This is a genomic window from Acinetobacter sp. NEB 394 (genome assembly GCF_013374795.1).
GTDB classification, from domain to species: domain Bacteria; phylum Pseudomonadota; class Gammaproteobacteria; order Pseudomonadales; family Moraxellaceae; genus Acinetobacter; species Acinetobacter johnsonii.
The window spans coordinates 865,074-922,744 of sequence record NZ_CP055277.1 but is presented as its reverse complement, the minus strand read 5'-3'; the positions used below and the strand labels follow the sequence as shown (position 1 = coordinate 922,744).

46 protein-coding genes and 2 pseudogenes (2 of these 48 cut by a window edge) are annotated in these 57,671 nt (G+C 40.3%); 12 read left to right on the top strand and 36 right to left on the bottom strand.

The window, feature by feature from the left end; translation table 11 throughout:
• The 5 genes from panB to mazG all read right to left on the bottom strand — a co-directional run.
• Nucleotides 1-350: the beginning of a 3-methyl-2-oxobutanoate hydroxymethyltransferase gene (panB, locus tag HUK62_RS04235; RefSeq protein WP_004692301.1), read on the bottom strand. Its footprint begins 460 nt before the window's first position; only the first 350 of its 810 coding nucleotides appear in the window; the start codon lies at nucleotides 348-350; its stop codon lies beyond the left edge, outside the window.
• Between the two features lie 36 nt (nucleotides 351-386).
• Complete coding sequence (folK, locus tag HUK62_RS04230; RefSeq protein ID WP_078425168.1) at nucleotides 387-875, bottom strand: 2-amino-4-hydroxy-6-hydroxymethyldihydropteridine diphosphokinase; 489 nt, start codon at nucleotides 873-875, stop codon at nucleotides 387-389.
• Nucleotides 872-2,341: a polynucleotide adenylyltransferase PcnB gene (gene pcnB / locus HUK62_RS04225; RefSeq protein WP_176537174.1), complete on the bottom strand. Its 1,470-nt coding sequence runs from the start codon at nucleotides 2,339-2,341 to the stop codon at nucleotides 872-874. Before pcnB ends, folK begins: the two co-directional genes overlap by 4 nt.
• Nucleotides 2,342-2,478: 137 nt before the next feature.
• Nucleotides 2,479-2,877, bottom strand: coding sequence for a ComEA family DNA-binding protein (locus tag HUK62_RS04220; RefSeq protein WP_114836792.1), 399 nt, complete (start codon nucleotides 2,875-2,877; stop codon nucleotides 2,479-2,481).
• An 18-nt stretch (nucleotides 2,878-2,895) separates the two neighbouring features.
• The gene (mazG, locus tag HUK62_RS04215) at nucleotides 2,896-3,657 is read right to left on the bottom strand and encodes a nucleoside triphosphate pyrophosphohydrolase (RefSeq protein ID WP_176537173.1); all 762 of its coding nucleotides are present in this window, start codon (nucleotides 3,655-3,657) and stop codon (nucleotides 2,896-2,898) included.
• A 118-nt stretch (nucleotides 3,658-3,775) separates the two neighbouring features.
• Between mazG and HUK62_RS04210 the strand changes: the two genes are divergently transcribed.
• Nucleotides 3,776-4,543 (top strand): SDR family oxidoreductase, encoded by a 768-nt coding sequence (locus HUK62_RS04210; protein WP_176537172.1) that lies wholly within the window; start codon nucleotides 3,776-3,778, stop codon nucleotides 4,541-4,543.
• A 38-nt stretch (nucleotides 4,544-4,581) separates the two neighbouring features.
• On the opposite strand, the gene HUK62_RS04205 is transcribed toward HUK62_RS04210, so the two are convergent.
• The 4 genes from HUK62_RS04205 to cysM are packed head-to-tail and all read right to left on the bottom strand — an operon-like array spanning nucleotide 4,582 to nucleotide 10,090.
• Nucleotides 4,582-6,888: a bifunctional (p)ppGpp synthetase/guanosine-3',5'-bis(diphosphate) 3'-pyrophosphohydrolase gene (locus HUK62_RS04205; protein ID WP_004979149.1), complete on the bottom strand. Its 2,307-nt coding sequence runs from the start codon at nucleotides 6,886-6,888 to the stop codon at nucleotides 4,582-4,584.
• Between the two features lie 33 nt (nucleotides 6,889-6,921).
• Nucleotides 6,922-8,310: a 23S rRNA (uracil(1939)-C(5))-methyltransferase RlmD gene (rlmD, locus tag HUK62_RS04200; RefSeq protein ID WP_176537171.1), complete on the bottom strand. Its 1,389-nt coding sequence runs from the start codon at nucleotides 8,308-8,310 to the stop codon at nucleotides 6,922-6,924.
• Between the two features lie 6 nt (nucleotides 8,311-8,316).
• Entirely contained in the window at nucleotides 8,317-9,138 is an 822-nt protein-coding gene (locus HUK62_RS04195; protein ID WP_004692313.1) for a 3'-5' exonuclease, read from the bottom strand.
• Nucleotides 9,139-9,160: 22 nt separating this feature from the next.
• A complete protein-coding gene (gene cysM / locus HUK62_RS04190) occupies nucleotides 9,161-10,090 on the bottom strand; it encodes a cysteine synthase CysM (RefSeq protein ID WP_005400763.1) in 930 nt (309 codons plus the stop codon).
• 153 nt (nucleotides 10,091-10,243) lie between these two features.
• Between cysM and HUK62_RS04185 the strand changes: the two genes are divergently transcribed.
• From HUK62_RS04185 to rsfS, 5 genes are all read left to right on the top strand, one after another.
• A complete protein-coding gene (locus tag HUK62_RS04185) occupies nucleotides 10,244-13,057 on the top strand; it encodes an ATP-binding protein (RefSeq protein ID WP_176537170.1) in 2,814 nt (937 codons plus the stop codon).
• Between the two features lie 113 nt (nucleotides 13,058-13,170).
• Nucleotides 13,171-13,959, top strand: coding sequence for a crotonase/enoyl-CoA hydratase family protein (locus tag HUK62_RS04180; protein ID WP_176537169.1), 789 nt, complete (start codon nucleotides 13,171-13,173; stop codon nucleotides 13,957-13,959).
• Between the two features lie 34 nt (nucleotides 13,960-13,993).
• Nucleotides 13,994-14,869 carry an NAD(P)-dependent oxidoreductase gene (locus HUK62_RS04175; protein WP_176537168.1) on the top strand — a complete coding sequence of 292 codons (876 nt, stop codon included), beginning with the start codon at nucleotides 13,994-13,996 and terminating at the stop codon, nucleotides 14,867-14,869.
• 15 nt (nucleotides 14,870-14,884) lie between these two features.
• Nucleotides 14,885-15,679, top strand: coding sequence for a TIM barrel protein (locus HUK62_RS04170; protein WP_176537167.1), 795 nt, complete (start codon nucleotides 14,885-14,887; stop codon nucleotides 15,677-15,679).
• A 75-nt stretch (nucleotides 15,680-15,754) separates the two neighbouring features.
• Nucleotides 15,755-16,159: a ribosome silencing factor gene (gene rsfS, locus HUK62_RS04165; protein ID WP_004692321.1), complete on the top strand. Its 405-nt coding sequence runs from the start codon at nucleotides 15,755-15,757 to the stop codon at nucleotides 16,157-16,159.
• A 47-nt stretch (nucleotides 16,160-16,206) separates the two neighbouring features.
• Here the strand turns inward: rsfS and HUK62_RS04160 are convergent, their stop codons facing one another.
• From HUK62_RS04160 to HUK62_RS04135, 6 genes are all read right to left on the bottom strand, one after another.
• A complete protein-coding gene (locus tag HUK62_RS04160) occupies nucleotides 16,207-16,815 on the bottom strand; it encodes a hypothetical protein (RefSeq protein WP_176537166.1) in 609 nt (202 codons plus the stop codon).
• Nucleotides 16,816-16,831: 16 nt separating this feature from the next.
• Nucleotides 16,832-18,169, bottom strand: a complete 1,338-nt coding sequence (locus HUK62_RS04155; protein WP_176537165.1) for an ammonium transporter — start codon at nucleotides 18,167-18,169, stop codon at nucleotides 16,832-16,834.
• 184 nt (nucleotides 18,170-18,353) lie between these two features.
• The gene (locus HUK62_RS04150) at nucleotides 18,354-19,055 is read right to left on the bottom strand and encodes an FG-GAP repeat protein (protein ID WP_176537164.1); all 702 of its coding nucleotides are present in this window, start codon (nucleotides 19,053-19,055) and stop codon (nucleotides 18,354-18,356) included.
• Between the two features lie 97 nt (nucleotides 19,056-19,152).
• Nucleotides 19,153-20,607, bottom strand: coding sequence for an NAD(P)(+) transhydrogenase (Re/Si-specific) subunit beta (locus HUK62_RS04145; RefSeq protein WP_004692329.1), 1,455 nt, complete (start codon nucleotides 20,605-20,607; stop codon nucleotides 19,153-19,155).
• Nucleotides 20,608-20,610: 3 nt separating this feature from the next.
• Nucleotides 20,611-20,934: a proton-translocating transhydrogenase family protein gene (locus HUK62_RS04140; RefSeq protein WP_004692331.1), complete on the bottom strand. Its 324-nt coding sequence runs from the start codon at nucleotides 20,932-20,934 to the stop codon at nucleotides 20,611-20,613.
• Nucleotides 20,935-20,945: 11 nt separating this feature from the next.
• Nucleotides 20,946-22,073 carry an NAD(P) transhydrogenase subunit alpha gene (locus tag HUK62_RS04135; protein WP_125274079.1) on the bottom strand — a complete coding sequence of 376 codons (1,128 nt, stop codon included), beginning with the start codon at nucleotides 22,071-22,073 and terminating at the stop codon, nucleotides 20,946-20,948.
• 1,065 nt (nucleotides 22,074-23,138) lie between these two features.
• Here HUK62_RS04135 and HUK62_RS04130 point away from each other — a divergent pair.
• On the top strand, nucleotides 23,139-24,329 hold the full coding sequence (locus HUK62_RS04130) for an MFS transporter (protein WP_176537163.1): 1,191 nt from the start codon (nucleotides 23,139-23,141) through the stop codon (nucleotides 24,327-24,329).
• A 61-nt stretch (nucleotides 24,330-24,390) separates the two neighbouring features.
• Here the strand turns inward: HUK62_RS04130 and HUK62_RS04125 are convergent, their stop codons facing one another.
• Together HUK62_RS04125 and HUK62_RS04120 are read right to left on the bottom strand one after the other, a co-directional pair.
• Nucleotides 24,391-25,035, bottom strand: coding sequence for a HEPN domain-containing protein (locus HUK62_RS04125; protein WP_151836233.1), 645 nt, complete (start codon nucleotides 25,033-25,035; stop codon nucleotides 24,391-24,393).
• A gap of 723 nt (nucleotides 25,036-25,758) precedes the next feature.
• A complete protein-coding gene (locus tag HUK62_RS04120; protein WP_267314095.1) occupies nucleotides 25,759-25,998 on the bottom strand; it encodes an abortive infection family protein in 240 nt (79 codons plus the stop codon).
• Nucleotides 25,999-26,108: 110 nt separating this feature from the next.
• Here HUK62_RS04120 and HUK62_RS04115 point away from each other — a divergent pair.
• Nucleotides 26,109-27,238, top strand: a protein-coding gene (locus tag HUK62_RS04115; RefSeq protein WP_176537162.1) for an IS3-like element ISAcsp5 family transposase whose coding sequence is annotated in 2 segments (ribosomal slippage) — nucleotides 26,109-26,361 and nucleotides 26,361-27,238 — 1,131 coding nt in all. Because the reading frame shifts where the segments join, the coding sequence is not laid out codon by codon here.
• A 155-nt stretch (nucleotides 27,239-27,393) separates the two neighbouring features.
• Nucleotides 27,394-27,894 carry a YqhA family protein gene (locus HUK62_RS04110; protein ID WP_110976010.1) on the top strand — a complete coding sequence of 167 codons (501 nt, stop codon included), beginning with the start codon at nucleotides 27,394-27,396 and terminating at the stop codon, nucleotides 27,892-27,894.
• A 350-nt stretch (nucleotides 27,895-28,244) separates the two neighbouring features.
• Here the strand turns inward: HUK62_RS04110 and HUK62_RS04105 are convergent, their stop codons facing one another.
• From HUK62_RS04105 to HUK62_RS04050, 13 genes and pseudogenes are all read right to left on the bottom strand, one after another.
• On the bottom strand, nucleotides 28,245-29,117 hold the full coding sequence (locus tag HUK62_RS04105) for an IS5 family transposase (protein ID WP_176537161.1): 873 nt from the start codon (nucleotides 29,115-29,117) through the stop codon (nucleotides 28,245-28,247).
• Between the two features lie 206 nt (nucleotides 29,118-29,323).
• Nucleotides 29,324-30,784 (bottom strand): helix-turn-helix domain-containing protein, encoded by a 1,461-nt coding sequence (locus HUK62_RS04100; RefSeq protein WP_176537160.1) that lies wholly within the window; start codon nucleotides 30,782-30,784, stop codon nucleotides 29,324-29,326.
• A 179-nt stretch (nucleotides 30,785-30,963) separates the two neighbouring features.
• Nucleotides 30,964-32,355, bottom strand: coding sequence for a DNA repair protein RadA (gene radA / locus HUK62_RS04095; protein WP_161419588.1), 1,392 nt, complete (start codon nucleotides 32,353-32,355; stop codon nucleotides 30,964-30,966).
• A gap of 158 nt (nucleotides 32,356-32,513) precedes the next feature.
• Nucleotides 32,514-32,711, bottom strand: a pseudogene (locus HUK62_RS04090) (cell filamentation protein Fic); the annotation flags it as partial.
• Between the two features lie 21 nt (nucleotides 32,712-32,732).
• Complete coding sequence (locus HUK62_RS04085) at nucleotides 32,733-36,155, bottom strand: DEAD/DEAH box helicase family protein (protein WP_176537159.1); 3,423 nt, start codon at nucleotides 36,153-36,155, stop codon at nucleotides 32,733-32,735.
• Nucleotides 36,156-36,161: 6 nt separating this feature from the next.
• Nucleotides 36,162-39,320 (bottom strand): site-specific DNA-methyltransferase, encoded by a 3,159-nt coding sequence (locus HUK62_RS04080; RefSeq protein WP_176537158.1) that lies wholly within the window; start codon nucleotides 39,318-39,320, stop codon nucleotides 36,162-36,164.
• Between the two features lie 143 nt (nucleotides 39,321-39,463).
• Nucleotides 39,464-42,301 (bottom strand): SNF2-related protein, encoded by a 2,838-nt coding sequence (locus tag HUK62_RS04075; RefSeq protein WP_176537157.1) that lies wholly within the window; start codon nucleotides 42,299-42,301, stop codon nucleotides 39,464-39,466.
• A gap of 111 nt (nucleotides 42,302-42,412) precedes the next feature.
• A pseudogene (locus HUK62_RS04070) lies at nucleotides 42,413-42,644 on the bottom strand (AlpA family phage regulatory protein).
• Nucleotides 42,645-42,659: 15 nt separating this feature from the next.
• Nucleotides 42,660-43,559: a hydrolase or metal-binding protein gene (locus tag HUK62_RS04065; protein WP_176537156.1), complete on the bottom strand. Its 900-nt coding sequence runs from the start codon at nucleotides 43,557-43,559 to the stop codon at nucleotides 42,660-42,662.
• A 286-nt stretch (nucleotides 43,560-43,845) separates the two neighbouring features.
• Nucleotides 43,846-44,913, bottom strand: coding sequence for a lambda-exonuclease family protein (locus HUK62_RS04060; RefSeq protein WP_161419583.1), 1,068 nt, complete (start codon nucleotides 44,911-44,913; stop codon nucleotides 43,846-43,848).
• Nucleotides 44,914-45,071: 158 nt separating this feature from the next.
• Nucleotides 45,072-46,106 (bottom strand): DUF932 domain-containing protein, encoded by a 1,035-nt coding sequence (locus tag HUK62_RS04055; RefSeq protein ID WP_176537155.1) that lies wholly within the window; start codon nucleotides 46,104-46,106, stop codon nucleotides 45,072-45,074.
• Nucleotides 46,107-46,123: 17 nt separating this feature from the next.
• Entirely contained in the window at nucleotides 46,124-46,390 is a 267-nt protein-coding gene (locus tag HUK62_RS18955; protein WP_180105872.1) for a hypothetical protein, read from the bottom strand.
• Between the two features lie 121 nt (nucleotides 46,391-46,511).
• Complete coding sequence (locus tag HUK62_RS04050; protein ID WP_176537154.1) at nucleotides 46,512-47,396, bottom strand: inovirus-type Gp2 protein; 885 nt, start codon at nucleotides 47,394-47,396, stop codon at nucleotides 46,512-46,514.
• Between the two features lie 618 nt (nucleotides 47,397-48,014).
• On the opposite strand from HUK62_RS04050, the gene HUK62_RS04045 reads away from it, so the two are divergent.
• Entirely contained in the window at nucleotides 48,015-48,947 is a 933-nt protein-coding gene (locus tag HUK62_RS04045) for a hypothetical protein (RefSeq protein ID WP_176537153.1), read from the top strand.
• 38 nt (nucleotides 48,948-48,985) lie between these two features.
• On the opposite strand, the gene HUK62_RS04040 is transcribed toward HUK62_RS04045, so the two are convergent.
• Nucleotides 48,986-50,050: a hypothetical protein gene (locus tag HUK62_RS04040; RefSeq protein WP_176537152.1), complete on the bottom strand. Its 1,065-nt coding sequence runs from the start codon at nucleotides 50,048-50,050 to the stop codon at nucleotides 48,986-48,988.
• A 227-nt stretch (nucleotides 50,051-50,277) separates the two neighbouring features.
• Between HUK62_RS04040 and HUK62_RS04035 the strand changes: the two genes are divergently transcribed.
• Nucleotides 50,278-50,580 (top strand): pyocin activator PrtN family protein, encoded by a 303-nt coding sequence (locus tag HUK62_RS04035; protein ID WP_176537151.1) that lies wholly within the window; start codon nucleotides 50,278-50,280, stop codon nucleotides 50,578-50,580.
• Here HUK62_RS04035 and HUK62_RS04030 read toward each other — a convergent pair.
• Complete coding sequence (locus HUK62_RS04030; RefSeq protein ID WP_176537150.1) at nucleotides 50,543-51,679, bottom strand: tyrosine-type recombinase/integrase; 1,137 nt, start codon at nucleotides 51,677-51,679, stop codon at nucleotides 50,543-50,545. The two genes, HUK62_RS04035 and HUK62_RS04030, sit on opposite strands and share 38 nt — an antisense overlap.
• A 134-nt stretch (nucleotides 51,680-51,813) precedes the next feature.
• Between HUK62_RS04030 and dusA the strand changes: the two genes are divergently transcribed.
• The gene (gene dusA, locus HUK62_RS04025; RefSeq protein ID WP_176537149.1) at nucleotides 51,814-52,836 is read left to right on the top strand and encodes a tRNA dihydrouridine(20/20a) synthase DusA; all 1,023 of its coding nucleotides are present in this window, start codon (nucleotides 51,814-51,816) and stop codon (nucleotides 52,834-52,836) included.
• Nucleotides 52,837-52,898: 62 nt separating this feature from the next.
• Here the strand turns inward: dusA and HUK62_RS04020 are convergent, their stop codons facing one another.
• From HUK62_RS04020 to acnA, 4 genes are all read right to left on the bottom strand, one after another.
• Complete coding sequence (locus HUK62_RS04020) at nucleotides 52,899-53,408, bottom strand: hypothetical protein (protein WP_078425181.1); 510 nt, start codon at nucleotides 53,406-53,408, stop codon at nucleotides 52,899-52,901.
• A gap of 64 nt (nucleotides 53,409-53,472) precedes the next feature.
• A complete protein-coding gene (locus HUK62_RS04015; protein WP_176537148.1) occupies nucleotides 53,473-54,582 on the bottom strand; it encodes a DUF695 domain-containing protein in 1,110 nt (369 codons plus the stop codon).
• 97 nt (nucleotides 54,583-54,679) lie between these two features.
• Complete coding sequence (locus tag HUK62_RS04010) at nucleotides 54,680-55,447, bottom strand: tRNA threonylcarbamoyladenosine dehydratase (RefSeq protein ID WP_010325913.1); 768 nt, start codon at nucleotides 55,445-55,447, stop codon at nucleotides 54,680-54,682.
• A 114-nt stretch (nucleotides 55,448-55,561) separates the two neighbouring features.
• A protein-coding gene (acnA, locus tag HUK62_RS04005; protein ID WP_176537147.1) for an aconitate hydratase AcnA crosses the window boundary here: on the bottom strand, nucleotides 55,562-57,671 show its 3' portion. Its footprint extends 644 nt past the window's final position; only the last 2,110 of its 2,754 coding nucleotides appear in the window; its start codon lies beyond the right edge, outside the window; it ends in the stop codon at nucleotides 55,562-55,564.

The window sequence follows — 57,671 nt, the reverse complement described above, 5'->3', positions numbered from 1 at the left end:
AGCCACGCACCACCTTCGACTTTGACCATTTGCGCGCCCGCTTGCATCACTACTTTTGAGCTTTGCAAAGCATCATTTAAGGTGGCATAGCTCATAAACGGTAAATCGGTCATGATCAAGGCATGCTGGTTACCACGGCGTACAGCTGCGGTATGGTAAGCCATATCTTCAACCGTAACAGGCAAAGTGGAATCACGACCTTGAATCGCCATACCTAGTGAATCACCAATTAAAATGGTATCAATTTCAGCAAGTTCCATTGCCTTTGCCATACTTGCATCATAGCAAGTCAGGCAGGAAAATTTGCGACCTTCTGCTTTAAATTTTCTTAAGTCATTTAAACTAATCATCAAACTATTCCTTTCAACATCTTTAGCTCGGCTAAATTAAATCTCTGCCCAATTGCCTGCATCCAGCACGCTCAACGTGGGTTGTTGTACAACAGGCAACTGTTTCAACGCAATACCATCAATGTGTAAATTGGGGTCTAAATCCAGCAATGGAATCAACACAAAATCACGCTCCATCACACCGACATGGGGCACGGTTAAGCGTTCATGCTGAATTTTCTCTTCTGCATAGATCAGTAAATCTAAATCTAAAGTGCGTTCACCCCAATGGCGTAAACGTACACGTCCCGACTCTTGTTCAAAACGTTGCAGCTCATCCAGCAAAGCCAACGGCGCCAAGTTTGTGCTGAGTTGCACTACGGCATTTAAATAATTGGGTTGATCTTGCGGTCCCATCGGTGGGCTTTGATACAGCTTGGAGGTCTTCACATCGCCAAGACTAGCCAACTTGTGCACCGCTTCAGTCAAAATCACCTTAGAGTCGCCTAAGTTACTACCTAGACCAATGTACGTGACGATGCTCATTGTGTCGGCCCAAAAATCACGCTGCTTAAATCACGTTGAACACGTTTACGTTTTAAAATTGGGTGGTCTGCGCCAATCTCGGTCGAGCTGTGACCTGCTCCCCTACCAGTCTGCGTACGAGCTTCAGCGTGTTGCTTCGGTTTACGTGCACGACGACTGCGCGATTCTTGCTCTTGCACCAAAGGCTCAATTTCATGACTTACCGTTTTGGCAATCGCCGCTTCTTCAGCACTTGCTTTACTACTGCGACGTGATTTTGCACGTTGGCGATTATATTGACTAATGGCACGTTCTTTTTCATCGGTGCTCATCAACTGATAGGCATCCCACCATTGTCCCATGCCAAGCGTACCGTCATCACCAGATTTTTCGCGAAGCAACAAAAAGTCAAAGCCTGCACGGAAACGTGCATGGCTGGATAAGGCTTGAATTTGCTGTGCTTTCGGATTGAGTAAACGAGTTTGCATTTCCCACACTTCACGAATGAAGGTTTCGGCAAAGCGCGGAATAATAGTACGCGTGGCTTGGCGTTTTAATACATCAAGTCCTGCTTGTGCACGAGCTTCAGCTGCAACCACACCTTTACCACTATAAAACTCACAACGCTCTAAGAACGGTTGCCATAACAACACCGCATAGAAAAATGCAGGGTTGATGGTTTTGCCCACTTGAATACGCTGATCGGTATTTTTAGCGGCACGTTCAATAAATGGGGTGATATTCGGTTGGATATCTGCAAATAACTGCTTCCAAATGCCGAAATCGATCAACATTGGCAATACACGATTTAAATGTCCCATCGTGAATAACTTCTGAGATTCATCATATAAACGGTGCGGCGAAACATCACGCAGTAACTGCGTCATTTCCAAGGTAAAAACGTCAAGAATTTGCTGATCGATTGAGAAACCTAATTTTGCAGCAAAACGCAAAGTCCGTAGCATTCGCACAGGATCTTCTTCAAAACGCGTTTGTGCATCACCCAGTAGACGTAAGGTTTTATTTTTAATGTCATCCACAGCATGACAGAAATCTAAGACAACGCCCTTGCGTGGCTGATAGTACATTGCATTAATTGAAAAATCGCGGCGAGCAAAGTCTTGCTCTATCGTGCCCCAATTGTTATCACGCAAAATCATGCCTTGCGCAGAGGTGACTTCTTTCTTCGGCGGTGCACGGAAAGTTGCCACTTCAACCAACTCACGACCTGAATAGACATGAGCCAGCTCAAAACGGCGTCCGATAATACGGCAACGTCGTCCGAAAACTTCTTTTACCTGTGACGGTGTTGCATTGGTCACTGCATCAAAATCTTTGGGATTTAGGCCAAGCATCATGTCGCGGACACCGCCACCGACGATATACGCTTCATAGCCTGCCTTAGTTAATGCATCGATCACATCTAAAATGTAAGAAGGTAATTGAGCGGTTGATAAACCACATTTTGACGCGCGCAAAGTTTGCAAAAGCCGCTGTCTCCTACGCCTAAACGTAAAATTCTAAGATGACGCTAATCATATATCTAACACAATCAAAGGGCAATTTGATTATCGAAAGCAAAGCAGGATTCTGATCAATTCACCAATAAATGACACCGCTTTTTTCACAAGCCCAAACGAGTTTTATTTTTTGCAAAAATTGCCGGTCCAATCCCGCGCACCTGTTGTAGTTCATCTATGGTCTTAAATGGCCCTTGTTTCTGGCGATAGGCCACAATTGCCTGTGCCTTTTTTAAACCCACACCCTGAAGCTGCTGTAATTGATCGACACTGGCTTGATTTAAACTAATTTTATTTGCGCTCAACACAGGTTGAGCCTGAACAGGAGACACAGCACGTTTCACGCTCTTTGGCGCTTGAATACGATCATCCCACGCCTGCTGCTCTGCTTTCCAGTTCAGGTAGTTCTGATCAAAAGACTGTGCATAACTACTGGGTACCCAAGCCAGTAGACTCAGTAATAACAACGCAATGATCAACAAACTTACTTTTATTTTTATCAATTGAAACCACCATTTTTATTATTTCAGTTGTAATTTGGCTTGCTCCCACAGATGATCCATTTCAGCTAAAGACATTTGCTCAATATTTTTATTTTGTTGCAAAGCTTGATCTTCAATGAAAGCAAAACGAGTCCGAAACTTATGAATCGTACTCAAAAGCGACATTTCGCTTGAGACGCCCAGTTTACGTCCAACATTAATCATTGAAAATAAACAATCGCCAAATTCATCTGCTATTTCATCGGAATTTTGCTGCTGAACCGCATGTTTCAATTCAGCTAATTCTTCTTCAAGCTTGGCATAAGCACCGGCCACATCAGGAAAGTCGAAACCGATCTGTGCTGCATTTTTTTGAATGTGCTCCGCTTGTTGTAAGGCTGGGCCATGCTTGATGCTGTCTAATCGTGACTGTGACTTACCTTGCTTTTCCTGCTGTTTAATTTGCTTCCAAAGTTCGCTCACCTCTTCGGCAGACAACGCTGAAAACTGCTGTGCTTGAAAGACATGGGGATGACGACGAATCAGTTTTTCTGTGATGGCATGAACCACATCTTGAAAATTAAAAGCCCCTTGCTCGGCATACATCTGTGACTGGAACACCACCTGTAACAGTAAATCCCCCAACTCATCGCGTACCTCATCAGCTTTACCTGAACGCACAGCGGCTTCAACTTCATAAGCCTCTTCAATGGCATAGCGGGTTAAACTTTCTGGGGTTTGTTGTTGATCCCATGGACATTTTTCACGTAATTCACGCATCACGTTCAGCAATTGTTCCATGTTTATCTCTCTTCAAAAATCATATTGATAAAAATTACATTATGACGGCATTCATTTGTTATGCTCAATCCAATCACAACAATAACATCAAGAAAAAGAGCAACAAGGAGCCATTTCAATGCGCAGTATTTTGATTAGCGGTGCAGCCCAAGGTATTGGTGCGGCCATCGCCCGCTTATTTTACGCACATCACTATAAAGTGGGAATTTACGACATCAATAGCGCTCAAGCCCAACAGCTGGCAGCTAGCCTCGGCCCAAATGCCAAAGCAGGACAGCTCGATGTTTCCAACTATCAAGACTGGCAAACTGCTTTAGCCGAGTTTGTCACATGGGCAGGTGAGCTCAATATCTTGGTCAATAATGCAGGAATTCTATTCTCAGGGCCTTTTGAACAAACAGAGATCAGCGCACATCACAAAACCATGTCGATCAATGTCAATGGTGTACTGAATGGCTGTCACGCTGCATTGCCCTACCTCAAACAAGCGAATTTTGCTCGTGTCATCAACCTTTCATCGGCTTCAGCCATCTATGGTCAAGCCGATTTAGTCTCGTACTCTGCCAGTAAGTTTGCGGTACGCGGCATCACTGAAGGCTTAGATACCGAATGGCAGAAATATGGCATTCGTGTATTAGATGTCATGCCGCTATTTGTACAAACTGCCATGGTGCAAGATATGCAAGCGAAGAGTATTCAAAACATGGGGGTACACTTAACTGCAGAAGATGTAGCGCAACACGTTTTTCAACGTGCTGTTGCAAAAGATACGGCACTCACTGCAACCCATCAAGCCTTGGGCGCCAAAGCCAAGCTTTTATTTCAACTGAGTAAAATCAGTCCCCAATTTCTCAATCGCCTGACCAATTTGTACCTTTCCAAATAAAAAAAGCCTGCAATTGCAGGCTTTTTTATAACGGTTACTTAGTTACCTTGCACCAAACGACGCGCACTAATAATGCCCGGTTGCTGTTCTAAACGCGCCAACAGTTTTGATAGTTGCGATAAGCCTTTAACTTCAATCAACAATTTCATATTAGCAATACCGTCTGCTTCAGAGATGGTGTTGACCTGACGAATATTGATTTGATCGGAGAAAATCACTTGAGTCAAATCTTTGAGCAAACCACGACGATCATAAGCTTCCACCACGATTTGCACACTCTGACCACGCGTTGGCTGCATTTCCCAATCGGCTTCTACTGCACGTTCAGGTTCATTTTGAATCATGCGTAAGTAGTCAGGACACGCCACTTTGTGAATGCTCACCCCACGGTTCAAGGTGATATAACCCGCAATTGACTCGCCATGCACAGGCTGACAACACTGCGCCACATGCAGCTCAACGTTATCTAAACCATCAATCAGAATGCCATGCGCTGACAAGGTATGACTAGCACGTGGATTCAACGTCGGCTTCAGCACCAGTTCAGGTTCGTCCTGATCCAAATGCATATGACGGTTCACCTGATTGATCAAAGCATGCAGGCTAATGTCACCATTGACCAGTGCAATCAGAATATCTTCACCCGCTTTGACATTGAAATGATTGCAGTAATCATTCAAATCAATACTTTTTGGGTGAATTGCTAAACGTGAAAGTTCTTTATTTAAAAGGTCACGGCCCACTTCCAAGTTTTTGCTGCGGTCTTGTTGTCTAAACCAATGGCGCAGCTTGTCACGCGCACGTGCCGTCTTGATGTAACCTAAAGAGTTCACCAACCAATCACGGTTTGGCTCACGGTCTTTCTTGGTTAAAATTTCAACTTGCTCACCCGTTTTTAAGGTATAAGTCAGTGGAACATAGCGCTGATTCACTCGCGCGGCATAACACTTATTACCGACTTGAGTATGCACATGATAGGCAAAATCGAGTACTGTCGAACCACGTGGGAGCTCTTTAATATCGCCATCACGGCTAAACACATAAATCTTCTCAAAGTCTTCAAAATCTTGAATTTGCTCAAAATTTTCAGAGTCTTCATCAGACTTATGTACATTCGCATCATTGCGCTCTTGATAGTGTTCAAGTACTGCACGCAATGAATGTAAACGATGGTTAAAAGAGCGATCGGTATTCTTACCGCCCTCTTTATAGTTAAAGTGCGAACACACCCCAAGTTCTGCTTCTTCATGCATGCTCTTGGTACGAATCTGAACTTCAAGTGACTTATTTTCCGCAATCACAGCCGTATGCAGTGAGCGGTAACCATTGGCTTTCGGATTGGTAATATAGTCATCAAACTGATGCGGAATATGCCGCCAAATTTGGTGCACGATCCCCAACGAGTGATAGCATTCAGGAACCGTTTTAACCAAGACCCGAACGGCACGAATGTCATAGAGCTGATCGAAGCTCAGGTTCTTACTTTTCATTTTTCGATAAATCGAATAAATGTGTTTTACCCTGCCACTAATTTCAGCTTCAATACCATGCTCATTCAAAGATGCACGCAAAGTATCAATCACAAACTGAATATATTGCTCACGCTCCAGTCGCTTTTCATTCAGCAGCGTCGCAATTTCTTTATAGCGATCGGGTGCTAAATAGCGAAAGGCTAAATCTTCCAGTTCCCACTTTAACTGCGCAATCCCTAAACGGTGTGCCAGAGGTGAGTAAATGGTTAAGATTTCTCGTGCTACACGCTCTTGACGTTCTTTAGATGAAGTCGCCAATTCACGCAGTGCATAAGTTCGCTCAGCCAATTTGATCAGTACAACGCGCACGTCTTCCGTCACTGAAATCAACATTTTATAAATGCCGTTTAAGTGCTCGCGCTGATTGTTATTAAAGTGATCTTCGAGGCGTTTATTCTGCTCGATGAGGTCAGATAACTTACCCATAGCCAAAGTGCCTTTGACAAGTGCATGCACTTGTTCGCCAAAATGCTCTTGTACTTCCGCCAATGGAATCACGCCTTCGCGTACACCACGATAGAGCATCGCAGCAGCCAAGGTGTCTTCATCGACATGTAAATGGGCCAGAATATCCGCCATTTCAATACCGGTATAAAAGGTATTGGAACGATGATTAACCGTGGTTTCTAACTCTTTTTGTAAAGTCAAATTGGCAACTTCTTCGAGTTGCTCAAGCTTCGCATCATCTAATATGCTTCGAACACGATCTAACCATTCAGCCAAATCATGTTGAGCTTGTTCGGCATGCTCTACAGTCGCCTCCTGAGACAACTCATTGAGTCGCCCAGGTAGTTGCTCACGTACTGTGACCATACCCTTCTCCTACACTTTTACGCTTCATATTCTTTAATCGTTTATCTCATTATCTTTTTCAAACAATGCTATCGACTCAACGTGACCTGTGTGGGTAAACATGTCCATCACACCAGCTTTGACTAATCGATAACCCTGTTGTACCAACAGCCCCGCATCCCTTGCGAGTGTCGCTGGATTACACGACACGTAAACGATTCTTTTTGCACCAAAGTTAGGCATATAATGCATTATTTCCTCTGCGCCTGCACGTGGAGGATCTATCAATAATGCATCAAATCCTTGATTTGCCCAAGAATGATGCGAGAAATCTTTTGTTAAATCTTGTGAAAAGAACTTCAACTGGCGAAGCGCATTACGTTCCGCATTTTCTGCACCACGTTGAACCATTTCTTCACTGCCTTCAACACCAACCACTTGTCCTGTTGCGCCCACGCATCGAGCCAAAGGCAAAGAGAAATTTCCTAGACCACAGAACAAATCGAGAACACGTTCTCCTTGTTTTAAATCTAGCAAGTCACATGCCAATTTCACCATTTGCGGGTTAATGGTTGAGTTTACTTGAGTAAAGTCGTGTGGGTTAAATCCAAATGCCACATCAAAATCATTTAAACGATAATGTAAACGCATCTCTGCATGTTCATCATCCATACGCTTTAGACTGTCTGGGCCAGCAGCTTGTAAATACAACTGCCACCCTCTGTCTAACGCAAATTGTTTTAATCGGTTGACATCCTCGGTGTTTAATTTTTCAGTATGTCGCACCGTGAGGGCGATGTCACAATCCCCCATAGCCAATTCTATATGACCAATAGCCGCTTTGGCTGTTAGACTTTGGAGTAACTGCTTCAAGCGTGTGATCGAACCAAACTCTTGATCTAAGACCAAACAACGATCAATTGAAGTCAGTTTATTGGTTTGACGCTCTCTAAAACCCACGACCAATTGATCTTTGTGCGGCAAATAACGCACCCCAATGCGCGCTTTACGACGGTAGTCTTCACGTAAAGAGCGTAAAGGCGGCAACCATTCTTCAGGTTGAACCCCCGCAAAATGCTGTAAATGTGATTTAAGCACATCCTGCTTTAAACGAATTTGTTCATCGGGATGAATGTGCTGCATATTACAGCCACCACAGCTTTTAAAATGCGGGCACTTCGGCTCAACCCGAAAAGCAGAGGCTTCACTGAGGAGTTGAACAGCATCGGCTTCCTCTAAGCGCTTTACCGCATGGGTAATCTGCGCTTTGACCGTTTCACCCGGCAATGCATAGCTAATAAAGACTTTTTTCCCCTGCTTGTCCGCAGGATGGTCTGGATGCGAACCATAGTGCGCTATGCCGCGTCCTTCATGCGAAAGTGACTCAACCTGAAAAATATAACTGGGCTGTTGAGTTGGACGAGGTTTGGCTCTATGTTTCATGTGTACCTAAAGATGGGAAGGGGAAAAATCGGCAGCGGTAAAGGCCGTCTGCTGTGAGGTCTCACGCCACACCGACAAAAAGTCTTGATGCTGCGGTTGAGCCTGTAAAAACTGGATGGTTTGATCGATAAAATGACGATGATCTTGAGCGAGCAATTGCCCTTTGAGTAAGAGCCAACGCAAATACACCAACCATGTATTTAGCACATCACCTTCACAATAACTGGTGAGTTTAAGCCACTCCTGTGCCCGAACATATTCAGGTACATGATAAGCTCCATCGCCCCGTTTACCGGGATATCCCAATAAATGAGCAACATCATCTAGCTTTTGGAAATGACGTCCATTAAACATTGCCATCACATCCATCAGATCGATGTGACGCTGATGATAACGGTTCTGATAGTTATTATAGCGCTTTTGTGTGTCAATTTCGCCCTGATCAAACAAAGCAGGTGCAGTTAAACCATGATACATAGCGCGAAGCATGATTACAGGTAAGTCAAACTGAGCGCCATTCCAACTCACTAAAGTTGGTAAGCGCTTATCAAATATGGATAAAAACTTACTGAGGATTTCTGCTTCCGAATATTGCTCACGGCTAAAAGAAAAAAGTTTCATCTGGCCTTGGTCATCCAACCACAAGCCTGAAATACACACAATTTCATGCAAAGCCAAACGCTGAAAATCCATGCCTGATTCTTGGCGACGCAACTTGGTCAGTGCCGCCTCCAAATCAGCCTCAGGCAAATCTAAACCATATAAATGCGCCCCCGATCTCAAATCAGTCATTGTTTCAATATCAAAGGTGAGAACGGGTAAACGCATAGCAGGACTCTCTTTTATTGTTTTATTCAGGATCGACCACAGAGAAAAGACCCGTCGATAAATAACGGTCACCACGGTCACAAATAATGCACGCAATGACAGCACCAGGGTTTTCTTCAGCAATTTTAATCGATGCCCACACCGCACCACCTGAAGAAGTTCCTGCGCTAATCCCTTCTTTTTGCGCCAATTTACGCATGGTTTTTTCCGCTTCAATTTGCGGAATATCAATAATTTGATCAATCCGACTGCGGTCAAAAATCGTTGGTAAATATTCTTCAGGCCAGCGGCGAATCCCTGCGATACTTGAACCATCCGATGGCTGTAAGCCAATAATTTGAATGTCGGGGTTCATCTCTTTGAGATATTTAGAGACCCCCATAATGGTACCTGTAGTGCCCATTGAGCTCACAAAGTGAGTGATTTTGCCACCTGTTTGCTGCCAAAGTTCAGGCCCAGTCGTTAAATAATGTGCTTCAACATTATCAGGATTACCAAACTGGTTGAGTACATGCCCTTTGCCTTCTTCTTGCATTTGCAAAGCCAAATCACGTGCACCTTCCATGCCCTGTTCTTTGGTCACTTCAATCAGTTCCGCGCCATAAGCACGCATGGCATCTTTACGTTCTTGGCTCATGTTGTTGGGCATAATCAGTTTCATCTGATAGCCACGCATCGCAGCAACCATTGCCAGTGCAATGCCGGTATTTCCACTGGTCGCTTCAATCAAGGTATCGCCCGGCTGGATTTGCCCTCGCTTTTCCGCTTGCATAATCATGTTATACGCGGGACGGTCCTTGACAGAACCTGCGGGGTTGTTGCCTTCTAACTTTGCCAATACTGTTGCTTGAGTGTGACTTGCCAGACGCTGTAAACGCACCAGTGGAGTTTTTCCAACATAGTGATCTAACAAAAATTCGTCTGCTTGAAAATCAGTGGATGTAGTACTCATTCTTTTTACCTTGATCGAGGTGCGCCTATTGTATGGAAAAATGCCTGTCCCTGCACCCATTTAGCGTGCTTTTTCGTGAAAGTGATTAAAGCACCATCGATTTTTTATAAAGCGTGCTACACTTCAAAGCATAGGGAATAAATCACTTGCACCATGTCAAATATCAATAAAAAGTTATTTAATCGTCTGCACTTAAACCATGCTTATGGACAGCTGATTGCACTTATTTTCGTGCCGATTATGATTTTGGCCTGTGTAGGTGCATTACTGGTTATTACCGAAACTTCAAATGCCGCCAAAGCCCAGCAGCGACAAATGGCGATTGCAATTTTAACGCGCTATCAGCTAGATGCGGAAGCGGCGATCAATTTGGTGAATGCCTCCCCTTGGCAGTATGAAAATGCACGTTATTTGATGCAAAAGATGTTAGATGAAAAACATCTGATTCGTGCCGCAATTATTGATGAAAAAGGCAATAACAAACTCAGCATTGGCTACCAAGACCAAGCGCCGTGGCCTGCGCTGAAAAAAAATACTGATTTTTTTGGCCCGATGAATTTTAAAGGCAATACGGTATATGGTTTACCCATCAACCAATTTACAGGCACGCCTGCACAGTTGGTGGTTGAATTAGATAACCAACCCTTACAAATTGCCCGTTATCGCGTGTTGATTGTGTTGATTGCGACAGGTCTGTTGACACTCTTATTGCTTTTACTCTGTTTAAATTTCTACTCGCGTCGCTGGATTGCGCCGATGTATGAAATTCGCATGCAGCTGCAACGTTTAAATGCCGACACCCTCGATCAGCACATGCTGATTAACAGTACCGGTGAATTACGCTTACTACAGCGCGATATTGCCAATGTGGTGAAACGCCTGCATTTTAGTTTTTTAGAATTGAAAGAACACACTGAGCAGACAGAAGACGATTTACGTCGAACCCTTGACACTTTAGAAGTGCAAAACATTACCTATCGTCAAGCGCGTGACCAAGCCATTTCAGCCAGTCAATCCAAGTCAGTATTCTTGGCCAATATCAGCCATGAACTGCGCACGCCACTGAACAGTATTGATGGTTTTATTCACCTCTTACTGCGTCAAGACAACCTTAACAATGATCAAAATCTTTATTTACAAACCATCCGAAAATCATCTGCACACTTACTGGCACTGATTAATGATGTTTTAGATTTTTCAAAAATTGATGCAGGTAAACTAGAACTCGATACTGCAACTTTTGATCTAGAAGAAGCAATTTTTGATGTTATGGATATGCTGTCTCCTCTTGCTGCACAAAAGCATATCGATATGGCCTTTTACTATGCCGACAATGTGCCAAAGCATGTGGTTGGAGATGCCCTACGCTTCAAACAAATTTTAACCAACCTAATTTCCAATGCCATTAAGTTTACTCCTGATGGCGAGATCATCGTCCGCGCAAGAATGGAACAAGATGATATTGGACAGTGCCTATTGCACTTTAGTGTACAAGACAGCGGCATCGGACTCAGTGGAACCGACCGCAAAAAACTGTTTGAGTCTTTCTCGCAAGGTGATGCTTCAGTCACGCGCCAATTTGGCGGTACAGGTCTAGGCTTAGCGATTTCCAAACAGCTAGTGCATTTGATGCAGGGGCAAATTGGATTTGAGGACAACCAAGAACGCGCGCCCACCGAAAAAGGTTCCACCTTCTGGTTTACAGCCATGTTTATGGTCAATGAAGAAGATGAGTACGTTGAGCATCCTCAGTTTAGCGACATGCAAGTGGTTTCGTATTTGGCACATCCTGCAACGGCCAATATTCTGCGTCATTATCTTGAAGACTATGCTGTGGAGCACATCGAATCGAGTTCAATTTTAGACTTGTTCAGTCACCTCAACAGACTGCCTCAAGATGTGGAAAATACATGGTTAATTGTTGATCATAGTGGTGATACCGAAGCCTTATTAAAAGAAATTCGTCAGCGTTATAGCGGTAACCTTGCAGTTTATGGCTACCAGATGTCACTTGATTTGACCACGCTGAATGAGTATCGCGCACGACCCTTATACCAACCACTCAGTCGGAGTACTTTGATTCAATTACTCAGCAATCAACCGCTATTTGAAGAAGACGAAATGGAGTCCTTCAATGGTCAAGGCTTACATATTTTAGCGGTGGATGACCATCTCCCTAACCTGATTGTCCTTGAAGCCCTACTGGGCGAGTTGAATGTCACGACAACAAAAGCTTTAAGCGGTCAACAAGCCTTAGAGATTCTACAAGAGCGCGCTGAACACAACAGCAAAGCTTTTGATTTAGTGTTTATGGATATTCAAATGCCTGTCATGTCGGGTGTCGATACCACACGTGCCATTCGTGCGCTGGAGTCAACCATTGAAAATCATAAGCGCTTGCCCATTATTGCCCTCACCGCACATGCATTGGCCGATGAAAAACAAAAACTACTGCAAGTCGGCATGGATGACTATGTCACCAAACCGATTCAAATTGATCAGCTCATTCAAATCCTGACCCATTGGACCACTGATCGCTTCAATAAAGGCTCGCCTGTTGAAAAAGCCATCGTGATTGAAGCACTCGATCCGAAGGTACTCGACTGGCAGCAAAGCCTACAGTTAGCCGCCAATAAAGAAGATTTAGCGGTCGACTTATTGCGAATGTTAATGGACAGTTTTGATACTGAGTTGCATGAAATGAAGCAGTTGATTGAAATGGAAGATTTCCCACAATTGGAGCATGTGTTACACCGTCTGTATGGTGCAACACGCTATGTCGGTGTACCCAACTTACAAGAAGCAACAGGGACATTTGAACAGTTTGTTTCAACCTTACGTAAAGAGCGTCGTAAAGCCGATGAACAGTTTGTTCAAGAAACCATCAAGCGTTTCAATGAACTCAAAGTCGTGATTGAACAAGTACAACATGTGGCACAGCAAATTTTAATCAAACATAGCCCATAAAACATTTAAAAGAGCATGACACCAAAGGCAAGTTTCGATGTGACTCTTGGTGTCATTTATCCACACGGGAGCTATGCTATGCTCCGTGCCAGCAAAAAATAAGAGTTCTCATCATGGCTTTACTTCGCATTGAAAACAAAAACGGCATTGCCACTGTTTCACTTAACCGTCCAGACAAACGCAATGCGATGAGTTTCGACCTGTTGCGCGAATTGGTTAAAACTGCTGAAAAAATTAAAAAAGACCGCAGCATTCGCTGTGTCATCCTTACTGGTGAAGCGCAAGTCTTTAGTGCAGGCATTGATCTTGCCGATTTGAACAATCCGAAGAATCGTGCCTATGCCGCGTGGGAACTGATCAAACCTGGACAAAGCCTCTTTCAAAAAGCCTTCCTAATTTGGCAAGAACTGCCTGTTCCTGTGATTGCCGCGATTGAAGGGTTTTGCTTTGGCGCTGGCATGCAATTGGCTTTAGCGGCAGATATTCGTGTGGCACACCCTGCAACCAAAATGTCGATTATGGAAAGCCGTTGGGGACTCGTTCCGGATATGGGACTAACGCGTTCTTTGAAAGGTTTGATCGGACTAGATCTTGCCAAAGAATTAACACTTACGGCACGTATTTTCGATGCAGCTTATGCCAAAGAAATTGGCTTAGTCACACATCTTGATGAATCACCGCTTGCTAAAGCTCAAGCCATTGCAGAAGAAATGTTACAACGCTCACCAGATGCGCTCATGGCCTCTAAATATGTGCTAGATGCGATGCAGCATGAGCCTAAAAAATCCTTACGTTTGGAAAAAATTTGGCAACTCAAATTACTGTTAGGTAAAAATAGCCAAATCGCACGTAAGAAAGATAAACAACCCGACGTGCAGTATCTACCACGCCAATACAAATAATAGTATTTAACCACTGACAAACAAAGAGGGTCCCATGAGTTTCGATCGACACACTAAAATTGCATTTCTCGGCATGGGACTCATGGGAAGCCGTATGGCCACCCGCTTACTTCAAGCAGGTTTTGAGGTCGCTGTATGGAACCGTACCAGTAGCGCCTGCGACGCACTCATTGATTTGGGAGCGACAGACTTAGCGCTACAGAGTATTGCTGAATATCCCGTAGTTCTGACCTGTTTAGCTGATGACAAAGCCGCACTCAGCGTTTATGAACAAATCGAACCGTTTTTGACGGCGAAGCAAGTAATCATCGACTTTTCCAGTCTTTCGGTGGAGCAAACCCTGAGTCTTGCAGCACGTGCCGAACAAAAACAGGTGCAATGGATCGACTCACCTGTTTCAGGGGGAACTATCGGTGCGGAACAAGGTACGCTGGTCATCTTTGCTGGTGGCGATGCACAGACGATTCAAGACTTGTCTTTGATTTATAATATCTTGTCGCAACGTGTCACCTGTATGGGCGACATTGGAACAGGACAAGCCACCAAAATTTGTAATCAACTGATTGTGGCAGCAAATAGCACTCTGATTGCAGAAGCGGTTGCTTTAGCAGCCAAAGCTGGCGTGGACACTCGCTTACTTGCACCTGCGCTTGCAGGTGGTTTTGCCGATTCGAAACCCTTCCAAATTTTAAGTCCACGTATGGCGACCCACCTGTTTGAGCCCGTACAGTGGAAAGTTCAAACCCTGTCCAAAGACTTGAACAATGCTGTGCAACTTGCTGCGCAGCACCAACTCGACATTCCTGTTGCAGCGCGAGCACTTCAGCAATTGCAAGCACACCAACAACAAGGCTATGCTGAAGCTGATCTTGCCTCAGTCATCTTACAAGTAGAACAACAAGCCAAATAAAATCAGGAGAAAATCATGACCAAACTTGCTGTAAATTTATCCATGATTTTTACCGAAGTACCGCTGCTTGAGCGTTTTGCTTTGGCTCAAACCGCTGGCTTTAAACATGTGGAAATCCAATTTCCCTACGAACTCAGCATTGAACAAATTCAAACTCAGCTTACGCTTCATGACTTAAGTCTCTGCCTTATTAACGTTCCTGCGGGTGACTTAATGACCGGTGGAAATGGACTCGCAGGCATCCCTGGCAAAGAGCTAGAGTTTCATCACGCTCTTCAGTTGGCAGTGCAATATGCCAGCGCACTCAAAGTGCCAAGTGTAAATATCCTTGCTGGCAAACAACCCTTAGATGCCGACCTACTGCCCTGTTTAAATACCTTGTCCAAAAACCTGAAACTGGCCTGCCACATGTTCAGTGAACATGACATTCAACCTGTCTTTGAAATGATCAACGGCACGGATATGCCGCGCTTCTTAGTGCAAAACATTGCCCAAGCACAGGAAATGCTAGAAGCAGTACAACATCCTGCACTTAAAATGCAATACGACTGCTATCACATGGCCATGATGGGTGAGGATGTGTTGCAAGGGCTACAAGAAAATATTCAAGCTATTGGTCACATCCAATTTGCAGACTGCCCGGGGCGGCATGAACCAGATACTGCACAAATTATGTATGCAAATATTTTTGAATGGCTACAACACAGCAGTTATGACGGTTTTATTGCGGCGGAATATCGACCAAAAACTGTTTCAACTCAGTCCTTTGCATGGAAGGCAAAATACTTTGCCGCACATCCTCAAAGTTGAGCCATTGCAGATTTGAAATTTTCGCCTAAAAACGCTATATTATAAGATGAGTTATTGTCCGGAAAAATTCCCTTTATGAATTTAGAACCATCGCCCAGCGCTTCTAATTCTCACGATTTCGCAATGAATACCCAAGCTGCCGACGTACAAGCTTGCTTAAAAGTTGTACATGAAGCCCTTGAAGATGTAAAAGCAAAAGATATTTTAGCGATTGATGTCAGCCTAATCAGCAACGTCGCTGATGCAATTGTGATTGCAAGCGGTACATCAACGCGTCACATCAAAGCACTTGCTGATAACGTTGCTGAAGAAGCACGTAAAGCAGGTTTTCGCCCTCTCGGTGTCGAAGGCGAACGTGATGCAGAATGGATCTTGATTGATCTTGGGTTTGTTGTTGTGCACGTGATGTTGCCAACAGCACGTCGTTTCTACGACTTAGAAAGCCTTTGGCGTGCAGCCCCAGAAGAAACTGTAGCCTAATATGAAAAGAGCGACCTGAAGGTCGCTTTTTTTATGTCTAATTTTATTTAAATTAAGCGATGCATATCGACCATTGGGTAACGCTCTTTCACTTGGCGCTTCACGTGGGCATAGAGTTGATCTGCTTTTGCTGGACCATAAAATTCACAATAATTTTCATAACAGACCGTCAAGACCTGCGCATATTGAGTCATGGGCAAAGCTTCGAGCACCGCTCGATCATTCAAGGCCTGATACTTATCGACCACAATGGATAAAGCCTCTAGCTGCATTTTCACCTCACGCTCAAACTCCTGCACATCAACGGCTTTGACTGCTTGACAGATATTTTGCATAAAAAACGTCAATGCATCGAGTAACTCTGCTCCCCCTTGTTCGCTTTTCGATGCTTTTGCAGATGGATTCAACAATACTTGTTTTTCAACTTGGGCCATCTCGGCCAAGACATTTTTGAGCATGTCTTTTCGAAAGTAACGTAATTCTTCTGTGGTGCAAATTTCACTCAAAAAACGATTCAGGACAAAGGAGGGTTGATCACCATATTTCGCTTCCCAGTGATTCAGTACTTGCTCTAAAAGTGTTCCTTGTAAGTACTGACTCAGTCCACGCTCGATCGCTTGGCGTTTTTGTAAAATAGTTAATGTTTCAGTCGACATGAGCTATCCTCTTTCATTAATGACGTTTGTTCATATCATCAGTTTCAAACGTCACATCACGCTGAAACTCGGGATAAGACAGTTCTGCATGTTCGGTATAGTCCAAGCCACGTTGTTCATGTTGTTTACTCACCCGCAAACCACCAAGAACGGCGTCTAAGATTTTAAAGACGATCAATGCCACACCAAAGCCCCATGCAAAGGCTGTCAAAATACCCAAGCCTTGTACCGCAATGATCCCCGCATTAAACATTTGGTTTTCAAAAAACAACCCCGCAGCCAATGTGCCCCATGCCCCACAAAAACCATGCACAGTCACCGCATCGACCACATCATCCAAGCGGAGTTTTTCCATCACCACTGGTAAAATACTGACCAGTACACCAGCAACCGCCCCACTGATGATGGCATACACTGGACTCATGGTTGCACAGCCCGCCGTAATTGCAACCAGCCCACCCAAGGAGGCATTAATGGTGCCGCGCATTAAAATTGCTTTACCACGTATTAGGGTATAAACCATATAGGCAACTGCCGAAGCACACGCCGCCAAATGTGTATTCAAGGCAATCCGCCCAATACTCACATCCGCCTTCACAGTAGAGGCCGCATTAAAACCAAACCATGCCAGCCATAGAACAAAACCGCCTAGCGCCACCAACGGTAAATTATGTCCTGCCAAATAATGGACCTGTCCATTGCGCCCAAACCGCCCTAAACGGGGTCCCAGTACAATAATTCCGGCTAAAGCCACCCATCCACCAATCGAATGCACCACCGTTGAACCAGCAAAGTCGATGAAGCCCATGGCTTTTAGCCAACCTTCACCATCAAATAAGCTCCCCCAAGCCCATGCACCAAAAATCGGGTAGATCAAACCACTGACCACCGCAGCACTCACGATATACGCCACAAAGTGAATCCGCTCAGCCATCGCCCCACTGGCAATCGTCGTGGCGGTGGCCGCAAACATCATTTGAAAGAACAAGAGGTTCCAGTGCCAGTCATCCATGGCATTGGGTGCAAAATGCGAAGTTCCTATCCAACCACTCGTATTGACACCAAACATCAAACCAAAGCCAATCAACCAAAAGACCAAGCCCCCTAAACACGCATCCATATAGTTTTTCATGAGTACATTAATGGTGTTTTTAGAGCGCACCGAACCACTTTCAATCAGGGCAAAACCTGCTTGCATGAAAAACACCAAGATGCCACCCAGCACCACCCAAACACTGTCAAGCGAGAGAAGAATTTCTTGAATATCTTGAGCCTGTGTTGGTAAGGACTCTGCGGCAAAACTGGGTAAGGCAATACAGCACACGAAGAAGAGTAAGTATTTTATTTTTTTCATGAATAATCCCCCAAAGATTATTCATCTCAACTGCAAAATCAATGCCAGTGTTCCAACACCTTACAGATATTTAATCATGATCCATGCCCACCAATATAAATGGACAATTCAAACAAGGTGAAAAAGCGATACACCATACAAGAGGTCAAAATGAATTTATAAGCGGATTGATAAAACATAGCTTTTAGTTTTTATAGTACTCATCCACAGCATAATAGTGGACCTTCTCTATCCAACGACCAAGATTCAGCATTCGCTCTGTCACTTTAACCTTTCCCGCTTGAACTGTTGCATCTTCAATAAATTCTCTGACTAAACTCAAGCCATGTTTAGGAATCACGATATATTCCGAACGGATGTGATAACAACATCCACTTTTATTGGAAGTTAAGATTCTTTTCTGTTTTGGATCGACCTCAAACATGCCCAAATTTTCATGGGTTAAGGCCGACAACTCCTCACTCAAAACAAATTTATTCTTGGTTCGATGAAAGACATAAACATCGTAGGTTGGTCCACCATAGGCACCATAGTTACCATTACGGATGGCGACATCTTCACTCCCGTCAAAGTTAAAGTCAGCAAAAATTAATGCGCTTTGCTCACCATAAAGCTGCACCACATTGACAGACGGTTTGTAAGTTTCGTCCAAATCTATCGTCAATTCAGCCGAGGAAAAATGCTGAAAGTGCTGTGTTGTCCCTTTTAGGTAAAGATCAATATTGGCTTGTCCATCACAGCTACTGTCCGTGCAGTTCGTCGTCATTTTTACATCATAGCGTTTCGATGCATTTTTTATTTCGAAGACCTGAGCCTGAGTAGCTTGACTCAAAACGCACCCACCAAAGATCAGCAGCACCTGAAACCAGATCTGATTTATGTTCATATTGTTTTCTTATTGAAAAGTTAAACATCATCTTAGCAAAAGCTGCAAACATAAAAAAACCACCCGAAGGTGGTCTTTATACACTCTAGGAGGAGGATTAGTGTCCACCACCATTGATTGCTTTGGTCATATCTTCAACCACTTTCTTCGCATCACCGAAGATCATCATGGTTTTTTCGTTATAGAACAAATCGTTGTCTAGACCTGCATAACCTGTCGCCATAGAACGTTTGATGACCATAATGGTACGTGCTTTATGTGCTTCAAGAATTGGCATGCCATAGATTGGAGATGTTGGGTCGTCTTTCGCCGCAGGGTTCACCACGTCGTTCGCACCAATCACAAGCACCACATCTGTTGCAGGGAAGTCTGAGTTAATCTCATCCATCTCTAAGATGTCTTCATAAGCCACGTCTGCTTCAGCCAAAAGTACGTTCATGTGACCCGGCATACGACCTGCAACTGGGTGAATGGCAAAGCGTACTTTTACACCTTGTTCTTTCAAGATTTCACACAGTTCTTTCACCGCATTTTGTGCACGACCTTGCGCCATACCATAACCCGGTACAATCACAACGCTGTCTGCATTTGACATCAAGAAGCCAGCGTCATCTGCTGAACCAGAACGATGGTTACGCTGTGCTTGTTCGCCTTTGTCCGCAGAAGCTACCGCTGTACCGCCCATTGCACCACCAAACAAAACGTTGATGATTGAACGGTTCATGGCTTTACACATGATGTAAGACAGAATCGCACCTGAAGAACCCACCAGTGAACCCGCAACGATCAACATATTGTTTTCAAGTGTGAAACCAATACCTGCTGCTGCCCAACCAGAGAAGGAGTTCAATAGCGATACCACCACCGGCATATCACCACCACCGACTGGTGCAATCCACACCCAACCGAATGCAAGAGCAAGTGCAGTCATAGCCCAAAATGCATTCATGTTGCCTGTTGTGAAGAAATACACACCACACGCCAACATTGCAAGGAAAATCAGTGCTTGTACAGGTTTAACCCATGCACCAGAAATGGTTTTCGCCCATTTTTTTGCAGCCAATTTACCATAAGCAAATACAGACGCTGTAAAGGTAATCGCACCGACGAAACAGCCCACGAACAATTCAAATAAATGAACCTTGCTCATGTGTGCATGTTGCACACCCGCAGCAGTTAATGCAGCTTCATTTTGTGCAAATAACGCAGTCAGTTGGTTGTTATGTAGAATTGCAGCAATTGCAATTAATACCGCAGCCAGACCCACCAAAGAGTGCATCAATGCGACCGTTTCAGGCATCTGCGTCATAGGTACAGTACGCGCACGGGCAATACCCACAATCGCACCCAGCACCATCGCACCGCCAATCATCCAAATCACAGGATGATCTGCCACAAAGAAGGTGGTCACTACAGCAATCGCCATTGCGATCATGCCGTAACGGTTACCTTGAATTGCCGTCTTCGGGCCAGACAAACCACGTAAAGTTAAGATAAAGAGGACAGCACCAATCAGGTAGAACCAATCCGCATAGTCTCGAATGAATTCCATATATTAGCCCTCTTTTTTCTTTTGCTTTGGCTTGAACATTTCAAGCATGCGCGCAGTTACTGCGAAGCCACCAAAAATATTGATACTTGCTAAGAACACCGCAATCGCACCTAAGATGCTCACCACATTCACACTTTGGAATGCAACATTCGCATCAACACCAATTGCAGGAATCCCCACCGTTTGAATCATTGCACCCACCACGATGATCGATGACAACGCATTGGTTACTGCCATAAGCGGTGTATGTAGTGCAGGCGTAACGCCCCACACGACGTAGTAGCCTACAAAGATGGCAAGGACGAAAATTGTAATTGTTTCAACCATGATCTATCTCCTTAACCACGCTTCAGCAGTACTTGACCGCCATGAGTTACTAGAAGGGCTTTTTGAATTTCTTCTTCAGGATTGATGGCAAAGTTTTTCTCTGCATCAAATAAAGTATCTAAGAAGTTCAAGACATTTCGTGCATACAAAGCAGAAGCTTCAGTGGAAACCGTAGACGGAATGTTTGGAATCCCTAAAATGGTCACACCGTTGTCAGTCACAACATTCTCACCATTTTTAGAGCCTTCAACGTTACCGCCTGTTTCAACAGCCATATCAAGGATGATTGAACCGGGTTTCATTTTGGCAACCGTTTCAGCTTTAATTAAGCGAGGTGCATCACGACCTGGTAAAAGTGCAGTGGTAATCACGATGTCAGCATTCGATACAGCTTTATCCACAATAATCGCTTGATCACGGATATAGTCTTCACCTGGCATCCAGCCATAACCGTTTTTCGCAGCATCGGCTGCTTTTTGCTGTTCTTCCGCTGACATAGGTACGTCTAACCATTTGCCACCCAAAGATTCCACTTGATCTTTTGCAGTCGGACGTAAATCCGTTGCTTCAACCACAGCACCCAAACGTTTTGCTGTCGCAATCGCTTGTAGACCTGCAACACCAACCCCCATGATCACGACACGTGCAGGTTTTACAGTACCCGCAGCCGTCATCAACATTGGGAACATGCGCTGGTACTCTGCTGCAGCAAGAAGCACTGACTTGTAGCCTGATAAGTTGGCTTGTGAAGATAATACGTCCATGTTCTGCGCACGAGATAAAGTTCGTGGCAGTAGCTCCAAAGCAAATGCAGACACGTGTTGTGATGCAAATTGATCAAGCTCCGTATTACGGTACGGGTCAAACATGGCAATAACCGATGTATTTGGCGCAAGCTTTTGAATTTCAGCACCCTGAGGGGCACGTACTTTCAAAATCATTTGGCTACCGGTATAGGCATCATCTGTCAGCGTAGCACCGACTTGCTCATAAGCACTGTCGATATAAGCAGCTTTCACACCTGCTCTACGTTCAATCACTACACTATGACCAGCACTGATCAACTTTTTTACCGTTTCTGGCGTTGCGGCTACACGATTTTCACCGACGACAGTTTCGGCTGGAATTCCGATCTGCATGAGCGTCCCTCAAGCTAGTTTTTCTTAAAGTAAACATCACCGATTAGGCAATGTTTTCTCACAGGATGTTCTTATGAATTTTTGGATTCTAATGAAACTTTTTTAAAATACCACCCACTATTTATTTAATAAATACCCATATACTGAACTGGTGATTCATAAAAAATATTGGGTGATATCTCGTTTATTTACTTTGAATCCGCTTAAAAATTGATTTATTTCTATTCAAATTCTGAGCTACAGATCTTTTTACACTAAAATCTGCACTTTTTTTGCACAAAACCAAGTCCTTTAATTCCGCAGTATTGATCTTTTTGACCAATCCAAGAATATGGACCGCCACGTTCACATTAACCCGAACCTGTTATTCATCGAGCTTTACCATCTGCCGTCGCGTAAACTTTGCAGGCATTGACTTGAATGACAGTTTTGCCCCATTTGCAAAAGCTTAGAATTGGCCTGTTCCTATGTTTCATCGATCAAAAATGCCAATGCTCAAAATTTAGTCCAACTGAAACGTGTATTTGAAATGGATCATATAAAAATACGAGGAGGGATTGATCACGTTTAAATAGATCTAAAACGCGGAACGACCAACAAAAATGTTTTTTTCATATTTTATGGGATGATAATGGCGTGCATTGACACACTAGCCTTAAGCAAAAACGCACCATAATTGAGCAAAAACACTTTGAATAGATGAATATTTCAACAATCAGCCCCAAATGCTTGGTATGCTTTATGAGTGAAAATGATCGAATGCAACAATTTCATACAAAATAGACGGGTGCGTTCAGAATTTTTTAAAGATTTTTATCATTTTTTGACAGGAAATTCGAAATATCATTATTTTTTGATTGTATTAGACGAAAATACTCTCCTGAGAACAGGTCATGCTATTTTCTGTGTCTTCATCTTCGACTCATTTTTTGATGCGGTCATTTCTCGCCTGTTTTAGGCTTTTGCCTCAGCTTCGTATACAATTTCTGAAACGATGCATCTATTTAGCTCACGCACGATGTAAACGTCTTTCTGAAAAAAATACTCCCTCATCAAAGGCTCATTATGAATACTTCTTTCGACATCAGTCGAGACAAATCTCTGCTCTGGCTGATGGCAATTGTCTGTGGCTTATGTGCAGGGGCAAACTATTATTGCCAGCCTTTGATTTCCTCTATTCAGCAAAGCTTTCAAGCCCCAGAAGAACAAGTGGCTTTGACCGTGACCTTTGCGCAAGTCTCCTATGCTTTGGGTTTACTGTTCATTGTGCCCTTAGGCGACATGCTGAACAAAGCCAAACTGATTCCATTCCTGATGTTTGGCGCATCTGCTGGACTGTTTATCTGTGCGACATCTACCAACTTATCGATGCTCTGGCTGGGTACCATTATTACGGGACTCTTTTCTGTCGCAGCACAAGTGCTGATTCCTCTGGCTACGATGGCAGTCAAACCTGAAAAAACGGGAGAAGTGGTCGGTTTCCTTATGAGTGGCTTATTGGTCGGGATTTTACTATCGACCAGTGTGGCTGGATTACTCTCAGACTTATGGCACTGGAAAATGATTTATGTGCTGAGTGGCATCGCCATGTTTGCTTTGGCCCTTCTGATGAAAGGAAAACTGCCTCAACTACCAAAACTTAAAATCACCTATTTCGACATTTTTAAGTCCATGGGGAGTCTGCTGCAACAAGAGCCTCGTTTGGTGTTTCGCTCAATCACGGGTGGATTTGCTTTTGCAGCTATGAGTATGCTGTTTTCAACCATTGCACTACTTTTAACCTCTGAGCCATTTCAACTTTCGGATGTCTTAGTCGGCGTGGTAACTTTGGTCGGCGTATTTGGTGCACTCTCCACTCAGTGGATTGGTAAATGGGCCGATCGCGGTTATACCCTGCTTTTGACTTGGGTCGGCTGCGGGACGTTAGCCCTCAGTTGGGTGTTCCTATATTTAGGCGGGAGTTCACTCATCAGCTACATCATCGGTTATGCACTGATTAACTTAGGGCTTGCAACCACACACAGTTGTAACCAAAACGTGATTTTCCGTTTAAGCCCCGATGCGAAGTCGCGGGTGAACTCCATCTATATGACCTTATATTTTATTGGTGGTGCGTGTGGCTCGGCGCTGGGTGTCTATGCATGGCATCACGGCGGCTGGAGTAGTACGTGTTTAGTCGGTATTACACTGGTGATGATGGCGGGTGTCTTTGCTCTGCTGGATACCCTATATAGCAAAAAACAGAGTATTGCTTAACCTTCAAAAAGACAGTTTACTCAGTAAACTGTCTTTTTGTTTGGGCACTTCATTTTGAGCGCTAACTGACCTGAGCCACTGGGTAAAATGGTTTACCCAAGTCGAGACTATCGGCATTCTCCAAAGCAATGTACAAAAATGCGGGCAGCAAAGCAGATAAAATTTGACAGCCATCTTGTAGCTGCTTGCGATTCAATGAACTCTTATAGGTTGAACCGCCATGCATCAGCTGATTTCTCAAGGTATATAAACGGTTAAACAGTACCAATAAAATATCGACCGAATGCTTCTGTTGTAGCGCTTTCGCCACTTTTTTCTTTTCTTGTTCAAGCTGAGCCTTACAGACCTCTAAACCAATTTTCTTATTTTGATAGTCCCAATAGCCTTGATAGGTGTATTGGTTGTCTAAGAGCATACGAATGGGTTGACTAAACTTGTCCCATAAAATGCTATAAATTCTATGATCGACATCATGCTGGCAAATTAAATGTAAGAACTGACGTAAACTCTGTTTGTCCTGACTTTGCCCCAAGTCTTGTGCATATATCGCATTGAAAGAAATCCAGAGGCTGATAAATTGCAAATCGGGATCATGATCGAGCAGGAATGCTTGCTTTAACCAACTCAGCCCACGATGTATTCTCAGATTAAACTCATCACTCTGTTGTATTTTTTTAGTTTTAAAAATTTCTTCTAAAAGCAACATCGGCTTTTCCTATACTTTATTCTTCTATATATTCAACATACTGAATGATTAAGCTAAATTCAATTTAATCCTGCTAGGACATAATGATTGATAAATCCCACAAGTTCAGTGTGAATGTTCTATCGAAAAAAACATTCTGTTTTCTATATTTGAATGTATCTAATGAATATTGGCTGCTCCTCTTACCATTAATTATAAGTTCTAAGGTTGATAAAAGCAGATAATACCTCTCAATGAATGTATTCCATTTTTGTGATAGTATTGCGTGCTATCGGAAATACCTGAATAAAAATGAAGCACCGAGTTTCATTTTTCGTCCACTCCCAAAGATCCTCCTATCGGTAATGAATGCATTTCAGCTCATTACATTGTGCTGTATCGTGCTCAATAAATGGATTGATGCTTTGGCTTTGCGACATCTGATTTTCATGTAATTTCCCACATATTTCTTTGCACCGCTTCTGCTCCAAGACATACATTAACCGTGTATTTGCAGATAGAAGCTAACGAACACTGATCAAGAGCCTGATTTTTTAATGAATACTGACAAAACCATTGAAACCCCTCAATCTCCGCGAATCAGTGTTGCCCCGATGATGGATTGGACACTTAAAACAGATTTAACTAACTAAATCAAAAACTTAATTAAATAATATTCTTAGAATGGCGTAAAAATGGCGTAAATTTTCTATTAAAAATATTTACATATTTTACTAAATACTTTTAGATCGCAATTTTATTCTTTTTGTGACTCCATGATTCAAGTAAAAATAGTGCGATAGTATGAGCAGAATGAATAGCAAGTCTGGCATGTCTAGGCTGCAAATTATACGTCCGAATACCCGCTCCATGTGCAGAACTCGCATGAGTCCTTAGCGCAGAAATACCGTCGACTGTACTTAATATCCCTGATATTATTTTTAATATATCTTCATCCTCAATGGAATCTGTACTGATATTCAAATCTTTTCTAACAACTGTAAATTGATGTGGGTCTAGGATTTTAGACCATGCCTATAAGTGATAATCTACTCCCCAATAAGCATGGGAAATGCTTGTTTTTGGAGTCAATCATGACACGAAGAAAACGTCGTAATCATTCAGCAGAGTTTAAAGTTAAAGTTGCTCTCGCAGCAATTAAAGGCGATCACACACTCGCTGAACTTTCTACTCAATTCGATTTACATCAAAACCAAATCATTGATTGGAAAAATCAACTGCTTGAACAATCAGTCAATATTTTTTCAGGACCAACAGCACAACAAGAACCTGAGATTGACCTCAAAGCTCTACATGCCAAGATAGGACATCAGGCATTGCAAATTGATTTTTTAGAAGGTGCGCTCAGAAAAATAGGGCAGCTGAGCGGCAAAAAATGATCGATAAGACCCATCAACTTTCGGTACGACAACAATCACAGTTGATTCAAATCAATCGCAGTACGTTGTATTACAAGCCCAAAGAGATTTCATTAACTGATTTGAGTTTGATGCGTCTGATTGATGAAATTCATCTCGACTACCCATTTATGGGCAGTCGAATGATACGAGATATGCTACAGCGTCAAGGACATCAAATAGGTCGGCGTAAAGTTCGACGTTTAATGCGCTTGATGGGAATACATGCCTTGTATCCAAAACCCAATACCAGTAAGCCTAATCTTGCACACCGTATTTTCCCATATCTGTTGAAAAACACGGTCATAGATCACTCTAATCAAGTCTGGTGTACAGATATCACGTACATTCCTATGGCTAAAGGCTTTGTCTATCTGTGTGCAATTATAGATTGGCATAGTCGTAAAGTACTGGCTCATCGTGTATCGATCAGTATGGAAACAGACTTTTGCATAGATGCGTTGCAAGAAGCAATTGTGAAATATGGTTGTCCTGAAGTCTTTAATACAGACCAAGGCAGTCAATTCACAAGCGAGGCATTTTTGAATGAGTTAAAATTGCGAAATATCCGTATCAGTATGGATGGGAAAGGACGATGGATGGATAATGTAATGATTGAGCGTTTATGGCGCAGCGTGAAGCATGAGGAAGTCTATTTGAAGGCTTACGATACGGTTAAACAAGCGAAACAATCAATTGCTGAATATTTGGATTTTTATAACATGATACGTCCTCATTCAAGTTTGAATAAGGCAACACCGAATGAATTTTATGATCAACATTTACTAAAAGTAATGGCAGCATAATTTAAATATTTAGAGCGGATTTATCACTTATAAAACTGAATTGAGTGGTCTAATTAACGGAACCACATTAGTCTTCTTCATTTTCAAATCAATTTCTTATCCGCGATTTTGATTAATAGTTGTTTGTTTTTTTTCATTTTAAGGGATGTTATCAAGTGCTACAAAATTTTTTTGAAAAGAGTAGATTTTTAGTTATTATAGTTATTATAAATTGCATAATATCTTCTATTTTTTTATATTTATCAACTATATATCTTCTAATTGATGCAATAATTTTTATTATAAAAAATATATATGCAACTAATTTTGAAGTAAAAATAGTTGTTGTTAAATTTTTAAAAATCCTCGATGTCTCGTTAATTGCTATTACATTTCATTTAATTTCAGCAGGTTTTTATAAATTATTTATTCAACAAGCTATTTTTGACAATAGTTCTTTTCTTAAGACACTATCAATTAATAAGTTTCATGATCTAAAAGTTATTATATTACATGTATCTATTATAGTTATAGTCATCTTGTTTTTAGAAGATATTGTTGTTTTTGGTGGAACTTTAGCCAACTTATATGCTGGTATTTCTTCTAGCCTAGTCATATTAGCAATAATTTTTACTTGTAAGCTATTAGATAATGATCATCACAAAGACGATGAATAACTTAAATCGCAAGGACTCATTTAGAATTACTCTTTTCATTTGAGCATTTAATCGAAGTTAAGATTAGAGATCGTCATGTATTGAGAAAAAATGTCTGATTCAAACTTCACTAAACTCAAAATTGCATCAAAGATTGCAGCTTCAAATAGAAATACTGCACTCTTTTTTTAATCAAAAAATCTGCATGCTTGGTTTTTCCATAAGAAAAAAACCAAAAAATGATCCAATATTCTTAGAAACTGCCAAAAATTTTCTAAAAAAATCCCGATCAGGATTCGGAACTTTTCTAACTCCAAATGGCTTTGGTGCACAAAGATTTAAAAAATAGAACTACCCTAAGCGACTCAAATTTAAGTGACAACTTGGGTATGAGCTCGGCCTAATTCCATAAATTTATTTAACACTGCCACACGTGCATGAATCTCATTCACCTGGCTTTGAAAACTCCGTGCACTGAGTTTATCTCCCAATAATTTGATGCGATGCATCTTGGTTTCGAACAAGCTTCGGCGATGATACCCAGACCACTTTTTCCAAATTGCTCTTCCTAGGCATTTAACCGTTTTCAACAATTCATTTCTTTCTAAAGATCTCAGCTTTTTGTCTTTCCAGGGCTTCGCATTTTTTCTTGGCGGAATCACCGCATGTGCCTGTCGATCTGAAATGACTTTTCTGCAGTGTTTCGTGTCATAAGCACCATCTGTATAGACAGAATCAATCTGCTCATCAAGTGGAATTTGATCAAGTAAATCCTCGAGTACTTGTGAATCACTGACATTGTTTGTCGTGAGCTGAACGGCCCGTATTTGCAGCGTTTCAGCATCTATACCAATATGCAGTTTACGCCATTGGCGACGATATTCAGGCTGATGTTTCTTACGTTTCCATTCACCTTCACCTAAAAACTTCAAGCCAGTAGAGTCGACGAGTAGGTGGAGACCATCACGACTTTTTTGATAGCGAATTGCAATATCAATATGCTTTTGTCTTCTACAAATAGTCGAATAATCTGGCGCTGTCCAATCTAATCTACAAAGTTTAATGAGGCTCTGAACAAAGCCAGTGACCATGCGTAAAGAGAGTCGAAATAGTGATTTGATCATAAGGCAGCATTGAATAGCCGCATCAGAATAAGTTTGATTTCTACCATGTTTGCCTTTTGGTTGTGCATACCATTGAGTAGTCGGGTCAAACCAGATCAAGATATTTCCTCGATTCACCAAAGCTCGGTTGTAAGAAGACTAATTGGTTGTGCGATAGGTTTTAGGTGCGGGCTTATTCATTTGAGAATTATATTGCTAGATAAGCCTTTACAGATAGGTTTGTGCAACAAAGCCATTCATCACTAAAATCAAATGTCGAACATGATCGCCAGCTTGTACGGTAGCTTGATCGGCAACATGTACGGTGGCTCGATAAACAACTAAAATTACTCAATTTCTTTTTTAACTAACCAATACCCACGTGTTCCACCAACACGCTCAAGCCAACCTGCATCTTTTAAATGATTGAGGTGCTTTTTTACTGCCGAATTATTGATACCCAACTGTACCGCCATATCACGATAAGAAATTTTAGGATTTTGTTGAATTAAAACTAAAATCTCATTTTGTCGGTCAGTCAATATTTCAGTGTTTACCATTGAGCCACCTGAATCTTCGATTGAGCCACCTGAATCTTCGATTGAGCCACCTATTGAGCTACCTGAATCTTCGATTGAGCCACCTATTGAACCACCTAATGACTCAATCACAGGACGATATAACTTCACATCAAAAAAATCACCAGTTTCCAAAAATTCAGGTGTGGTTAAATGTTCTGCTTCACAGATTTGTTTTATCCGTTGCAGACCACTACCCCAATGCTCAATATAACCTAGCTCTCTAAACACACGAGCCAATACCCGATTACGAATTTCTGAACGTCCTTGCAACAAATCTGCTTCAGTTAAACCATTAGGTAATCCACCTGGAGATACAATATTGATCAAATCATCATAAACAGCAACTTTAATATTGCGTCCAAAATTACTATAGTCCCGATGAACATAAGCATTGACTAAGGCTTCACGGATGGCATTTTCTGGAATTTCCAAATAATCGTAACGCTTTAATCCACGAATTTCGGCACGCAAAGACAAATGATTTTTAATAAAAATTTCTGTTTGCTCAATTTGAGAAAACAAATCCCCTGTATATTCTTTACGATCTAAAAACACGCTCATATTTGTGCCTTTAAATCGGGCACACTGGGTCATGACATGCTCATATTTACCCAATAAAATCAATAAGCCATGACTGGCATAATGCTGCCCTTGTTCCTCTATAACCAACTTTAGGTTCAGCATTTTTTCTAAGGTAAGTGCCTTATCAGCAGCTTTAAAAGCCGTTTCCAATACTGTTAAATCTAGTTTTTCTAAAGGGTATTGATAATTTGCTAACGAATCAAAACTCACATTGAGGCGTTGCAATTCCAGTTGTTGAATATTCTCAGGTGATGCGACACGGTTACTTGCACCTAAGCGGATATACGTACCTTGCTCACGCCCCACAGATTTAAGATAGTATGGAAATAAACTTCCCCGAGCCACTTCCACAACCAATAATTCTACGCCTGCAATATTTTCAATATAGATTTGTGCTGCCAGTTGCGGACTGCACAACTCATAAATCATTGAGGTAATTTTATCTTGCAGGTCAAAGATATCTTCTCGAATCCCAACCAACTGCCGATCATCCGAAACCCCAACAATCAACTTACCACCACTACTATTTGCAAAGGCGATTAAAGTCTTGGCGATTTGCTGGCCTTTAGGTAACTGCTGTTTAAACTCTAGCGTCTTGCTTTCGCCTTTTTGAATTTCTAGCAGTAGTGGATGTTCAGCATTCATTAGCTATCTTTCAATTCTCTTCAGTATGGATTTTCAATACGGTAATACTGGCAATAAATTAAGTAGATACCACAACAAAATTTTACCTGTACCATAATCGCTACTTTACTAGATGAAGCTCATTTTTTACAGCAAACGCCGTAGATAATGTCAGGTAAAACCAATTTGATCTATCCTACTTACTCAAGCTGCTCACTATTTTGATCAAAAACAATTTGTAAGACTTGGTACAGATACTCCACAGCAATCACTCGCATAGAGTCCAAAGCTTGCTTTGGCTGATTCACTTTAGGTACGACTACAGTTTTAAATCCGTTCTTTTGTGCTTCCTTTATACGTTCCTGTGCATTGGGTACAGACCGAATCTCGCCAGACAAACCTACTTCACCAAACACAGCCATATCGTGAGGTAAGGGTTGATTTTTTAGGCTCGATACACAAGCCAATAGAACAGCTAAATCTGACGCTGTTTCTGTAATTTTCAATCCACCCACAATATTGACATAGACATTATGTTCAAGAATATCCACGTTGGCTTGTTCTTTCATAATGGTCAACAGCAAAGTAAGGCGATTATACTCCAGTCCTAAAATAAGTTGTCTAGGTGTAGTTTTTGTTTCACTCACTAAAGCCTGTACTTCGACTAAAAATGGTCGCACCCCATTTCGACTGACCATGACAACAGAACCAGCAACTGCCTCACCATAGCGATCCAAGAAAATCGTTGCCGGATTTATAACTTCCCTTAGCCCCTGATCTGTCATCTCAAAAACACTTAATTCATTTACAGCCCCAAAGCGGTTTTTAACAGCTCTCATCATTCGATACTGTAAGTCACTTTGCCCCTCAAAATACAATACGCAATCAACCATGTGTTCCAGTACACGAGGGCCAGCCAATACACCATCTTTGGTCACATGACCAACAATAAGTAAAGACATCCCTCTTTGTTTTGCAAGTCGGGTTAAAATTGCAGCAGATTCTTTAATTTGTGATGTACTGCCTGATGCAGCAGGAATAGCCTCCGTATATAAAGTTTGAATGGAATCCAAAATCACCATAGAAGTTTTTTGTTCCGTTAATATCTCACAAATGCGTTCTACTTTCGTTTCTGCCATGACATCCAGTCTGTCCAGTGGCAAACCTAATCGTTTAGCCCGCATAGCAACTTGTGACAGTGACTCCTCCCCTGTGATATATAAAACCGATTGATTTTCTGCGATATGCGTAGCAGTTTGTAAAAGTAGCGTTGATTTGCCTATGCCAGGATCACCACCAATTAATACCACTGATCCAGTGACTAGCCCACCACCTAATACACGATCAAATTCTCCTATACCTGTTGAACACCTAAGTTCCTGACTCATCTTCACCATATTTAATTTGGTAATATGATGTTGTTGTCCTGCATAGCCAGAATGACTTAAACCTGCTGTAGCCCGATGTTGAGCCTTTCGTTCAACTGTTGTTTTGCTGAAACTATTATATGCTCCACATTGAAGACACTCTCCAATCCAAATATCCTCCTCCTTGCCACAATCACGACATACATAAACTGTAATTTTAGCCACTGTAAAAACTCTAGTTTTTAATTACCTAAAGCACCTTATCAAGTTGATTTTTCAATCTCAAGTAAGGCGGTGAAATAAGGGGGAATTAGTTGAAAATGGAGGGGAAATGTTCTTTTAAAAATGAATTGAAAGGTAAATGACTACAAATAGATTCAAAATGCCGTGATCTGTTCCGTACTTAAAGTGTTCCCTTCAATCGCCAGTGAGCCTTGAATGGTACGGATACGATTGGCTTTTCGTAGTTTTAAGCTGTCTTGGATTTCTTCTAAAACAGTCAGGCGCCCTATATTCTCACTAATCTGTGCAATCAGGTAAATGATTTTAGATGTGATAGTATAAGGCGGTTGGTATTTCATATTTTCAATTTGTCCCATACTTTATTGAACAAAAATTTTCTTCAACATTTGCTCAAGATAAGCTGTCCCATTACCCACCATAAATAAGACATTTTTTTCAGCAAACTCTTCTTCAGAAAGAGAGTTATTCAGAATATCTTTCATTGGGGTAATAGACAAAATAAAGCTATTCAAAATCAAGTCAGAATGATCGAGTTTTGCTTCAATATTTTTGATCTCTTTGTAGAACTCAATCTTGGCATCGTCATGATTCATATTACGAATACCTTTAGGATCCACCAAAGTTAAGAATTGCTTTCCTGTTTCTTTATGCACTAACCATAACAAAAAGTCTGGGTAAAAATTACCTGCCAAGGCAAAACCCAAACCACGATATTTATTATCAGCATTTCTCAATAAATAAAGCTCATAATCTTTCAATAAATCATCAGCAGCTGGAGTATTAATATAACTTTGCAAATCTAGAACAAACTTCACTTCACTACTTTGGGTATGACTAGTGTAGTCAAATAGCATTGGTGACCATGTAAATGGTAAGCTTTCATCCTTCTTATCCAACAACGGATAGAACAAATGACGATCAAACGTAATCGCTCTAAAGCTACCATCTTCTTTCCAAGGTGCTAATTTTTCTACATCACCTTTGGCAACCAAATCTTTCAGTGTTTCCAAACGATCAAATACTTCTTGTGCCTCGTTATTTTGACCGTCTTTAGCAGTAAGGGTATATTGCTCACAAATCTGTACAGGCAAATCCTTATCATCCAAGCTAAATTCTGTCACTTCATAAAACTGCCCTTCATAGGCATTCTTAATCGCATGATAGAACTTATCCATATAGGACTGTAACAACTCAGTTAATATCGCTTGCTGTTTTTTAATTCCACCTACATCACTAGATAATTCTGATCCATCGATCAAAAGCTTGTACCAGTCTTCTGTAGAGGTCTTAATATCTCTTAAGCAAAACTCCTGTAAATCATCAACGTTCAACTGTAAGTTGCTATATCCTCGTTGGAACTTATATTGCTGAAGTTGCAAGTAAATTTCATCAAAATCAAACATACACATGATTTTTGGTGAAATCTCATGCTCTTGGCGTTTGTCTTTAACGTCTGTTTGACGCTTTGACTTATCGGTATGAAAGGCTTGCAAGCGAGGATACAAATCCAAAACAACAAAAGGTTTTTTGATTTTACCTTCGTATTGTTTTGGAATCTTAAACATCGAAAGCTTTAACTGAGCCTTAAAACCATTCGCTTGATTATCTTTGTAGCCATCTTTTAATGTGAGTGTTTTTAAGCGAGGCGCTTGAATTTTATTGGTTGGAAAATCCAATGTGACTAAATCCTGATTCAGGATAATGCCTTCATCATTTAGATAATCGCGGAATTTTTCCATGTAGTCAGCACGTAAACCAAAAATATTAATAGTTTGCATCAAATCTAAATGCAGACCTTTATATTCAGCCTTACTATAAATTTCTCTTGGTGTTCGTTTTAAAGAGAAGTTCTCACCTTTTAAACGCACCCCACGACCAAAGAGCTGAATAATCTGAGCACCTTCACCTGAACCCATGTTCAACAAGCCCATGGTCGAGACACGCCAGCTACTCCAACCTTCGGTAAATTTACGTGAACCGATTAGAAGATGTGTTTCACTATCATCATTATTTAATGTAGGAAATAATGACTCTGCAAAATCATCAGTACGTGCATTTAAATAATGTGTTTTGCTTGATTCATCACAGTTATCGTATAAGCCTTTTTCATCACCTACGTTAATCACTGCAAAAGGAGTATTTTCTCCGACCTGTAAACGTAACTCACCTTTATTCGCCGTGATACGTACTACATTCAAACGTTGATTGGTTGTAGCGTTAAAAAAACTTTTTAAAATATCTTGGTAAAGCTCAGTTGCATTGTGACCATGTAAAGGTGCAAATCGATTGGCAAAAATATTGTTTCCTTTAGGATCTACCAAACGAGATGTATTAGTAATTAAGTCATGCAGCCAACTGATCACCTTACTCTTACGAGAAGCATCTAAGAAATCCGCCAAGAATTTCACAATGGCTAAAATGTCAGAGTCATCATCATTAACTTTATTTCCGACAAATACCCACAGTGGCTTTTCAATATTAAATTTTGCTAGCTTTGCCTGATTCTTTTTAAATAGATATTGCTGTTGATAGAACGATAGTAAGCAAGCTGTAAGATATAGATTGCGCTCATCATCTTCATGATATTCTTTCATGTTCAGAATATTGACTTCTTTACCATAGCCATCTGCATAGAAGTATTTGTACGAGTAATCGAACAAAATACTTTTAGCATATACTTCTCGAAGCGCTTCCCGACGATATTTTTGCTGTTCTAATTCATCAAGCTGAATATTTTTTTTCTGTTCTTCGGTTAACTTATTAATCGCCATACCATACAGCATTTTGGCTTTTTGTTTTTTTGCATCTTCAAAACGTTTATAGACGTTGTCTGCCTTACTCACAGCTTGACCAAAGGTAGCCGAGTACTCAAAACTAAAGCCATCTTTAGTAAGAATATCACGACGCTCCATCCAAGCACCTGCGCTACTACTCGTACCACGGTGCCCTTCATCGATCAAAACCAGATTCTTGCCTTCCAAGCTCATCGTCGCAACGGTTTTATCACCATCGCTATCACTCAGCTTATTCATATCGATGATTTGAATTTCATCTCGATACAAGCTATTACGACTCTTCTGCTTATCGAACAGGGTCGCTTGAAAACCTGAGTCAGTGAGTTCTTGTAAATGCTGTTCACTCAAACCTTCATTCGGTGTAAGTAAAATGATTTGGTCTGGGTAAGTGCTGCCAGCATTTTGATGTTGGAAATAGTCTAAATACTGCAAAATATTGACATGCATAAGCAATGTTTTACCACTGCCCGTCGCATTCCAATAGCCGATTTTATTTAGGTCTTCAGGCAAATATTGCTGAAATTGCTCTGCATCACTTTTCTGATCATGGTTATATTGTTCAAGCTCAACATTCAGCTCATTGAGCATGTCCGCTTGATGATGAAAATATTGATCTAAATATAGTTCTGTAAAAAGCAATGAAAGGTATTGGAAGTATTTTAGATTTAAAACATGTCCTTCAATTTCATTACGCTTTTCAGTGATTTTTTGCCAATGCTTCACAATGTTTAAGTCATAGCGACGTAGCACATCAATATCAACAACTTGTTTATTAAACAAGGTATTGCTAATCACACTAAAAAATTTAGTTTGACCTGCATTATCCCCTTCATGCTCAATTCCCTCAAACTGAGGATAATCAAGCTGCTGCTTCATACCTTCCAAACGATTTGGATTAAATTTCGACCACAGCCATTTATTTAAAATCAATTGCTCGTGAAAATTAACTTTAACCGCTTTCGTTTTTGCTTTAGGAGCTTTTGCCACAGTGCATTACTCCTCAAACATATTTTTTAAGAAAGTTTGTTCAATCGAACGGACTTTGAGTTGCTTTTCTTCACCCTCTTTGGTGGTGTACTTACTCGCCACGTTGTGATCACCGTTGATATAAATCAATTGGTACTCACCATCGTTTGGATTAATTTTAAGTTTTGCAAGTAACTGATCGAGTTCTGCATAGCCAATTTTTTCACAGTCACGCCATAGAACCGTCGTATACTCACCTGTACGCAATTTACCTGTGATTTGGGCATAGCCTTTATCTAACTGATAATCTACTTCTTGAACATTCAGCCCAATCAGATAGTTAAAAGTCTCAACTAAATCAATATTTTTACGTTCAAAAGCACCTGCGCTATCCGTGGTGATATTCATTTGATAGCTAAATGGCTTGAGGAAATCTTTAACATTGAGCAAGGAGTCTTTGCTTTCTAGCTCAAGCATATAGTGCATGAGATAATCACTATAGGCATTTTGATCGTCAAGCTTAGTTGAAGTTTGTTGCTCGGCCAAAAGTGTCTGTTGAGTACCTTTACGCACCAACTCTAAGTTATTTAGCGTATCTTCATAACTTTCAAGCTTCACAACTTTTAAGCAATGGCTGATACCAGACTCAGGATTGGTTGGTTTACCATCTTTCCAGTCTGCTGAATACACTACTTTTTGAATACGTGGCTTAATGACTGTATCAAAATATTCACCTTGTTCCACAAGGATATATTTTCGATTTCCATTATCTTCTCGATTTAAAGCAATCGTTGCATGCGCTGTTGTACCAGATCCCCCAAAATAATCTAATACAATATTGTTCGAGTTTTTATTCGATAATACTTTCAACATATCTTTAACAGCATTTAAAGCTTTTGGATAAGAAAAGCTATCTAGACTTTTGAAAAAAGTTTTTAATAAATTTGTACCATATGCAGTCGCTGAATACTCCTTTTGATCCCACCAAGTCATTGGAAGAACCCCATCTTCATTCATACGAGCTTTAATATAAACGGCTTTTTTACCAGATTTATCATTACTGACTTTACAATTATTAAGTTCGTTTTTAAATCGATCTATGCCCCATTTCCAACGACGATCTAAACCGTGCTCATCTATTGGATAAATAACAACTTCATTTCCTCTAGGCTCTTCTTTCAATAACCATTCTTTAGATATTTCATTAAATTCCATATCAGGAATACGCAAGGTATCTCCCGAAATAAAAATTGGGTAATACATTGATGGTGCATCAGACTTCATGCCACCATGTTTTCTAAAATTAACCCATTCAAATTTTCCGACCTCATCAACTTCCTTATATCTTGAATCTTGCTTTTCATTTCTTGGAAGACGCCCAACAACAGCTGATTCACTTTTACTGTAGAGTAAACCATATTCATGAGCTATCGAAACTCCTTTTGTTGTCGATCTACCAGATGGATTATTTCGAATAACAATCGTACCCATAGAGTTTTCATACCCAAATGAATAATCCATAAGCATTTTTAGCTTATCTTTCTCTACATCATCAATAGTCACACATATTAGTGAGTCTTTATTCATTAATTTTTTGGTTAAATCGAATCTAGAATCCAAAAGTGAAAGCCAAGATGAGTGTTTAAATCCATTTTTGTAAATAATTTCAGAAGCATTTGTATTGTATGGTGGATCAATATAAATAGATTGAATACTACTATCATATTTATCTTTTATTAAATTTAAAGCTTGAAAATTATCACTGTTAATGATCAAACCATCAGTTTGGGCGTCTAAATCATCAATTCGTTTTAAAAGCTCTGCCTTAAACTCTAAGCTAAATAATGATGTATCGACCATCAAAGCTTGGTATTGTTTTAAATAATCAACCGTTCCCCAACCTGCATCTGTTCCTTTAAAGCCTAAATCTTCCCATTGTTGCCACTGTGCTGTATTGCCTGCAATTTCAGTATATAAAGACTCATCTACTCGGTCTAAAGTAATGCAGTACTCAGCACTGACGACAAACTTTTTCTTTAGCCACAACTTTTTCTGAAAGTCTTCAAGCGAAGCCAAGAAACTGATAATTTCTAAACCAATTTGACGCAAACATTTAATAATACTGAGCTGACGTTCAATCTGAATAAATTGATCCGTACTCACAACATCATCCAAATGCATCACTTCATTTTTAATATAGAAATCAAGTTCATGACGTAGGAATTTACCTAAGTCTTTATGAATAAAATAATCTGCTGTATTTTTTTGCGTATAGGTACTCAAATGCTTTTGCAACACTGTACGCTTTGGTTCTTTTTCAGTCGGTGCAGGTTGAGCTAAATCATTTAGCCAGTCAGTAGTTAAAACTTCTGCACTCACAATTTTGTTATACGATTCTGTATTTAATGTTTCTTGCTTTGAGCCTTTAGGCAACGTTGCATATTCAAAAAGAATGGTCAGTTCATTATTTTGAATCGAAAATGGAACAATCGTTTCTTCAAACTCTGCACCTTCTTCATCTATACGAATAAAGGTCTTAGGTTCAGTCACAATAATAAAGCGGCGGTCTTTATCATTATCTTTGCGGTTTTCACGCGCTGTATCTGCACTCACCAAACGGAATAAAACTGAACGCCCATCATTCAATTTAAAACGATAGTTGCTAAACATCTCTCCTGACTTGGTATAGTACTGGTCTTTGTTTGCCCAATGCAACATGACTTCCTCACCAGAGTAAGGAATAGCGTAGGTATCACCCTTATAACGACGTTGGCTAATAAAGTCACCATCATCGTAATAACGACTAAAGAACGTGAGCAAATGACTATACACTTGCGACTGATCTGTCATTTCATGTGCATCAGCTTGGGTTAAAGCAATGTATTTTTGACCTAATGCACTTTCTATTGCTTCAGCATCTATAAGTTCACCTTGCTCATTAAAAGCACGTTTACCAAATTCCGCTTTCAGCTCAGCTTCTAATTCTTTTAAAACATTTTCATCAAGACTCGACTTTGCTTCGCCAAGATATTGCTCTACTTTGGTTTTTAAACGCTTATCCAAAAACTCAGCAATTTCGGCACTACGTGCATTTAAAATGCGATAAACTCCAAAATCCAAATCAGGACGATTGATTTGAAAAATCTCTTTGAGTTTAGAAACAAGTGCAGAAAACTGAGTACTCATGAATATTTCCTATTTTTCAAAACCTTATGATAAATAGGTTCTGGTGAAGCGAGTCAAAATTGCTTAGGCAAAATTAACTGATAAGGATACTAGAAATAACTTTGAATATAAAAAAAATTTGTAGAAAAAAATAGCAATTGGTATTAAACCAACTGCCACCTCACTACAAATAAATTCTCGGCTTTACTTGAGCGATGTAGTCTTTGCTCCAATGCTTCGATCAGCGCATCCCGCTTATCCGCTATTTCATCTTCAACATCAAAAACCTGTTGTCGCATGCGTCGTTTTTCTTTTTCAGCTTTTTGTATTTCTTCCTGTAGTCGTTTTTCAGTTTCAATATCAGGTGCTTTGCGAGACTCTCGTTTCAGACTAGATATTTTTAACTTTATATCTTCAAGCATTTTCTCCACGGCAAGCAAACTATCCTCAGCCCACTGTTCTAGCTTATCCCGTTCCTTTTTGAAAAACTCATCATTCAGCTCCAAAGCATGGTTTAATGCAACTTGATACTGCTTATCAATATTTGCCTTAAATATTTCAGGAATCGGGTCTACTACATCAGACAATACTGTTGCATTGACTTGAAGCAACCGCTCACATAAGTCCACATCTAAAACCTTACCATCATCGGTCATTGCCGTGATCACAATATGCTCTTCTTCTTGAAAAGAATCCAAACTCAAGACAGTAATAGATAGCCAACCCTGTTGCCCTTTTAACCCCTCCAGCAGAGTTACTTTTTGACCATATTGGCTATAATCAAACTGAATGAATTGTTTTGGTGTGGGTAATCCTTTGGCACTATCTAAAACAAATTCACCAAGAGAATGAGTCAAACGATAAATAAAAGTATTTTCAGGAATCCGCTCACCTTTGCGTATAAGTTGATATTTCCCTGAAGGCGCATTCAAAATTGGAGATTTAGTTAAATCAAAACTTAAATTGTGATCGTGAAACTTAGCAAAGTTAGCAAGAATATATTTTGTAGATTGCCAGAATAATCGACTAATTTTATCTAGTTGATGTTCAGCTCTTTCCTTCTGAACCTTTAATAAATCATGAATATCTGCATCAAAATGCTCAAGTAATAATGCTTGAGTCCGTTTCATTTTCTCATTGATTTGTTCTTCAAGTTCATCTCTTAATTGCTTAAAGCTTTGTTCTATTTCTTCTGGACTACGACACTGATCATAAATTTCAGATATACGTTTTTCAAAATTTATACCACTTTCAACTGTCCCTAAAATGTCATTCGAGGCACCAAAGACACCATCAAATAATTGAAATTTATCTTTAAGTAACTCTAAAACTCGCTGATCGGCTTCATTCCTTTCATTTAAAAAATTAACCACAACAACATCAAATTCCTGACCATAACGATGGCAACGACCTATCCGTTGTTCCACACGTTGCGGATTCCATGGTAAATCATAGTTAATGACCAAAGAGCAAAATTGTAAATTCACACCTTCTGCTGCTGCTTCTGTCGCAATTAGTATTTCTGCCTCATTCTTAAAAAAATCGATTAAAGCCGTGCGCCGATCAATTGCTGGTGAGCCTGTAACATGTTGAGTCCCTAAATATTTGCCCAACCACTTTTGATAAATACCTGTATTCGTTGCAGATGTATTACTTCCATTAAATCCTATTACTTTTCCGTTGTATCCTCGTGCTTCCAAGAATGCGATTAAGTATTCCTGAGTACGTTTAGATTCAGTAAAAATAACAGCCTTTCGTTTCGCTCCCATTTCAAACATACGAGCAAAGCCTTGCTCAATGGCTGAAAGCAAAGCAAAAGTTTTACTATCATCTTTAATTTTATAAGCCTGCTGTATATACCGTTCAATTTCAGCTATTTCAGATTTAATTAAACTAACATCTATTTGTCCTTGACCTGCTTCCTCATCAAACTCATCTAGCAACTCTTCATCCATATCCTCATCAACAATAAAGTTACTGAGCCAATCTTCATCTAGACTCTGCTGTTCAAGCAATTTTTTCAGTCGCTGTTGAATAGCTTCTAAAGTTGCAATGACAGCAGGAGTCGAGGATGCCAAAAGTTTTCTTAAAACAATTGAAATTAAATGTTTTTGTTGTTGTGGAAATGCATAACTAACTTCTCGTTGCAAATACTCACTGATTGAGTTGTATAGACTTTGCTCATCATCCGTAGGTGTAAATGGTACGGTTAAAGCATGGCGGTCAGTGTAAGGAACATATTCCAAAACATCTTTACGCAAAGTCCTTTGCATAAATTGTTGGATTCTTTTTTTTAACGATTGAATATCACCATCAACCACATATCTAGAACGAAATGCTTTCTCATCCCCAAATAAGTGCTCATCTATAATCGTACTTAAACCATAAAGCTCCATTAAAGTGTTCTGTAACGGTGTCGCTGTTAATAACAACTTTTTCTTGCCTATCAATGAGCGTTTAAGACTATTCCCAATTTTGTTACTTGAGCGATGAGCATTCCGTAATTTATGTGCTTCATCAATGACAACTAAATCCCATGGAATTTGTGCCAAGGCATATTCCATTCGATTTGCAAAAGGATATGAAATTATAGAAATCTTGCCATTTTTAAATGGATCATAAACACCATCTTTACGTGCCATATTCCAAGTTTTTAAATCTAAAACTTGCGTAGGTAGGTTAAATTTATCTTGTAATTCTTGCGCCCATTGTTTTCGTAAAGATGCAGGACAAATAATTAATAAATTTCGACGTCTTTCAGCCCAATACTGACATAGCACCAAAGCTGCCTCGATTGTTTTCCCTAATCCCACTTCATCAGCAAGAATGACACCTTTACTTAAAGGATTATTTAAAGCAAAAAGTGCAGCTTCAATTTGGTGAGGATTTACATCGACCTGAGCATCAAACAACGACTGCGACAAACGATCAACGTCTGATGCCGAGCGTTTTTTTGTAATTTCCCATGCAAAATATTTTATTTGGTGGTTAGTGTAAGACATTATTCTTAGATAAAAATTTTGTTAAAAAATTATCTACAATATAAATACATACAACATTTGTAGCAAGAAATATGCATTTCAAACAAAAAAATAAGGGAGCAATAGCTCCCATTACTCTCGCTCGTCCATCTTAGCCTTAATCCACTGATGGATTTCCCAAGCTGACCAACCAATACGCATCTCTGTTAACCGTATAGGTTGAGGACATGTAGGATCATAATACTTTGAATCCTTATTTATCAGTTCGTAGATTTTTGAACGACTAATTGCTGGTGAACTTCATTACATCTTTAACAGTAATAATTTGATTCATCTGGAAAGATTGAGCCATAAGTAGATCCATGACGTTTTCTCCCAATCAATTCAAAGCCTGAACCGACTGCTGCAACCCTTTCTGAATATCCTGAACATGGCTCAGATCATGTGTTGGTTCAGGCTGTTGCTGTAGTTTGCTATCATCTGTGTAAAACTCCTCCACAATATCCAGCCCCTCTTCACCACCCACCTCAAAACTGGCATTGCCATAACCTTGCCGTGCCACATGATCTAAAGCCTCCTGATAAAACCCTGCCGCCTTGCTTTGTTCATCAATTTGCTTGGCTGAGTTAATTGCATCCTGTAAATTGACACCATCACGTAGGGTTAAGTCCACGTAATAGATCGGAGTACGATAGCTTTGTGTGGTGCTTTTCCCTCGTAAAGTAAGTTGTAATGGTAAACAGGACAATAAGTTGCCTGATGCCGCATGGTAATAACTGAGCCGTGCTGCCAGCGTCCGAATACTGTTAAAACCTGTGGTTCTAAAGATGAATGTACCAAACTCATCTGATTCATCCAGATTGACATACAGCCTGCCATAAGGCTTACACAGTCCACCTTGTGCCAGTGGGCATAGATCAGGTGATGGACATGGATGTTGCTCAACCCCATTTTGACCAAGACGCTGACAGCTTTCACCATTGCCTGAGCAGATTAAGCGTCCTGTTTGTCGGTCAAATAAACTGTACTCGGCTCGTAGATTCAGTTCAGGCTCATTAAAGATCATACGGACTGGAATGGTTCTCAGTTTTTGGTTTTGTGCCTTGGCACGTAACTGTTCATCCAGTGGATGTTTGACCCAGCCATCTTTGGTCTGGATTTGACTGGTAATGGTAAACTGGTCATCCTTTTCAGGTAGACGTTTGCCATTCTTTTCAACGATCTTGCCAATGCTGATACGTCCCAACACAGGTGGGGTAATTGCTAAACCTTTAATCATGGTGATTATCCTTTATTGCATTTGTTTACGGATTCCCCAAATCCATTGAAGGCACTGTCTCCTACACCATATTTTTAATCCTCCTGAAAAAACGATTTCCAGTCATAGGTCATGGGAGAAATCATTGTGCGAACATAAAAAATGCAAAGCTGCTCCACCGTCTTTTCCTTAGTATTAGGGAAAGGACAAGAGGGGCGACTTTGCACAAATTCTAAATTTAGGGAAATAAAATGGTTTGATGTGGTGTGTGATGGAAATAGGTCTAAAACTTGTTTAGTCAGACGATTTAGGTTGTTGCAGAATAAATATTAAAGCGTCTGCTGCCTTGTCGGGGCTGTGGGTACTGGTTTAATAGCTCAGGCTGTGCCTGTAATAATGCCTTTTGATCCAGTACCACACTGTCCTTTGATTTTTTCCATGTCACAGTACCATTGGAAAAGATGGCTTTCTCGGCATCTTTCATGAGTGCCTGAATCCGATGTTTGAGATAGTCATACTTGGTTTGATGGTCAGTCAGTTGTTTTTCCTCATGCAGCAGGTCAGTAAACAGTTGATCAACACCCTCCAGTGTGGAGAAATCAACGGTCTGTAAAGGGGTATGTTGTGGGTAAAGCAGTTGCAGGGCTTTGGCTGCCGATGCACTGGCATCAACACTCGGTGGTATGTCATTTTCCACACAGCTCCAGAATATCCGTTCAGAAGTCATGATTTGGTCTATCACAATTTCATTGCGTTCAACCTTAAAAATCTTGGCTTCATGTCCACAGATCAAGGCACAGATATGCGCTGCCTGTTTGCCTGTCACTGCCAGTTGGTGCTGTACCTGAATAATCACGTATAAAGGCACACCATCACGCCAGAGTTTGGTTCCCCATTCCCCCACTGATTTACATTCCAATATCTGTACTTCATTACAGCCCACAACGGCATAGTCCAGATTCGCCAGCATAAAGTGTTTGTCAGGATCAGGATGCTGTAACACCGCATTGACCTTACGCACCTTATGACCTGTCTTGTGTTGGTAATAGTTGGCAATTAAAGGCTCAAGCTGATTACCCCAATATAAGGGGGAATAACTGTTTTGGGTCGGTTGATCAGGCTGGTTCTGCATCCGACCTGTTTTAATCATCCATAACTCTAACATGCTCATGTGAGGATTAAGCCCACAGGCTGCGGCTGCATCACTGCTACCAATGCCTTGTTTGCGTACCTGTAACCATTGTTCACGACTCATGCCTTTGGTTTTGGCTAGGCGTTTGGCACGATTACAACTGGGCTTGGATAGTGGTTGTGAAATTGGTAAATATGTTGTGGCTGAGGATTTACTGGTTTGTGGTTCAACAATATGGTTCATTAGATACTCCATGTCTGTAAAAATTAAAATTGCGGCATAAAAAAAAGCCACATCAGGGCGATGTGGCAAAAGGGAGTTTTTGGGTAGAGGGAAACACATCATTTAAGCAATGCGTATACTGCTTAGGCTAATTTGACTGGCTCTAAATCCGACCAAAGTTAGACCACCATTCTGAGTGCCTGTTCCAGTCCTCGCTGTTTAATGGCTGCACCTGTACCAAACCATGCTGAATCCAGTCGGTGATCGGTACTCATGGCTCGGCGTTCATGATCGACAAATTCGGTGATGCTACACAGCAAACCATAGGCTGTACCTTTGGCTGAACTGAGTTCTGCACCTCGTCCTTGACCATTAAACATATCCATGACTTTCGACATGGCTCGTCCATTCGGTTCGGTTTTATTGGTTGCATTGGCTTCATTTGCCACATTACGGTAGAACTGGATAATGCTGTCATCCTGTTCAGCAATACTGAGATTGGTATTGTTAAATACCGCATCAAAATAGGCTGTCGCTTCCTGTTGGGTGACTTTACGCTGACTGAGTTGCTTCATTTCATACATGTGGTCATCCCATGCACGGACTGAAATACCCAGTTGCTGTTTGACCTTTTCTGCATCAAAGCGAGTGCTATGTGGAACTTTCACCACGCCTGCACTGGTACTGCCATTGCGTAAGGCAATCGCCAAGGTGTTGTTACATACAACCCGAAAGGAAGTGAACTGTGCTGTCGTGGCAAGTGTGCCATCACATGCTGTTGCCAGTAGAATGTAGCCATTACTAACATCCTTACCTTTCAAGGCTGTACTTTGTCCCGTACGTGCCAAAGCCCAGAACTTTTTACCACCTTTCAATACACCTGCTGTTTCCAGTTCAAAACCTGATTGCTCAGTGAGGTCACGGTAAAATTCAAGGATTTCCTTGGGTTGAACTTCCTGAAAACGCTGGCTGACCACCGACAAGGGTGCATGAGTATCTGAACGGTATAAGACCCGTTGTTCCTCATACGGCAGGATGATAGATTGCCCCCGATCATTCTTTGCCATGTAGCTGACATCGGATGATTCAATCCGCCAGTCCATACCTGCCTGCTGTGCCCAGACTTCAATGGGTTGATTTTGCGTAAGCTGATTACCCAGACCATGCCACGGGGTTTCACCAACATACGCCATTTGTTCAAGTTGATGTGCCATGATAATTTCTCCTGTCCCTAGTTGAAATTGCATTGACAATTGTTGCAATGGAAATAAGCGGTAGGCTGCTGTGGTTGTGATGGCTGTGTCAAACTATCAATTAGCCCCCCTACAACTACCCCCATTAATCCACCCAATAAAGGTGACATCGGTATAGGCAAGCTTTTAGAAATCATCGTACCGACTCCTGCACCTGCCATAGAACCATAAGTATTGGAACTTTTAGATGCTGATGTTGAGCGACTAACATTTTCAGAGTAGCAATATGGGCATGTAATATTCATAAGATAATCCTCATTAAATGAAAAAAGGCTTACCGATGGGTAAGCCTATGTTTTTGAATGTAAGGGAAAAAGAAAACATTCAATCTTCATGTTAATGATGTATATCTGTGATTTTTTGGGATCAACGTTGTGACATACCAAAGGTTTTCATCTTTTTAGTGGATTTAATCCTGAGATATTGTTCTTTCTTGGGTCGGGCTAAATATAATAAAACCGCACGCATCCTATCCACTTGGTACTTTAAATTACTGTAAATGATGCCAATCCCAACCATTCCATTTTCTTCATATTGCTTTAAATAACGACGATCATGGCAGTTAAAATAACGTCCATCCCCATCTGTAATATCTTCCCATAATTCACCCATATCATTCGCAATCTTCCATGCCTCTATACGATTTCGTTCATCAAAAATAAATGCAACATGGCAATGATAGCCTTTGCTTTTAACTCCTTGTTCCAAAGCCCAGACCAGTAGCAATACATCATCCCCATATTTAGAACGGTTTACTTTTCTAAGGAAATGCTCCAAATCATCCTCTACTTTTTGGATATTAGCATTCGGGATATAACTCAACTCAATACTTACAACCAATAGAGCCTTATAGCTTTCGGTCAATTCAGTTAATCGACTATCCAGGTTTTTAGCATTCAGACTTTCATTGTAACGATGTTGTCGCTTTTCATTTAAATGAGCACTTTCCATTGTATTGAAATATCTTTGCCAATCATCAAATGATCTACGCTTTAAACATCTAAACAAGTCTGTTGGTGAATCCAAATCAAGGTGATACTCATATAATAAATTACAAAATAACTGCAATAAACTTGAATAACTAAAATCGGGATTATAGACTTGATCAAAATCAAGAAGTAATTCACAAAAGTTTTTATAAAAAGATCGAGGCTGTCTTTTTGCATGTAAACTCGATTTAATAAAATCCTCTATCTCAATGGATAGATTTGCTTCACAGATTTCACTTGATGATGTATTTTCAAACTTCATGGTCACTTACCTATAGTTTAGAACTATATGAAGTGACAATTATTTTAATAATTAAATTTTAGAATAGATATTATTGAATTAATATCTTTTATTGATTTATTTAACAGGTTGATTATATATTTATAAACAAAGTCATTACACATAATTAAAAATAAAATTAAAATAAACTAAAGCATTATTCAAACATAACAATATCAAGGCTTCCAGCATAATCAGATTTTAAATAAAACAAGATAAATCCAATTAAAGTTATCCGATGGTAAATATATCAAAAATCTGGTGTCATTCATCAGTATTCTTTGATTGTCTCACTGATATTAGAGACCTATCATTGTGGTTATCTACAATATCTGGTCATGGACTATCACAAAACTGCCTTTTGCATAACTTCAATTTTGTCACTCCTATCATCTGAATGACAAAGCCAAATGATACAGGATTGTATGGTGTGTCATTGCAGGTCGTGGGTACAGAATTGTGCTTTGGTGTGCCTCCTATGAGCTATAAAAAAATTATTAAAAAATCATGCTAAATCGTGGGAAAACATACAGAAAAATTCGTTGAAACTCATACTCACCTTTAATAAAGTTTATATAAATCTTAGTAAAGGAAAGCACAATGAGCTACACATCACGCAATGATGATCTAATCAAACTGGTTAAAGAGTTGAATACAGAAGATAGTGTCTGGTTACTTCATGTTATCAATAAGGACACAATTGAGTTTGAATCACGTATAGATATAGAGGATGAACATGATCCACAACTAATGGATAAGGACATTGATAAATTAAATTCAATCAAAGATCTTAATGAATTAAAAAACTATTTAATTGATGGGTTAAAGGATAAGACAGAAACTTTTTCTGAAACTATCATGGACTTGATTGAGGAGTACAAAGAACAACTCATGATTAGAAGTCGTGATTTTTCAAAATATAAAACAAATAGACGATTATTGAGTTTTGCACTTTATAAAATATCATTTGATAATCGTGATATTTATCGCCAAAACCCATCCATTTCAAACACCTATGTTCGATTCCTTTATATTATTTTTACCTATAGAAAATATTATAGAAGCAGTCGAGAACTTGAACGAATAGAAAGAAAGCATAGCGAAATTATCAGTGCAAAATCTTTGCACTTTAAAAATTATGATCATCCTGAGTTCTATAAATGGGCAAAAACTTACATCGACAAAAATACATCAGACTTTAGGGATTTTAATCAGATCGAATTTACGCCTTTACAAGATGCTGACTTTGGCATTTGGGTTAATTCAATTTTTGATATTATGTACTATGCAAATCAACATGCTTATATCAACTTAAAGAAACAATTGTCTAATGCTTGGTATCAAAAATCTTATCAAAAAAATAGGAAAGGAAGAGAACATCATTATTTCCTAACAGATTTAACTAAAGATTTACTTAAAATACTCGCATCAAAACACAATAAAAATGAAGATAGGATGATTGAACATTTAATTAATAAATATGCAATTGAAGAAAGTATTATTGTAGATGGGAAGTTAGTATATTCTATTTGACTGTACTAATTTTTACTAGCTCAAACCTTATTTTATAATTACTCTTTTTTTGGCTTGTACATTTGCAAGCCATCTATTGCTTGTCTTAATCCAGTTTTATAAATTTCTGGATAAGGATCATCATAGCAAAGCTGGTCTACAAAATTATAATGCCATTTTATATCTATTGAGACATTATCAAATACAATTCTAATAAATTGATAAAGACTATACAGCCTAACAGAATTATCATAAAATGTTCTTTGATTAAATGTGTAACCATATTCTTTCATTTTATTTCCTGCATACTCTGTACAAACCTTTTTCTCTTCATCATTTAAATTACTTACAGAGTTTTTTCTACAATCATAAGCACCACTAATTGAGATATTATAATCTGGTCTATAATTAACTTGCTTTTTATTGTGATATATATTATTTGCACTTCCCTCGATAAAGAAAAAAGCTCCAGCTAGTGCAGAAACATTCCTAACATCACCATGAAATATCATTTCCTCATGATTTATCTCTTTATTTATTAAAACTAATAAATCTTTGATTATCCTAACATTTCCATTAATGATATCATTAAAATCTAATCTCATGAACATATTGCTATAGTTATGAATTATTTGCTTTTTTAATATCTCGAACTCACAAAACATTAATACCCTTAAAAAGACTCTATTCATTTCCTCCTTATGTTTAGGGCTCATCTTATCCTCTTTAAGTCGTCCAGTACTTAATATTTTAAGTTCCAACAATTTATTAAAAAATGACATTGATGCTGAGTCAAAATCAAAATACAAAAATTGAGCTAATAATTTATATTTTACTGTTCCATCCAAACAGGAAATATTGGAGTGCCCACATATATTCAAAACATCTTGCAAATATGTAGATACTGGGAAGCCACTGCTCTTTACTCTAAGCAATACCTCATCAATAATTCTTTTAAATCTTGACTCAAATACCTGATTTAATTTTAATTCAATCCCACACAACAGATAATGCTTATATACTTCAGCCCTATACTCAGTAAATCCTCTCTGTGAATTTATAGTATCAATCTCATCAGTGACATAGCCATAAAATTCATTCTTCAAATCAGAGAAAGTAGACATCGATGCTAGGTCATGTATGAAAATATAGTCCAAAATATTAAACGCCGAAATCTTCCACTCAGTTACTCGAACCACTGCATTCCCTCAAAGATGTACCACTTAACGACATTTTCCTTTTTTTCAGTTTTTTTACAATATCCACATCAAGTCGATTGATGACGGTTTAGTCAAAAATCAAAATAAACTTGATAAAAATCATTTAATTAATTGAACCAAAGGCATACCTTATGAAAAGTGCAATTATCAAGGCTTCGGACTACTTATTTCTGCAATTTAGAACTGCTACACCAACACTTGACCAAGTATGTGATATGTACTATCCCCATATTACCAGTAAGGCTAAAAGATTAGAAAAAGCTCGTGATGGAGAGTTTCCATTTTGCTGCTTTAAATTCGATGAGAGTCAAAAAGCACCATACTTTGTTGATATTTTTGACTTAGCTTTTGTTCTTGAAGAGAAATATAAGTCTCAATTTGAAGACTACAAAAAGCTCATGCAATCAATTTTAAAATCTGATCAACACAAATAACATTTTTTCTGACCTTTACAGATACATATCTTTCAAGACTACTCCACGAATCATGCAAGCTCACTTGCTGGATTTGTGGAATAGTCATTCCTTTCTCTGCTAACCGTGTACAGCCCTCATGACGTAAATCATGAAAATGTAAGTCATCTATTCCCAGCAACTTACAAGCCTTTCTAAATTCGCTCCCCATCGTTTTTGGACTTAATGGCACGAGTAGGTTTTCATCGTAACCTCGTTTTAACATCCGATGACGAATATCTCCATCAAGCAATAAATCAATCATTTGCTGACAATCATCATGGACACTAAACTCTTTGTGGTTGCCTTTAGAGCCATTCGGATTTTTTAAATCCCGAATCTTCCATAGTTTATTCGTTTCATCATAGTCATCCAATTGCATCCGTGTAATCTCTGCTTCCCGCCTGCAAGAGAAAATCGCAAACCACATGATTAAGTGCATAGGGTAGCTGTAAGATGAGTGATTCCATTTTCTGACAAAATACTTTGTAAGGCTTTCAAGCTCATCAAAAGTAGGTAGTCTATCTCTTTTTTGACTCGATGATATTTGACGAGTCTTCCTCAATTGGGCAGTGGTTTTATCAAATGTTGGTAAATCTACTTTTAAATTCCACATAATTGAAGCATGGCTTAATACTCCCCTGATATGTAATAACTCATGTTGCAATGTACTGGTAGCGATTGGCTGTAGATTCAGTTTATCAACTCCCTTTTTCCGCAGAGACACGTGACTGGAAATATGGGTTGAACCTATTTCTGTAATCATATTCTGAGCTATGGGTAACTTTTGAATTAATTTAAGCGAGTATGTTTTAGTACGCCCATATTGGTCACCAACCTCTGCTAAATATTTGGTAATCGCATCATCTAAGGTTAAGTCCACCAAGTTTTCCTGTCCAAAGAGAATCTCGGGATTTTCATCTATCTCTGCTTCACGTTTACCAATCCACAGGCTAGCTAATCGCTTTGTAGAAAATGTCTGGCTTTCTTTAAATGCAGGAAATCCTTTTTTATTGATTCTGATCTCCGCACGATAACGGATTGTTCCATCCTTGAGTTTTCGTTGTGCTATAGTACCCACAAAATTTACGCCATAGAAAAATTTACGCCATTATGGCGTAAAAATGGCGTAAATTCTAATCGAAACGGTGCGAATTAGGCGTGAATGGTTGCAAATAATTTAGTATCAATATCAACATAAATGGATGATTTTTAATGATTAAATCAGACACTCTTGAAAATACTAAAGATTTCAGAATCAGTGTTGCACCGATGATGGATTGGACAACCAAAGATTATCGTTTCTTTGCGCGTCTATTTAACCCGAACGTCATTCTTTATACAGAAATGGTGACCACTGGCGCGATCCTGTTTGGCGGTGCAAATCGACATCTCGATTACAACAATGAAGAACACCCGATCGTTTTACAACTCGGTGGCTCAAACCCTAAAGACTTAGCCACTTGTACCAAAATGGCACAAGACTGGGGCTATGATGAAGTCAACTTAAATGTCGGCTGTCCAAGTGACCGTGTACAAAACAATAAAATTGGCGCATGCCTCATGGCAGAACCGGACCTCGTTGCAGAATGTATCGCTGAAATGCAAAATGCCGTCGATATTCCAGTGACGGTAAAGCACCGTATCGGCATTGATGATATGCAGTCTTATGAAGAGATGCTGCATTTTGTCGATACCGTAGCCAAAACAGGCTGTAATAATTTTATTGTACATGCACGTATTGCATTACTTCAGGGACTTTCTCCGAAAGAAAACCGTGAAGTTCCGCCACTACGTTATGAAGATGTCTATCGTTTAAAGCAAGAATGCCCAAATCTATTGATTGAGATTAATGGCGGGATCAAAACCTTTGCTGAAACACAAGAACATCTCAAACATGTGGATGGTGTGATGATTGGTCGTGAAGCCTACCATAACCCCTACCTTTTGGCAGAGCTGGGGCAGCTGTGGAATTTGGATCTACCTGATCGCTTTGAAATTATTGACCAAATGTTGCCGTATATTGCTAAGCGTATGGCTGAGGGTGCGCCATTGTCGATTATCACGCGCCATATTTTGGGTTTATTCCAAAACCTTCCGGGTGCTCGAAAATGGCGTCAGGCTTTAAGTGGTGGTAATGCCAAGACTTTTGCCGATGTTGAAAATGCAATTCTTAACATTAAAGACGCAATGCAACGCACCGAAGATTATTTAAAAGAACACACTCTAGCTCAGTAATTTAGAACGTTGATCTAAACGAAAAAAGCGAAGCATCTGCTTCGCTTTTTTATGTTTCACCGTTATAGCCGAGTACAAGCTTTCACTAAAGCACGCTTGTGTATATTGGTGACACATTTTATTGTTTCAGTCTTAAAATCATAATGATAGGAAATATACTTTCCTGCAATAAGCTCGCTGACAAAGGGTTCTTTTCTAAAGTAAGCCGTAGTTATACAACCATGTAAATCAGGGGTGGCATTTACTTTAATCTGTTCAACAAATTGACTTTGCTGATGAATTTGATCCTGTAATTTTAAAATACGATTCATATTTTGAAATTCTACGGATTGAGCAATCTGTTGTATATTTTTAAAATGACAAGCCTGCGTGACATCATCATGATGCTGATGCATTGACCAAACCAATAATGACTGTATATCACTCATCATTTCTTTGGCTTCATTGACCTGATTTAAAACATAAAAATGACGAACGGTTGAGTAAATAGCATATACAACACCACAACTCAAAATGATCCCTAAAGCCACTATTTTAACATCAAGTTTGGAATGCCCTGAAAGATGAGTCATGGAGTTGCTTTATCCCGTTATATTTTAAAAGTGCTTCAGGCGAACTTTTCTTTTATATAAGAGCTTAACCAGTAAATTTACTCAGAGCACGCCAGTATTTGTCTTTAAACAGACTGACCTCTATTTCAAAGTTGTCTTTATATTTTTCAATTACTTGATCAATGACTTTGGATGGCTTTCGAAACTCTTTACACGCAAAATATATGGTTCTTAAGTGATTACCCGTTTCACGACCAATATTTAAATAGCCATCCACATCCTTAAGCTCTTGTAATAATTCGTCTTCTATCAAATTCAGTAGCTCATAATCTGTAGATGCAGGCATGCCATTTGAATGCTGACCATCATAAGAGATTTCAATCAACATCATCCACGGATGTGAGGCTTTTTGATCCCATGTTAAAAGTGTACGATTTAAAGTCGCCAGCAACGGTAGACCTTCATTGGTTTCACCTTCCAAACTGACAAATTCATCAGCATCCGTATTTGAACGGGTAATTTTATCTAGTCTTGAAATTTCGCTACTTTTTAAAATTAAAATCTTTTTGAGCAAGTGAATCGGTAGCAATTCTTTTTCGGCACCTTGCTTAGACTGCACAGAAACATTGTCTAATTTGGTGATCGCATCATACTCGCCCAAATAGTTATCGAGGAAAATATACACAGCCTGTAAAAACGCATCGTTTTCAGCTGGATTATATTCATCATGTACCACAATCAGATCTATCTCATCGGGATACTCGGCTTGCTGATTAAAATAAAAAGACAAAGTCTGCTGACTAAACTCATAGCCATGCATATTAATCCCGACTTGATGAATATCGCTTTCAGGTTTAAGCGCAGTGAACTTCCACCCTGCAATCTCAGGTGCAGCTGCAATCAGCTCTTCCACAAAAACAATATTTGGAATGATGCCATCGGGGGTAAGAATTAATTCAGCTGTTTGCGGGGTCAGCATGCCCGTCAGAAAAAAGATGCCGCTATGGACTTTTTCCAATTCAGGCGTCAATCGATCAAAGAAATCCCGCTCGATTTCAGTTTTACTGCCTTGATTCACAATGTGGTGAAAATGCTGTTGATGCTGCTGAAACCATTGCCAAAATGCAGTATATGCATTTTCATTCGCAGGCGTTTTTTGTTTTTGAGAACCCCATAATTTTTTTAAAAAGCTCATTTTTTTTCTCTTTTTTCTATTGGTTTCAATATTTTTTGTGGTCTATGGACTGTATCAATATATCGATGTATACAGTCCAATTAAACCTAAAACAGTATTATTGTTTCGCTTTCATTCCATCTAGTTTTTTCAACACTTCCGCCACTGCCACCATCGCAAAGCTTGAAGTCACCACCACCGCAGAACCATAGCCACCACAGCGTAGGCCTGCACTTGGACACACATCTGCGCTGGAAAATGGATTATCAATCGAATAGACACAGCTAATGCCGAACTTTTCTTTTGGTTTTTTACAAATCCCCATGCCACGCAACTGAGTTCGAAGCTTTGCTAACATGGGATCTTGTTCGGTTTTAGACAGATCAGCCACTCGGATTTTCAATGGGTCGAGCTTCCCCCCGGCTCCCCCTGAAACAATCAATGGGATCTTATTAAAACGACAGTGCAACATCAGTGCTAATTTAGCTTTGACGTCATCAATACAATCTAAAATTAAGTCTGGTCGATGTTCTAAAATTTCTTTGACATTTTCTGGGGTCAAATAGTCATCGATCAAATTGATTTTGATCCGTGGATTGATGGATCGACAACGCTCGGCCATCACTTCAATTTTTTCATGACCCAAGGTTGAGCTCATGGCTGGCAATTGACGGTTAATATTGGAAGCCGCAATCGAGTCCATATCAACCAGTGTTAATTCTCCAACGCCTGTACGCGCTAAAGCCTCGACTGCCCACGAACCTACACCACCAATTCCGATCACCATCACATGACTTTTTTCATAATATGAAAAGGCCTCGTCTCCATAAATTTTGGCTACACCAGCAAAACGGCGGTCATATTCATCATGTTGCAGATCAGTCATGCGTACATCTATATCGGTAAAATCGTGTTCATTTTACCTGAATACGACCTTGGATTGAATGTATCGCTACAAACAATAAAGCCCTGCTACTGACAGGACTTTATTACATTGAGATTAGGCTGCAATTAAATTACGCAGTACATAATGCAAAATACCGCCAGCTTTAAAGTATTCGACCTCATTCAAGGTATCAATACGGCACAACACTGTAAATTGGTCTTGGCTACCATCTTCTCGAAACACTTGAATTTCCAAGGTTTGATGCGGTTGGAGATCATCCGACAACCCATGAATCGAAAGCACTTCCCGACCTGTCAAATTTAAGAATTGGCGTGTTTGTCCATCGATAAATTGCAATGGCAATACACCCATACCAACCAAATTCGAACGATGAATTCGTTCAAAACTTTCGGCAATCACCGCTTTAACTCCCAATAAGTTCGTACCTTTGGCAGCCCAGTCACGTGATGAGCCTGTGCCATACTCTTTCCCAGCAATAATGATTAATGGCATATGTTGCTGCTGATAAAGCATAGAAGCATCATAAATCGGCAAGGTTTCTCCGGTTGGAATATAGATCGTGTTTCCACCTTCTTCACCGCCCAACATTTCATTCTTAATGCGGATATTGGCAAAAGTACCTCGCATCATCACTTCATGGTTCCCACGTCGAGACCCGTAAGAGTTGAAGTCTTTGGGTTCAACCCCTTGCTCTTGCAAATAGCGTCCCGCGGGGCTGTCTTTCTTGATATTACCCGCTGGGGAAATATGATCGGTGGTGACCGAGTCTCCAAGCACAGCCAAAATACGTGCCTGTTCAATATTGGTAATCGGTTTCGGTGGCTGATCTATCTCTTCAAAAAATGGCGGGTGGCGAATATAGGTTGAATTCTCTTGCCAAGCATAGGTCTGACTTTGAGGAATCTGAATCGCCTGCCATGCTGCATCACCATCAAATACTGCGGCATATTCTTTATGGAACATCGCGGTATTCACGCTCTGTAGCGCATGATTAATTTCAGCCTGACTCGGCCAAATATCCTTCAAGTAGACTGCTTTCCCATCTTTGCCTAGACCAATCGGTTGCGTGGTCAGATCTGTACGGATATTGCCCGTCAAACCATAAGCCACCACTAAGGGCGGCGAAGCCAACCAGTTGGTTTTCACCAGAGGATGCACACGCCCTTCAAAGTTACGGTTGCCTGAAAGCACTGAAGCGACATTGAGATCATGGCACTGTATGGCTTCTTCAATGGGTTCAGGCAGTGGTCCAGAGTTGCCGATACACGTGGTACAGCCATAGCCAACAAGGTTATAACCCAACTCATCCAAATACGGTGTTAAACCAGCCGCAGCCAAATAATCGGTCACTACTTTAGAACCGGGCGCAAGCGAACTTTTCACCCACGGTTTACGCTGTAGGCCTTTTTCAATGGCTTTTTTGGCAAGGAGTCCCGCGGCTAACATCACGCTGGGATTGGACGTATTGGTGCATGAGGTGATGGCTGAAATGACTACATCACCATGGTTCAATGGGTAAGACTTTCCATCAATGGTACAAGATGGCTCCTCATGCGGTAGATTGGCTTTTTTAGCTTCAACAGCTGTGCCACCGCCTTCATTTTCTAAACGCTCTTTGGCTTCTTTTGCTGGCTTGAGATTTAGTTCCATCAAATCATGAAAAGTTTTAGGTACATCTGCTAGCAAGACACGATCTTGCGGACGTTTAGGGCCTGCCAAACTGGCCTGCACTGTACTCATGTCCAAGCTCAAAGTATCGGTAAAAACGGGTTCATCACCTGCATTTCGCCATAAGCCCTGCGCTTTGCTATACGCTTCAACCAAATCAATCCGTTGTTGCTCACGACCTGTCAACGCTAAATAGGCCAAGGTCACATCATCAATCGGGAAGAAACCGCAGGTTGCACCATATTCAGGGGCCATATTGGCAATAGTGGCGCGGTCAGCCAAAGGCAAGTCAGCCAAACCATCGCCATAAAATTCGACAAATTTACCAACCACGCCTTTTTGGCGTAGCATTTGTGTGATGGTTAAAACCAAATCTGTGGCGGTAATGCCTTCATTGAGTTTCCCTATGAGTTTGAAACCGATGACTTCAGGAATCAACATAGATACAGGCTGCCCGAGCATCGCCGCTTCAGCTTCAATCCCGCCAACCCCCCAGCCCAGCACGCCTAAGCCATTGATCATGGTGGTGTGTGAG

Excerpts from the sequence above, each read along its gene's own strand:
- folK (WP_078425168.1), bottom strand. The coding sequence starts at position 875 with ATGAGCATCGTCACGTACATTGGTCTAGGTAGTAACTTAGGCGACTCT.
- mazG (WP_176537173.1), bottom strand. The coding sequence starts at position 3,657 with ATGGAACAATTGCTGAACGTGATGCGTGAATTACGTGAAAAATGTCCA.
- HUK62_RS04210 (WP_176537172.1), top strand. The coding sequence starts at position 3,776 with ATGCGCAGTATTTTGATTAGCGGTGCAGCCCAAGGTATTGGTGCGGCC.
- HUK62_RS04205 (WP_004979149.1), bottom strand. The coding sequence starts at position 6,888 with ATGGTCACAGTACGTGAGCAACTACCTGGGCGACTCAATGAGTTGTCT.
- rlmD (WP_176537171.1), bottom strand. The coding sequence starts at position 8,310 with ATGAAACATAGAGCCAAACCTCGTCCAACTCAACAGCCCAGTTATATT.
- HUK62_RS04195 (WP_004692313.1), bottom strand. The coding sequence starts at position 9,138 with ATGCGTTTACCCGTTCTCACCTTTGATATTGAAACAATGACTGATTTG.
- cysM (WP_005400763.1), bottom strand. The coding sequence starts at position 10,090 with ATGAGTACTACATCCACTGATTTTCAAGCAGACGAATTTTTGTTAGAT.
- HUK62_RS04185 (WP_176537170.1), top strand. The coding sequence starts at position 10,244 with ATGTCAAATATCAATAAAAAGTTATTTAATCGTCTGCACTTAAACCAT.
- HUK62_RS04180 (WP_176537169.1), top strand. The coding sequence starts at position 13,171 with ATGGCTTTACTTCGCATTGAAAACAAAAACGGCATTGCCACTGTTTCA.
- HUK62_RS04175 (WP_176537168.1), top strand. The coding sequence starts at position 13,994 with ATGAGTTTCGATCGACACACTAAAATTGCATTTCTCGGCATGGGACTC.
- HUK62_RS04170 (WP_176537167.1), top strand. The coding sequence starts at position 14,885 with ATGACCAAACTTGCTGTAAATTTATCCATGATTTTTACCGAAGTACCG.
- rsfS (WP_004692321.1), top strand. The coding sequence starts at position 15,755 with ATGAATTTAGAACCATCGCCCAGCGCTTCTAATTCTCACGATTTCGCA.
- HUK62_RS04160 (WP_176537166.1), bottom strand. The coding sequence starts at position 16,815 with ATGTCGACTGAAACATTAACTATTTTACAAAAACGCCAAGCGATCGAG.
- HUK62_RS04155 (WP_176537165.1), bottom strand. The coding sequence starts at position 18,169 with ATGAAAAAAATAAAATACTTACTCTTCTTCGTGTGCTGTATTGCCTTA.
- HUK62_RS04150 (WP_176537164.1), bottom strand. The coding sequence starts at position 19,055 with ATGAACATAAATCAGATCTGGTTTCAGGTGCTGCTGATCTTTGGTGGG.
- HUK62_RS04145 (WP_004692329.1), bottom strand. The coding sequence starts at position 20,607 with ATGGAATTCATTCGAGACTATGCGGATTGGTTCTACCTGATTGGTGCT.
- HUK62_RS04140 (WP_004692331.1), bottom strand. The coding sequence starts at position 20,934 with ATGGTTGAAACAATTACAATTTTCGTCCTTGCCATCTTTGTAGGCTAC.
- HUK62_RS04135 (WP_125274079.1), bottom strand. The coding sequence starts at position 22,073 with ATGCAGATCGGAATTCCAGCCGAAACTGTCGTCGGTGAAAATCGTGTA.
- HUK62_RS04130 (WP_176537163.1), top strand. The coding sequence starts at position 23,139 with ATGAATACTTCTTTCGACATCAGTCGAGACAAATCTCTGCTCTGGCTG.
- HUK62_RS04125 (WP_151836233.1), bottom strand. The coding sequence starts at position 25,035 with ATGTTGCTTTTAGAAGAAATTTTTAAAACTAAAAAAATACAACAGAGT.
- HUK62_RS04100 (WP_176537160.1), bottom strand. The coding sequence starts at position 30,784 with ATGAATGCTGAACATCCACTACTGCTAGAAATTCAAAAAGGCGAAAGC.
- HUK62_RS04080 (WP_176537158.1), bottom strand. The coding sequence starts at position 39,320 with ATGAGTACTCAGTTTTCTGCACTTGTTTCTAAACTCAAAGAGATTTTT.
- HUK62_RS04075 (WP_176537157.1), bottom strand. The coding sequence starts at position 42,301 with ATGTCTTACACTAACCACCAAATAAAATATTTTGCATGGGAAATTACA.
- HUK62_RS04065 (WP_176537156.1), bottom strand. The coding sequence starts at position 43,559 with ATGATTAAAGGTTTAGCAATTACCCCACCTGTGTTGGGACGTATCAGC.
- HUK62_RS04060 (WP_161419583.1), bottom strand. The coding sequence starts at position 44,913 with ATGAACCATATTGTTGAACCACAAACCAGTAAATCCTCAGCCACAACA.
- HUK62_RS04055 (WP_176537155.1), bottom strand. The coding sequence starts at position 46,106 with ATGGCACATCAACTTGAACAAATGGCGTATGTTGGTGAAACCCCGTGG.
- HUK62_RS18955 (WP_180105872.1), bottom strand. The coding sequence starts at position 46,390 with ATGAATATTACATGCCCATATTGCTACTCTGAAAATGTTAGTCGCTCA.
- HUK62_RS04050 (WP_176537154.1), bottom strand. The coding sequence starts at position 47,396 with ATGAAGTTTGAAAATACATCATCAAGTGAAATCTGTGAAGCAAATCTA.
- HUK62_RS04045 (WP_176537153.1), top strand. The coding sequence starts at position 48,015 with ATGAGCTACACATCACGCAATGATGATCTAATCAAACTGGTTAAAGAG.
- HUK62_RS04040 (WP_176537152.1), bottom strand. The coding sequence starts at position 50,050 with ATGTCTACTTTCTCTGATTTGAAGAATGAATTTTATGGCTATGTCACT.
- HUK62_RS04035 (WP_176537151.1), top strand. The coding sequence starts at position 50,278 with ATGAAAAGTGCAATTATCAAGGCTTCGGACTACTTATTTCTGCAATTT.
- dusA (WP_176537149.1), top strand. The coding sequence starts at position 51,814 with ATGATTAAATCAGACACTCTTGAAAATACTAAAGATTTCAGAATCAGT.
- HUK62_RS04020 (WP_078425181.1), bottom strand. The coding sequence starts at position 53,408 with ATGACTCATCTTTCAGGGCATTCCAAACTTGATGTTAAAATAGTGGCT.
- HUK62_RS04015 (WP_176537148.1), bottom strand. The coding sequence starts at position 54,582 with ATGAGCTTTTTAAAAAAATTATGGGGTTCTCAAAAACAAAAAACGCCT.
- HUK62_RS04010 (WP_010325913.1), bottom strand. The coding sequence starts at position 55,447 with ATGACTGATCTGCAACATGATGAATATGACCGCCGTTTTGCTGGTGTA.